Annotated in this window: 45 protein-coding genes, 1 tRNA gene, 1 pseudogene and 1 riboswitch (1 of these 48 cut by a window edge); of the genes and pseudogenes, 24 read left to right on the forward strand and 23 right to left on the reverse strand. The window is 56.1% G+C overall.

Annotation, left to right across the window (positions count from 1 at the left end; genetic code table 11):
* The 8 genes from AB2L51_RS08545 to AB2L51_RS08580 all read left to right on the forward strand — a co-directional run.
* Window positions 1-1,014, forward strand: partial view of a TroA family protein gene (locus AB2L51_RS08545; RefSeq protein ID WP_395582123.1) — the 3' portion only. Its footprint begins 21 nt before the window's first position; only the last 1,014 of its 1,035 coding nucleotides appear in the window; the start codon falls outside the window, past its left edge; it ends in the stop codon at window positions 1,012-1,014.
* A gap of 89 nt (window positions 1,015-1,103) precedes the next feature.
* On the forward strand, window positions 1,104-2,873 hold the full coding sequence (locus tag AB2L51_RS08550; protein ID WP_395582122.1) for a chloride channel protein: 1,770 nt from the start codon (window positions 1,104-1,106) through the stop codon (window positions 2,871-2,873).
* Window positions 2,874-2,994: 121 nt separating this feature from the next.
* Window positions 2,995-4,020: an NAD(P)H-quinone oxidoreductase gene (locus AB2L51_RS08555; RefSeq protein WP_395582121.1), complete on the forward strand. Its 1,026-nt coding sequence runs from the start codon at window positions 2,995-2,997 to the stop codon at window positions 4,018-4,020.
* Between the two features lie 64 nt (window positions 4,021-4,084).
* Window positions 4,085-4,783: a YggS family pyridoxal phosphate-dependent enzyme gene (locus AB2L51_RS08560; protein WP_165925506.1), complete on the forward strand. Its 699-nt coding sequence runs from the start codon at window positions 4,085-4,087 to the stop codon at window positions 4,781-4,783.
* A 118-nt stretch (window positions 4,784-4,901) separates the two neighbouring features.
* On the forward strand, window positions 4,902-6,893 hold the full coding sequence (locus AB2L51_RS08565; RefSeq protein ID WP_395582120.1) for a potassium transporter Kup: 1,992 nt from the start codon (window positions 4,902-4,904) through the stop codon (window positions 6,891-6,893).
* Window positions 6,894-6,897: 4 nt separating this feature from the next.
* Window positions 6,898-8,052: a radical SAM family heme chaperone HemW gene (gene hemW / locus AB2L51_RS08570; protein WP_395582119.1), complete on the forward strand. Its 1,155-nt coding sequence runs from the start codon at window positions 6,898-6,900 to the stop codon at window positions 8,050-8,052.
* A 44-nt stretch (window positions 8,053-8,096) separates the two neighbouring features.
* Window positions 8,097-8,528 (forward strand): DUF1489 family protein, encoded by a 432-nt coding sequence (locus AB2L51_RS08575; RefSeq protein WP_395582175.1) that lies wholly within the window; start codon window positions 8,097-8,099, stop codon window positions 8,526-8,528.
* 146 nt (window positions 8,529-8,674) lie between these two features.
* A tRNA-Glu gene (locus AB2L51_RS08580) sits at window positions 8,675-8,750 on the forward strand.
* Window positions 8,751-9,545: 795 nt separating this feature from the next.
* Here the strand turns inward: AB2L51_RS08580 and AB2L51_RS08585 are convergent.
* The 3 genes from AB2L51_RS08585 to AB2L51_RS08595 form a co-directional block, all read right to left on the reverse strand.
* On the reverse strand, window positions 9,546-10,190 hold the full coding sequence (locus AB2L51_RS08585; protein WP_395582118.1) for a LysE family translocator: 645 nt from the start codon (window positions 10,188-10,190) through the stop codon (window positions 9,546-9,548).
* A gap of 150 nt (window positions 10,191-10,340) precedes the next feature.
* Complete coding sequence (locus tag AB2L51_RS08590; protein ID WP_395582117.1) at window positions 10,341-10,784, reverse strand: hypothetical protein; 444 nt, start codon at window positions 10,782-10,784, stop codon at window positions 10,341-10,343.
* A 37-nt stretch (window positions 10,785-10,821) separates the two neighbouring features.
* A riboswitch (cobalamin riboswitch) is annotated at window positions 10,822-11,030 on the reverse strand.
* 50 nt (window positions 11,031-11,080) lie between these two features.
* Complete coding sequence (locus AB2L51_RS08595) at window positions 11,081-11,641, reverse strand: histidine phosphatase family protein (protein WP_395582116.1); 561 nt, start codon at window positions 11,639-11,641, stop codon at window positions 11,081-11,083.
* Window positions 11,642-11,751: 110 nt separating this feature from the next.
* Between AB2L51_RS08595 and AB2L51_RS08600 the strand changes: the two genes are divergently transcribed.
* The 3 genes from AB2L51_RS08600 to bfr all read left to right on the forward strand — a co-directional run bounded on the left by AB2L51_RS08600 (window position 11,752) and on the right by bfr (window position 15,359).
* Window positions 11,752-13,707 carry an esterase/lipase family protein gene (locus AB2L51_RS08600; RefSeq protein ID WP_395582115.1) on the forward strand — a complete coding sequence of 652 codons (1,956 nt, stop codon included), beginning with the start codon at window positions 11,752-11,754 and terminating at the stop codon, window positions 13,705-13,707.
* Between the two features lie 2 nt (window positions 13,708-13,709).
* The gene (locus AB2L51_RS08605) at window positions 13,710-14,708 is read left to right on the forward strand and encodes an Lnb N-terminal periplasmic domain-containing protein (protein WP_395582114.1); all 999 of its coding nucleotides are present in this window, start codon (window positions 13,710-13,712) and stop codon (window positions 14,706-14,708) included.
* Between the two features lie 162 nt (window positions 14,709-14,870).
* Window positions 14,871-15,359, forward strand: a complete 489-nt coding sequence (gene bfr / locus AB2L51_RS08610) for a bacterioferritin (protein WP_415453874.1) — start codon at window positions 14,871-14,873, stop codon at window positions 15,357-15,359.
* 55 nt (window positions 15,360-15,414) lie between these two features.
* On the opposite strand, the gene AB2L51_RS08615 is transcribed toward bfr, so the two are convergent.
* Both AB2L51_RS08615 and AB2L51_RS08620 read right to left on the reverse strand, forming a co-directional pair.
* On the reverse strand, window positions 15,415-15,774 hold the full coding sequence (locus AB2L51_RS08615; RefSeq protein WP_395582174.1) for an ArsC family reductase: 360 nt from the start codon (window positions 15,772-15,774) through the stop codon (window positions 15,415-15,417).
* A gap of 15 nt (window positions 15,775-15,789) precedes the next feature.
* Window positions 15,790-16,233 (reverse strand): annotated as a pseudogene (locus AB2L51_RS08620) (HIT family protein); the annotation flags it as partial.
* 138 nt (window positions 16,234-16,371) lie between these two features.
* On the opposite strand from AB2L51_RS08620, the gene AB2L51_RS08625 reads away from it, so the two are divergent.
* From AB2L51_RS08625 to AB2L51_RS08640, 4 genes are read left to right on the forward strand one after another with little or no spacing between them, the layout of a single operon-like run.
* On the forward strand, window positions 16,372-16,644 hold the full coding sequence (locus AB2L51_RS08625; RefSeq protein WP_395582113.1) for a YtcA family lipoprotein: 273 nt from the start codon (window positions 16,372-16,374) through the stop codon (window positions 16,642-16,644).
* A gap of 3 nt (window positions 16,645-16,647) precedes the next feature.
* Window positions 16,648-17,697: a multidrug transporter subunit MdtN gene (gene mdtN, locus AB2L51_RS08630; RefSeq protein ID WP_395582112.1), complete on the forward strand. Its 1,050-nt coding sequence runs from the start codon at window positions 16,648-16,650 to the stop codon at window positions 17,695-17,697.
* Window positions 17,624-19,474 (forward strand): FUSC family protein, encoded by a 1,851-nt coding sequence (locus tag AB2L51_RS08635; protein WP_400921546.1) that lies wholly within the window; start codon window positions 17,624-17,626, stop codon window positions 19,472-19,474. The genes mdtN and AB2L51_RS08635 overlap by 74 nt, the downstream gene beginning before the upstream one ends.
* Window positions 19,471-21,081, forward strand: coding sequence for a TolC family protein (locus tag AB2L51_RS08640; protein WP_395582110.1), 1,611 nt, complete (start codon window positions 19,471-19,473; stop codon window positions 21,079-21,081). The genes AB2L51_RS08635 and AB2L51_RS08640 overlap by 4 nt, the downstream gene beginning before the upstream one ends.
* Here the strand turns inward: AB2L51_RS08640 and AB2L51_RS08645 are convergent.
* From AB2L51_RS08645 to AB2L51_RS08655, 3 genes are read right to left on the reverse strand one after another with little or no spacing between them, the layout of a single operon-like run.
* Window positions 21,054-21,617: a DNA-3-methyladenine glycosylase I gene (locus AB2L51_RS08645; protein WP_395582109.1), complete on the reverse strand. Its 564-nt coding sequence runs from the start codon at window positions 21,615-21,617 to the stop codon at window positions 21,054-21,056. The two genes, AB2L51_RS08640 and AB2L51_RS08645, sit on opposite strands and share 28 nt — an antisense overlap.
* 27 nt (window positions 21,618-21,644) lie before the next feature.
* The gene (locus AB2L51_RS08650) at window positions 21,645-22,070 is read right to left on the reverse strand and encodes an ArsR/SmtB family transcription factor (protein ID WP_395582108.1); all 426 of its coding nucleotides are present in this window, start codon (window positions 22,068-22,070) and stop codon (window positions 21,645-21,647) included.
* On the reverse strand, window positions 22,067-22,726 hold the full coding sequence (locus AB2L51_RS08655; protein WP_395582107.1) for a peroxiredoxin: 660 nt from the start codon (window positions 22,724-22,726) through the stop codon (window positions 22,067-22,069). Before AB2L51_RS08655 ends, AB2L51_RS08650 begins: the two co-directional genes overlap by 4 nt.
* 106 nt (window positions 22,727-22,832) lie before the next feature.
* Here AB2L51_RS08655 and AB2L51_RS08660 point away from each other — a divergent pair, with 106 nt between their 5' ends.
* Complete coding sequence (locus AB2L51_RS08660; protein WP_395582106.1) at window positions 22,833-23,759, forward strand: MBL fold metallo-hydrolase; 927 nt, start codon at window positions 22,833-22,835, stop codon at window positions 23,757-23,759.
* Window positions 23,760-23,816: 57 nt separating this feature from the next.
* Window positions 23,817-24,584: a sulfite exporter TauE/SafE family protein gene (locus AB2L51_RS08665; RefSeq protein ID WP_395582173.1), complete on the forward strand. Its 768-nt coding sequence runs from the start codon at window positions 23,817-23,819 to the stop codon at window positions 24,582-24,584.
* Window positions 24,585-24,706: 122 nt separating this feature from the next.
* Here AB2L51_RS08665 and AB2L51_RS08670 read toward each other — a convergent pair whose 3' ends face one another.
* Window positions 24,707-26,443, reverse strand: a complete 1,737-nt coding sequence (locus tag AB2L51_RS08670; protein WP_395582105.1) for a SulP family inorganic anion transporter — start codon at window positions 26,441-26,443, stop codon at window positions 24,707-24,709.
* Window positions 26,444-26,478: 35 nt separating this feature from the next.
* Here AB2L51_RS08670 and arsC point away from each other — a divergent pair, with 35 nt between their 5' ends.
* Entirely contained in the window at window positions 26,479-26,829 is a 351-nt protein-coding gene (arsC, locus tag AB2L51_RS08675; protein ID WP_166113237.1) for an arsenate reductase (glutaredoxin), read from the forward strand.
* 93 nt (window positions 26,830-26,922) lie between these two features.
* Here arsC and AB2L51_RS08680 read toward each other — a convergent pair whose 3' ends face one another.
* The gene (locus AB2L51_RS08680) at window positions 26,923-29,367 is read right to left on the reverse strand and encodes a membrane-bound PQQ-dependent dehydrogenase, glucose/quinate/shikimate family (RefSeq protein ID WP_395582104.1); all 2,445 of its coding nucleotides are present in this window, start codon (window positions 29,365-29,367) and stop codon (window positions 26,923-26,925) included.
* A gap of 511 nt (window positions 29,368-29,878) precedes the next feature.
* Between AB2L51_RS08680 and AB2L51_RS08685 the strand changes: the two genes are divergently transcribed.
* Both AB2L51_RS08685 and AB2L51_RS08690 read left to right on the forward strand, forming a co-directional pair.
* A complete protein-coding gene (locus tag AB2L51_RS08685; RefSeq protein WP_395582103.1) occupies window positions 29,879-31,555 on the forward strand; it encodes an alpha-keto acid decarboxylase family protein in 1,677 nt (558 codons plus the stop codon).
* Between the two features lie 290 nt (window positions 31,556-31,845).
* The gene (locus tag AB2L51_RS08690; RefSeq protein ID WP_395582102.1) at window positions 31,846-33,483 is read left to right on the forward strand and encodes a carbohydrate porin; all 1,638 of its coding nucleotides are present in this window, start codon (window positions 31,846-31,848) and stop codon (window positions 33,481-33,483) included.
* A gap of 24 nt (window positions 33,484-33,507) precedes the next feature.
* On the opposite strand, the gene AB2L51_RS08695 is transcribed toward AB2L51_RS08690, so the two are convergent.
* Window positions 33,508-33,942, reverse strand: coding sequence for an acyl-CoA thioesterase (locus AB2L51_RS08695; RefSeq protein ID WP_306309677.1), 435 nt, complete (start codon window positions 33,940-33,942; stop codon window positions 33,508-33,510).
* Window positions 33,943-34,231: 289 nt separating this feature from the next.
* On the opposite strand from AB2L51_RS08695, the gene AB2L51_RS08700 reads away from it, so the two are divergent.
* Window positions 34,232-34,465 (forward strand): hypothetical protein, encoded by a 234-nt coding sequence (locus AB2L51_RS08700; RefSeq protein WP_395582101.1) that lies wholly within the window; start codon window positions 34,232-34,234, stop codon window positions 34,463-34,465.
* A 596-nt stretch (window positions 34,466-35,061) separates the two neighbouring features.
* Here the strand turns inward: AB2L51_RS08700 and AB2L51_RS08705 are convergent.
* Window positions 35,062-35,439 (reverse strand): hypothetical protein, encoded by a 378-nt coding sequence (locus AB2L51_RS08705; protein WP_395582100.1) that lies wholly within the window; start codon window positions 35,437-35,439, stop codon window positions 35,062-35,064.
* 208 nt (window positions 35,440-35,647) lie between these two features.
* Here AB2L51_RS08705 and AB2L51_RS08710 point away from each other — a divergent pair, with 208 nt between their 5' ends.
* Complete coding sequence (locus tag AB2L51_RS08710; RefSeq protein WP_395582099.1) at window positions 35,648-37,009, forward strand: MFS transporter; 1,362 nt, start codon at window positions 35,648-35,650, stop codon at window positions 37,007-37,009.
* Between the two features lie 56 nt (window positions 37,010-37,065).
* Here AB2L51_RS08710 and AB2L51_RS08715 read toward each other — a convergent pair whose 3' ends face one another.
* Both AB2L51_RS08715 and AB2L51_RS08720 read right to left on the reverse strand, forming a co-directional pair.
* Complete coding sequence (locus AB2L51_RS08715; RefSeq protein WP_395582098.1) at window positions 37,066-37,677, reverse strand: hypothetical protein; 612 nt, start codon at window positions 37,675-37,677, stop codon at window positions 37,066-37,068.
* A 954-nt stretch (window positions 37,678-38,631) separates the two neighbouring features.
* Window positions 38,632-39,132 (reverse strand): hypothetical protein, encoded by a 501-nt coding sequence (locus tag AB2L51_RS08720; RefSeq protein WP_395582097.1) that lies wholly within the window; start codon window positions 39,130-39,132, stop codon window positions 38,632-38,634.
* A 347-nt stretch (window positions 39,133-39,479) separates the two neighbouring features.
* Here AB2L51_RS08720 and AB2L51_RS08725 point away from each other — a divergent pair, with 347 nt between their 5' ends.
* Window positions 39,480-40,271, forward strand: a complete 792-nt coding sequence (locus AB2L51_RS08725; RefSeq protein WP_395582096.1) for a hypothetical protein — start codon at window positions 39,480-39,482, stop codon at window positions 40,269-40,271.
* Window positions 40,272-40,992: 721 nt separating this feature from the next.
* On the opposite strand, the gene AB2L51_RS08730 is transcribed toward AB2L51_RS08725, so the two are convergent.
* The 8 genes from AB2L51_RS08730 to AB2L51_RS08765 all read right to left on the reverse strand — a co-directional run bounded on the left by AB2L51_RS08730 (window position 40,993) and on the right by AB2L51_RS08765 (window position 52,008).
* Complete coding sequence (locus AB2L51_RS08730; protein WP_395582095.1) at window positions 40,993-42,012, reverse strand: isopenicillin N synthase family dioxygenase; 1,020 nt, start codon at window positions 42,010-42,012, stop codon at window positions 40,993-40,995.
* 248 nt (window positions 42,013-42,260) lie between these two features.
* Window positions 42,261-43,982 (reverse strand): D-lactate dehydrogenase, encoded by a 1,722-nt coding sequence (gene dld / locus AB2L51_RS08735; RefSeq protein ID WP_395582094.1) that lies wholly within the window; start codon window positions 43,980-43,982, stop codon window positions 42,261-42,263.
* Between the two features lie 7 nt (window positions 43,983-43,989).
* Window positions 43,990-46,308, reverse strand: coding sequence for a TonB-dependent receptor family protein (locus AB2L51_RS08740; protein WP_395582093.1), 2,319 nt, complete (start codon window positions 46,306-46,308; stop codon window positions 43,990-43,992).
* Window positions 46,309-46,356: 48 nt separating this feature from the next.
* Window positions 46,357-47,700, reverse strand: coding sequence for an NtaA/DmoA family FMN-dependent monooxygenase (locus AB2L51_RS08745; RefSeq protein WP_395582092.1), 1,344 nt, complete (start codon window positions 47,698-47,700; stop codon window positions 46,357-46,359).
* A 126-nt stretch (window positions 47,701-47,826) separates the two neighbouring features.
* The gene (locus AB2L51_RS08750) at window positions 47,827-49,002 is read right to left on the reverse strand and encodes an acyl-CoA dehydrogenase family protein (RefSeq protein ID WP_395582091.1); all 1,176 of its coding nucleotides are present in this window, start codon (window positions 49,000-49,002) and stop codon (window positions 47,827-47,829) included.
* 92 nt (window positions 49,003-49,094) lie between these two features.
* Window positions 49,095-49,841: an ABC transporter ATP-binding protein gene (locus tag AB2L51_RS08755; protein ID WP_395582172.1), complete on the reverse strand. Its 747-nt coding sequence runs from the start codon at window positions 49,839-49,841 to the stop codon at window positions 49,095-49,097.
* Window positions 49,842-49,963: 122 nt separating this feature from the next.
* Complete coding sequence (locus AB2L51_RS08760) at window positions 49,964-50,956, reverse strand: ABC transporter permease subunit (protein WP_475557841.1); 993 nt, start codon at window positions 50,954-50,956, stop codon at window positions 49,964-49,966.
* On the reverse strand, window positions 50,953-52,008 hold the full coding sequence (locus AB2L51_RS08765; RefSeq protein WP_395582090.1) for an ABC transporter substrate-binding protein: 1,056 nt from the start codon (window positions 52,006-52,008) through the stop codon (window positions 50,953-50,955). The genes AB2L51_RS08760 and AB2L51_RS08765 overlap by 4 nt, the downstream gene beginning before the upstream one ends.
* 404 nt (window positions 52,009-52,412) lie before the next feature.
* Between AB2L51_RS08765 and AB2L51_RS08770 the strand changes: the two genes are divergently transcribed.
* Window positions 52,413-53,240, forward strand: coding sequence for a class II aldolase/adducin family protein (locus AB2L51_RS08770; RefSeq protein ID WP_395582089.1), 828 nt, complete (start codon window positions 52,413-52,415; stop codon window positions 53,238-53,240).
* Between the two features lie 213 nt (window positions 53,241-53,453).
* On the opposite strand, the gene AB2L51_RS08775 is transcribed toward AB2L51_RS08770, so the two are convergent.
* The coding region (locus tag AB2L51_RS08775) for an ExbD/TolR family protein (RefSeq protein WP_400921564.1) at window positions 53,454-53,693 on the reverse strand (240 nt) is incomplete at its 5' end.

A 53,693-nucleotide genomic window follows, 5' to 3' on the forward strand; every position in this document is an offset into this window, starting at 1 on the left:
TATTTCAGCCTGCCGCGTATCATGGCAGCCATGGCTGCAAGCCTTGCTTTGTATGCTCCCCTGCATGCACAGGCCCGTCTTGTGACAGATATGAGTGGCGCAACGGTCGAGATCAAGGATGGAGCCCCCCCCATTGCCGACCTGTGGTTTGCGCATAACGAAATAAGCGTCATGCTGGGGGCCGCACCACGCATACGGGTCACGGCGGAAAATCCGGGTGATAATCCGTGGCTTTTTAAAATTTCTCCCGTTCTGTACATGGCGCATATGGGTGTCAAACCCGATACGGCCAGCGCGGAATACCTGCTGGCCAACAGAATTGGCCTGACATTCGTACCCACCAAGGCCAAGGCGGAAGAACTCAGGCGCGCAGGCGTAGCAACCCTTGCCGCCGAATACATGACCATGCCGGACCTGCTGAGTTCGCTGGACATGAGCGCCGAAGCCATTGGCACGCAGGAAGCTCATAATACCGCCAAGCGTTACCGTCAGGAAATGGAGCGCGTGCTGGAACTGCTCAAGTTCCGCACGGCACAGGTGCCTGTGACCGAGCGCCCGCGCGTGCTCCATATTGCCCGTTTTTCTCCCCTTCAGATTGATGGGCAGAAAACCCTGATTGATGCCTGGATTCAGGCGGCCGGGGGCGTCAATGCCGCAAAAATTGCGGGTAATCACCGGCCTGTCAGCTTTGAGCAGATAGCCGTCTGGAACCCCGATGTGGTTATTGTGGACCCTGCTGCCGGAGAACTGCCCGAATCCTCCCCCCTGCGTACACTCAACGCATTCCAGCAGCAAAAATGGTGGACCAACCCCAAAGGGGTGTTTGCATGGGACCGCTACGGCTGCGAGGTCCTCCTACAGGTCCAGTGGGTTGCTAAAAAACTCCACCCAGCCTTGTTCGCAGATCTGGATATACGGACCGCACTGCGCAATTTTTACAATATCTTCTTCCGCTATCGTCTGAGCGAGGATGATATTTCGCGCATTCTGGCAGCACAGTCCCCCGCCCCATAAGCCAGCACAATAGCAGGCTGCCCCATAAGCGGTATGTCCTGCATACATCTTATTGGACGCCCTGCCCCCATGCTGTTATGCCATGCAGCATGACAGCGTTGCTGGAACATCTGCGCTCCCATAAGACGCCAGCCCGGTGGCTTGCGGCCCTGCGGGCACTGGTGCGCACTGATTCGCTCTGGCTACTTGTTCTGGCCGCCATAACCGGCGTGCTGGCAGGACTGGCCGTAAGCCTGATCACCTTTACCACCCTGCTCGCCCATAATCTGCTGGCCCCCGGCTACAAGCGCCTGTCCGGGCTGGAGCATGTGGCTCCCTGGCGCGCCCTGCTGGTACCGACCGCTGGAGGCCTGCTGCTGGGCCTTTGGCATTACATCCTGCAACGCCACAACCGCCACAGACCCGTTGACCCGATCGAGGCCAATGCCCTGCATGGGGGGCGTATGTCCCTGCGGGACAGCCTGATTGTAACGGGGCAGACCATTCTTTCCAACGGCTGTGGTATTTCCCTTGGGCTGGAAGCCGGATTTACCCAGATTGGCGCGGCCTTTGGCTCACGCATCGGGCGCAACCTGCGCATGCACCGGGCCGATGTGCGCCTGCTTGTAGGGTGTGGCGCGGCCGGGGCCATTGGTGCCGCTTTTGATGCTCCCCTCGCAGGAGCATTTTATGCGTTTGAACTGATTATAGGTTCCTACGCTTTTCCCCTGCTGGCCCCGGTTGCCTGCGCCTCCCTGTGTGCGCTGGCCGTTGTGCACCTGACGGGGGAAACACTCCCCGCCATTACCATGACCATTCCGCAGGATATTCCAGCACCAGCCTACCCCCTTCTGGCGGTGCTGGGGGGTATTTCCGCCCTGATCGGCGTTGCCCTCATGAAAAGTGCCGCCTACGCGGAACAGATTTTTGCAGTATGCATCAAGCCCCTGTGGCTGCGACCCATGGTGGGCGGGCTGCTGGTCGGCGGGCTGGCCATTATCTCCCCCACCGTTCTGTCCTCGGGCCATATTGCCATGCGGGCGGGGCTGGTCAGCCCCCCCCTGCTCTGGGCAGCAATGGGGCTTTTGCTACTCAAGGCGGCGGCATCTACTCTCTCAATCGGGTCGGGGTTCAGGGGCGGGCTGTTTTTTGCCTCGCTTTATCTGGGGGTGCTGACCGGGGCCACTTTTGCCAGTGTGGTCGCCCCTGTTATGGACCTCTCCTTAGGGCTGTGCACGATTGCGGGCATGTGCGCGCTGGCCACCGCCATTATTGGCGGACCGCTGACCATGATCCTGCTCACGCTGGAAACCACCCACAGCGCCAACCTGACCGCCGCCATAGCCCTGACTGCCCTTGTCGCCTCCTTTACGGTCAAACGCATTTTTGGCTACTCCTTCGCCACATGGCGCTTCCACCTGCGGGGGGAAAATATTCGCTCCGGCGTGGATGTGGGGTGGATGCGCACCTTAACAGTCGGCCGCATGATGCGCACGGAGCTGGATACGCTGGCCGCAGACACAACCGTTGCTACAGCCCGCACAACCTTTGCCGGGCGCATGCCCCGCTACATCGTGCTGCACAATGACCAGAACCATTACGCCGGACTGCTGGAGAGCAACCTGATCCAGTCCATTACCATTGCCCCCGACCAGCCCCTTTCCGCTCTGGTGGAGCATGACGGGGAGGTGCTTTCTGCTGATCTTTCGATCGGGCATGCCGTAGCCGCCTTTGAACGCACAACCCGCCCGGCACTGGCCGTAACAGACAGGGAGGGCCATGTGCTGGGTATTCTCAGCGAGCGTTACGTCCTGCGCCGTTACGCGGAAGAACTCGAACGCACCCGCCGCGAACTGGCGGGGGAAAAACACGGCAAATAGCCCGGCAACCGCCCACCACCACGCCACGTAGCACGGACGTGATCGTCCAGCCCCTTTTGCCCCGCACGGCCACCCCCCATAATAACAGGGTCTGATTTTTATCAAAAACCGGCGGTGTCCCATGCCTGCTGCACCTGTTGTTCCGTCCTCCATGCAAGCAATCTGCTTTACCGAACCCGGAGAGCCAGACGTTTTGCACCTTGAAACCCTGCAGGTTCCCCAACCCGGCCGGGGGGAAGTGCTGGTGCGCGTCATGGCCGCAGGCGTTAACCGCCCCGACCTTATGCAGCGCAAGGGGCTTTACCCCCCTCCGCCCGGAGCCTGCCCCCGGCTTGGGCTGGAAATAGCAGGCGAAGTGGTGGCCTGTGGCCTGCCACAGGAGGGCACCCCCATGCCCGCCCCCGGCAGCCGTGTATGCGCCTTAACCAATGGCGGCGGCTATGCGCAGTACTGCCTTGTGCCCGCAGGCCAGTGCCTGCCATGGCCCAAGGGTTTTAATGCCGAGCAGGCCGCCGCACTGCCAGAAACCTATTTTACCGTCTGGTCCAACCTGTTCATGCCTACCCTGCTCGAACCCGGTGCACGGGTGCTGATCCATGGTGGCACCAGCGGCATTGGCACAACGGCCATTCAGCTTGTCAAAGCCTTTGGCGGGCAGGCTTTTGCAACCGCTGGAACAGATGAAAAATGCGCCCTGTGCACGGAGTTGGGGGCCACGGCCATTAACTACCGCACAGAAGATTTTTTAACCCGTATTCGCGAACTGACCCACGATCAGGGCGTGAACATTATTCTGGACATGATTGGCGGCGCTTACTTCAACCGTAACCTCAAATCCCTCGCGCTTGATGGCAAGCTGGTCATTATTTCCCTTCAGGGAGGGGCCAAGGCGGAACAGGCCGATCTGGCCCGGATTATGACCCGCCGCCTGATCGTAACGGGCAGCAGCCTGCGCCCCAGAGACAGCGCCAACAAGGCCCGTATTGCCCGCGAACTGCATGAGCGGGTATGGCCCCTGCTGGACCGGGGGAGCATAAAACCGCTTATCCATGCCACCTTCGCGCTTGCGCAGGCCGATCAGGCGCACAAGGCGCTGGAGGAAGGGAACCACATTGGCAAAATTGTCTTAACGGTCTCCCCCGCCTAAAAGGAAAGATAACAGGAGCAGGGGCAACCCTGCCTTTCCATTTTGCAAGCAGTTCCGGGGCCCCATGGATACGTCTCTCCCTTCCGCCACGTCCAGCATCGCCGATCGGCTTTGCGCCGTGCGCCGCAGCATGCACGCCGCAGCCCTTGCCGCCGGGCGCGACCCGGCTGAGGTGACTCTGGTGGCCGTCTCCAAATTCCATCCCCTGCAAAGTGTGCAGGAGGCTCTTGCCGCGGGGCAGTGCGTGTTTGGTGAAAACCGGGTGCAGGAGGCCACAGCCAAGTTCCCACCCCTGCGTGCCGCCAACCCCGACCTGCGGCTGCACCTGATTGGAGGGCTACAGACCAACAAGGCGCGGGATGCGGTCCGCATTGCCGATATGATTGAAAGCCTCGACCGCCCAGCACTGGTCGATGCCATTGCCCGCGCGGCGGATGCGCAGGGCCGCCTGCCCGACTTGCTGGTAGAGGTCAACACAGGTGATGAACCCCAGAAGTTTGGTGTGCCAAAAGAAGAGGCCGATGCGTTTATCCGCCTGTGCCAGAAGCGGTTTGGCCCGTCCCTGCGGGGGTTGATGTGCATTCCGCCCGCAGAGCAGAATCCGGTCCCGCATTTTCAACTCCTGCGCAGTATGGCCCAGACCCATGGCCTGCCTGTACTGTCCATGGGCATGTCGGCCGATTTTGAGCAGGCCATTGCACATGGTGCCACCCTTGTACGGGTTGGCAGCGCCATATTTGGCCCACGCCCGGCACTAGCCTGAACGGTCCATTCTCAATAATGGTAGCCGGTATGCCTTGCCTCTGGCACTCTGCGCACTTTATGCAGGGCATCCTAGAATGTCTTTTTTCTTCTGCCCCTGACGCGGAGCCAGAAATGCCATGACCGACGCCGACAGTACAACGCCCACAGGTTCCGCCCCGGCTCCGGGCGAGACGCACCAGACTACCGGAGCACCAGAACCACGGCGGATTGCCGAGTTCGACGCGGATCAACCGCAACATGCCATAGCTCCCGTAGGCTTTGCTGCCCTGCTGAGCGTGCTGGGTGTTGTTTATGGTGATATTGGCACAAGCCCGCTTTACGCCTTTCGGTCCACGGTGGAGGTCATTTCTGACCACCACAAGGTGGAACCGTGGGAAATCATGGGGGTTGCCAGCCTTATCTTCTGGACCCTGATCCTGATCGTAACCGTTAAATATGTGCTGCTCATCATGCGGGCAGACCATAATGGCGAGGGCGGTATTCTGGCGATCATGTCTCTGGCCCAGCGCGTGACCACCAGTGCGCGAACGCGGCTGGTGCTTGGCATGGTCGGGATTATTGGCACCTGCCTGTTTTTTGGGGATGGCATTATTACCCCTGCTATTTCCGTGCTTTCAGCCATCGAAGGGGTGGAAGTCAGTATTCCCGCAGCGCACGAGGTGGTTATTCCGGTTGCCATACTGGTCATTATCAGCCTGTTTAGCGTGCAATGGGTGGGTACGGGTCGGGTGGGCACCATATTCGGCCCGATCATGCTGCTCTGGTTTGGTACGCTGGGTGCGCTCGGTGTTATCGAGATCATGCACCACCCGCATATTCTGCTCTCCCTCTCCCCCACCTATGCGCTGGAGTTCGTGTTTTACCACGGCAAACTCTCCTTTCTGGCCCTTGGGGCGGTCGTGCTGTGCGTAACCGGGGCAGAGGCGCTGTATGCGGATATGGGGCATTTTGGCCGCGCTCCCATCCGCTACGCATGGCTGTTTTTTGTGCTGCCCATGCTGGTGCTGAACTATTTTGGGCAGGCCGCACTGGTTATTGCAGACCCCAAGGCGCTGGCTAACCCGTTCTTCCTGCTATGCCCGCACTGGATGCAGGGGCCAATGGTGGTGCTGTCCACACTGGCAACGGTTATTGCCAGTCAGGCCGGGATTTCGGGCGGATTCTCGCTCTGCCGCCAGCTTATTCAGCTTGGTTACATGCCGCGCCTGCGCATTACCCACACCAATGCGGAAGAAGAAGGCCAGATCTACCTGCCCGACTTCAACCGCTTCCTTGCTGTGGGTGCCGTGCTGCTGGTGCTGGCCTTCCGCAGTTCGGATGCTCTGGCCTCGGCCTACGGCATTGCGGTTACGGGCACGTTTATCTGCACCTCCGTTCTGGCCATTGCGGTCTTTCGCAAGCACTTCAACTGGCCTGCATGGCAGGTGGGCATGGTGTTTGGCGGCTTTTTGCTGCTCGATGGCACCTTCTTTACCGCCAATGCGCTCAAAATCCCCGATGGGGGGTGGGTGCCTGTAATGCTCGGCTGCGTGCTGACGCTGATGATGACAACATGGAAAAAGGGCCGCGGCCTTATTATTGCCCGCCAGCGGCAGGACAGCCTGCCCATGGGCTCCTTTATTGCCCGTCTGCCCCAGTCACGCACCATTATCCGCGTACCGGGCATGGCCGTGTTCATGACCAGCACGCCCGACTTTGTCCCGCCCTGCCTGCTGCATAACATGCGCCACAACAAGATCCTGCATGACCACGTACTGTTTGTAACCGTGCAGAACCTTGACCAGCCGGAAGCCGAGCGCGGCCATCGCGTCACGGTGGAAGAACTGGCACCAGATGTGTACCGGGTCATCCTGCGCTACGGCTTTATGGAAATGCCCAACATCCCCCGCGCGCTGGAAGAACTCAAAGCCAATGGTGTGGATTTTGACGCCCTTCAGGCCTCGTACTTCACATCGCGCGAACTGGTCACACGCTCCTCGGTGCCGCGCATGTCGCGGTGGCGGATGTCCATCTTCCTGTTCATGCTGCGTAACTCGACTTCGAGCATGGAGTTCTTCCGTATTCCACCCGACCGCGTGGTGGAACTGGGCGTAAAGGTCGCCATCTGAACGCGTGCAGCACGAACCACTCGCCCTTTACATCCACTGGCCATTCTGTCTGGCCAAATGCCCGTACTGTGACTTCAACTCCCATGTGCGCGCGCATATTCCGCAGGCCCGGTTTGCCAAGGCACTCCGGGCCGAACTGGCGCACGACGCCGCACGGCTGGGCCGCCGGAAGCTGACATCCATCTTCTTTGGTGGCGGCACACCCTCGCTCATGGCGCCAGAAACCGTGGCAGCTCTGATAGAAGATGCCTGCACCCTGTTTGACGCGGCTCCGGACATGGAGATCACGCTGGAAGCCAACCCGACCAGTGTGGAAGCCGGGCGGCTACACCAGTTCCGTCAGGCGGGTGTCAACCGTGTCTCCCTTGGTATTCAGGCGCTGGAGGACCGGGCTCTTGCCTTTCTGGGCCGGGAACATTCTGCGGCTCAGGCCCGCGCGGCACTGGAGGCCGCACGCAACCTGTTCCCCCGCCTGACATTTGACCTGATCTACGCCCGGCCAGAGCAGAGTATTGCCGCATGGCGGCAGGAACTGGCCACGGCCTTGCGACTGGCTGATGACCACCTCTCCCTCTACCAGTTAACAATCGAGCCGGGCACGCGGTTTGAAGCCCTCTACCGCCAAGGCACGTTCACCCTGCCCGATAGTGATACAGCCGCCGCCCTGTACGAAACCACGGCCGAACTGACACAGGCCCACGGCATGGCGGCATATGAAGTTTCCAACTACGCGCGCCCCGGCAGCGAGAGCCAGCACAACCTGACCTACTGGCGGTATGGGGATTATCTGGGCATTGGGCCGGGGGCACATGGCCGCCTAAGCTTTGGCAGTGCGCTCAGGGCCACACGCCGCCACCGTGCGCCCGAACCCTGGGCCGAACGGGTAGAACATACAGGCACCGGCCAGACATCGGAAGAAGACCTGACACCCCATGACCGGGCGCAGGAAATGCTGCTGATGGGCCTGCGTGTGCATGAAGGTATTCATCTGGCCCGTTTTGCAGCCCGCACCGGCATGGCACTGGACAAGGCCGTGGACCAGACCATTCTGGCGCAGGCGCTACACGAAGGTTACCTGATCCGCGACGACCAGACACTCCGCGCCACAGCAGAGGGCAGGCTGCGGCTTGAGGCCCTTCTGGCAGCTCTTGTGCTCTAACTCCGGCAAGGCGTTCCATACCGGACCACCACTATGTGAGGGACATGATAAACCTGATCAAACTTGTTGTTGGTGTTTCCTCGCTGGATGAACTGGCGGAGCGCCAGCGTTTGCCTGCCAACCAGCGCCGCCACCCCGATAGCGGCACAATGCTGCCTGTTGTGCACACACGGACTTTTCCCAGACAGGCGGCTGCACTGCTCCAGGGTGGCTCACTTTACCGGGTTATTGCGGGGCTTATCCTGTGCCGCCAGCGCCTTGTGGACATTCGGCCCGAAACACGGGCCGATGGTACAAATGGCACATTACTTTTTATCGACCCCACCATCATCCGGGTGGAAGCCCGCGCCCTGCGCCCTTTTCAGGGCTGGCGGTATCTGAACCCAGCTGACGCACCACCCGACCTGAGCAGCAGCGCGCGGCACGACGATCTTCCCCCCGCCCTGCAAACGGAACTGGCCCTGTTCGGGTTGTAAATCAGCCCAATCCGGCATGGAACAGTGCGCCCATATGGAGGGATGTTATGGTATTGGCTCCACGTTCAAAAAAAAATGCACAAATGTCATTTCGTTGCTTGACGCTCCGTATATTCCACTCTAAACAGCGGCTCAACAACGCCTCTGTCCCGTTCGTCTAGAGGCCTAGGACACTGCCCTTTCACGGCGGCAACACGGGTTCGAATCCCGTACGGGATACCATAGATTTGTAAGGCATTGATTTTCCGATGGAAATCAAACATGCCTTTCCCTATTATGTAACAGGTCTGTGTTACATAAAGGACGTAAATTTTCCTTACATCCTACAGAATGCTATGATGCCATATCTGGCATCTCAGAAGACGTGTTTCTGCTGAATCTGACAGTCTCCGCTGATCAGCATCTTCGCTCTCTCAAAACCAGTAACAGTATCATCGCGTAAGCAAACCTCTCAGGCCCGCTTCAGCGTTTACGAATATCTGGATTGAACTCAGACGAAGAAAGCACCAGAAAAGCTCAAGCCTATTTCCAACTGATTATGAGGGCATACTCAGTTCCGCTTACAGTTATCTCCACTGCTGTTGTGGATGAAGCGCAGGAATTGGTGTTCAAAAAGCCAAACCTCTTGAGATTTCCTCATCCTTTTTTACACTGATGCTGGCGTAAGCTTTCACACTGACCAAGATCGACACCATGACCAATTGGCAAGATAAAATTGAAAAAGCGGTTCTGGATGGGTAAGTTATCCGAATGGACAATAGTCCTGAATATGTCAGCCATACGTTGGTTTCATGGGTGGAAAAGCAGGGAATGACCTGCAAACAACTCCGGCAGAGAGTCTGTTACGACACACCCGTCATGCAGGATGACCCTGTTTTGGAAGGCTCCTAAGGAATCATACAGAACCCACCAAAAACCCGAGGATTTTTTGAAGCCTCCACCTGCGGCATACACGCTCTATTCTGAATTATAGTTTCCAAAATAGCTGTAGAGCGCCTGATTTTTCTGCCCTCTTACTCAGGACGGAATACCGCTCATGACAAGCCTGAACGCAAAAAAGAAGAATACTCCCCCTGTAAGCATATCCAGTGCGCGCACCACTCTGGGGGTGGACAGGACACGACCGAGCGAAAACGCCAGACAGGCCAGAAGCGCATACCAGGCAACGGCCATAACCACCTGCACCCCTACCAACAGGAGAGAATAGCTGACCCGATGCACACCTGCGGGAATAAACTGTGAAAAGGCCGTCAGATCAAACACACCAACCAGTGGGTTAAGGCATGTCGTCAACAGTCCACGCTGGTAACCAGTCCCCATGCCGCCGACAGAACGCGCCTGAACTTCCGCCTCCGCCTGATCGTGCTTTCCAGCGGATGGCATCAGCAGCCGAATACCCAGATAAGCCAGATAAAATGCCCCGGCCCATTCGAGCATCAGATATAACGTGGGAGAAGCCGCAACCAGCGCGCTCACACCAAACGCCGTGCCCATCCCCCATATGGCTAGCCCCGTACCGGTACCCAACGCAGCCGCCAGAGCCGCATTGCGGCTCACATTCATGCCCAGACGAATAACAAGAGCGGTTTCTGTCCCTGGTGTCAGCACCAGAACACCCCATGCGGCAGCAAAGCTCAGTAAAGGCAAAAAAACATGGGGCATGACCAGTTCCTGTAAAGTATATCGGGCAACACACACCACCATAAGGACCATATCCGCCCGTAGGGTGACGTGTGCTGGGCGCTAAAAAAGAACAAAAGCCAGAAAAAGTCCAAGCCAATAGGCAAAAAAATGCCTGCGATCACTCTAACGCTATCTGCCGTTATACAAATCCATAGCCATGCGGCGCGCACCAACAACCTGTTGGGCGGCAACATAGGCTATGAGCATGGCATGGGCTGCGGGCTTCTCGGCTTCTTCTACCTGCCCCAGTGCACAACGGGCGTTTATGGCCAGACTTAACGCGTGCTCCAGCATCCTGCGAAAGAGAACCTCAAGCTGCTGGCCTCTTGCGCGGTAAGATAAGGGCATGTCAGACATAAACATCTCAAGCATCTGCCCTCCGGCCTGCTGCAAAGCGGCTTCTTCGGCCAGTTGCGGGGCCTCCTCTCCGAACAGAGCCAGAACCTCGGTCCGATCCGGGGCGACACGCAACAGATGCCGCAGTAAAGGGTGCAGACTGTCCCCTCCACTCGCAATAGAGGCGGAGCACGAGGGAATATGCGGGTAAGAACCCGGCAGTAAATAGCGTGACATCAGACTTCTCAGCCCCCGGTCAGTCCCGCCCGGTGACATGGTTTGCAAGACGAAGGCAGGTCTCCTGACTTGCAGATACGCCACACATCCTGCCTTCCCGGTTATGCACCAGTGGCCACCCCTGCCGGGGCAACGGATGCAAGCTACTGCCTACAGTTGCGGGTACAGTCTCCGACTGACTTCTGATGAAGCTGACGGTGTTCCCTTTTCATCCGCTCGCGCGGAACCTTCGACCAACAGGGGCAGGCTATAGCGACATGCGCCCTCCACCGCGAGCAAAAAAACAGGGGACACCCCTATGCCGGAGCCCCCAGCATACCCAAACGCCACTGGCCCGCATGGCAGCTTATCAGGCTATAGCTCAGAGGCGGCACATCCACCCGGACTGCATGAGACAGGCCCACTGCCCCCTCCCCCTGGTACAGGACCTTCAGCAACAGGTTGCGCACCACGGCAGGCCGCGCCAGCACCACGGCTGCAGACAGGGTCCGGCTTATACCGTCCAGCCAAAGGGCCGTTCTGTGGTAAGCTGCGACAAAGCTTTCTCCCTCCGGCGGGGTAAAAATCCCATCGGTTAAAAAGGCGTGTTGCTGCACGGAGTCCAGAGCTTGCAGGGCTGTGCCCGCCCACGTACCGTAATCCCTGTCCCGCAGGGCATCCTGTGGCCGCAGGATATGCCCTTGCCCATCCGGCACGGCCACATCCGGGGCGCAGAATACCGTTAACTGGCTCATGGACGGCAAATAAACTGCGGCGGTCTGGGGGGTATAGCCATGCGCAACCCGCTCAGTCCCATCGGGCAGCACGCCCTTGCGCACAACACCGGGCAGTGCAGACGCACAGCAAAGCAGCTTCAACCTACCAACCTTTCTAGCACTGGGCCATGACTGTACAGGATTTGCCAGCATAGCGCTGACACCCTACACCATCAGGCATTATTTTACCGCGATTTTAAACCGAGAATCGGATGCCCGCTTTTTCCAGCACTTTATCCAGCACTCTGTCTTCCCGTTTTGCGTGGGTGGCTGTCTGTCTGGCTGTTTCAGGCTGTGCAGCCCCCGTTACCGTGCAACGCCTGAGCCTGACAGACAGCTACAAGGAACGCAGCCAGAGCACACTCAGCGGGCAGAAGCTGAGCAACACCACCCGTATTGTGCTTGAGCGCCAGAACCTGTTGACCAGATGGAAGAAAAATCCGCAACAGGCATTGGCCATCCTGCGCGCAAGCACACAGGCACAGTTTTACACACCCGATCTGCAGGACCAGCTTTTTGCCCTTGCGGAGCTGAATTACCTGCTGGCCCGCCAGAACACGGACCGTGCAGCCTTTATGGCGGCAGCCCTGTATGCGTACGCCTACCTGAACCCCAACGGGCCGGATACCGCAAAACCCAACGCGTATGACGTGCATTTCCGTCAGGCGTGTGATCTTTACATGTTTGGCCTGACCGAAGCTCTGGGCAGCCCTGTGGAGGTGGCGCCACAACGCTGGACGCTACCCTTTGGCACGCTGGACCTCTCCACAACCCCCGAGCAGAAGGAATGGTACGGCTATACGCTGACCGACTTCCGCCCTACGGCGCGCCTCTCGGTGCAGGGAATAAAAAACATCTATCGCAGGGCGGGGCTAGGGGTACCTCTGGCAGCAGCGCCCCTCCCTCCAGCCAATAGCCAGATTTCCTTTTCCATTACCGACAAGCTGCGTATTCCCGTCAACCTTCTGCTGGAAATTCCCAATCCACGCGAGCAGATTTTTACAAACCATATTGATGCGCGCCTGACGCTGGCAACCATTGACACAACAAGCAGCCTGCCAACCACAGACGGCGTTATCCCCCTGCAATATGACCAGACCGCCTCCCGCGCGATCAGCCTGAGCAATGCGGTTGACTGGTCTGTGGAATACAAGGGTTTTCTGGATGGCAATCTCTTTAACAAACGCGCACAGCTTATTGCCATAGAACCCCACCAGTATGGCCATATGCCCGTTGTGCTGGTGCATGGCACGGCCTCCAGCCCCGGACGCTGGGCGGATATGGTCAATGACCTGCTCGAAGACCCGCAGATACGCGCGCATTATGAATTCTGGTTTTTCTCCTACGCCACGGGCAACCCCATCCCCTATTCCGCCCTGCAACTCCGCGAGGCGCTGAACCGCACCATCCATGACCTTGGCGGTACGCAGGCAGACCCGGCACTGGGGCAGATTACCCTGATCGGGCACAGCCAGGGTGGGCTTCTGGCAAAAATGCTGGCGATTGACCCGCATGATGCCCTGTGGAACGGACTGACCCACCGCGCGCTTTCCAGCCTCCATCTTTCGCCCGATGTCCGGCAGTTTCTGGAACAGGCTCTTTTTCCCACTCCCATGCCCGAAGTCAGAAGTGTTGTGTTTATTTCCACTCCGCAACATGGCAGTTATCTGGCAGATTTCTCCATCGCCCACCTTATCGGGCGCATGGTCACCTTTCCTGCAACCATTACGGAAGTAACCCAGCAGGTCATGAAGGGTAATGCCGGCGCGCTCAAGGTGGATATGAGCCCAAGCCGCTTTGGCAGCGTTTATGGCATGTCCCCGCGCAGCGCGTTCATACAGGCTCTGGCCACTGTTCCTGTTGTCCCTGATGTGCAGAGCCACTCCATTATTCCCGTACTGGGCGATGGAGCGCTGGATAATGCGGATGATGGTGTGGTGGCTTACGCCAGCGCGCATGACCCACGGGTGCAGAGCGAACTGGTCGTGCGCAATTCGGGCCATTCCACACAGGCCAACCCTATTACAATTGCTGAAGTACGCCGTATTCTGCTGCAACAGCTAGCGGCTACAATACCTGACCTGCACGTCAAGGGAGATATGAACCACATCAATATCATGCGTATTGGTGGGGATTATGTCATCCCCACCACATGGGCAAAACCATAACCATGCGTAAACACCGTAACCGCCACAAAAGACCATGGAAACTAACCGCCATAACCCTGATTTTTGCGGCTTATGCCTGTGCCGCCTTTTATTATTCCACACTTGAACCCGATCTGCTGCGCCTTGGGGTAACCAGCCTGTGCGGGCTGCTTTTTGTAGCAACATCCCGCATCCGCCAGCCCGTGCGCCGCATTGCGGCCCTCTGCGGGCTTTGTGTGTGTTTTACCATATGGTTCTGCACCAACCGCCCCAGCAATAACCGGGAATGGGCCGGGGAATATGCCGTACTGGCCGATGCCATACAGGATGGCCGCATGGTCCATGTGCGCAACATCCGGAATTTTACCTATAAAACCGAAACCGATTATACCCCACACTATTACAACGCGGATTTCGACCTGGACCACCTTGCCACCATCGACCTGATAACATCCTACTGGGCGGGAGAAAGTATTGCCCATGTCTTCCTGTCCTTCGGGTTTGATGATGGCCGCCACCTTGCTGTTTCCATTGAAACACGCCGCCAGAAAAAGTTTTCCTATTCCACCATTGCCGGTTTTTTCCATCACTATGAACTGACCTACGTTACCGCCGATGAACGTGACCTGATTGGTGTACGCACGGATATCCGCAAGGAGCGCGTGTATCTTTACCGGCTGGAACTCTCTGCCCAGACCCGAGAAACCGTTTTAAAAAACTACCTGACTGAAATACACAAACTCACCACCACCCCACGGTGGTACAACACGCTTATGGACAACTGCACGACCGAGATTCTGGCCCGCGCCAACGCCCGGACCCGTTACAGGCTGGACTGGCGAGTCCTGTTGAGCGGGTACACGGCCTCCCTCGCCTACGATCTGGGATTGCTGAACACACATTATGATTTTGCAACACTCCATAACCTCAGCCGAATAATGCGCCCCGCAAATGCCGTGCCAGATGCGAATTACTCTAATGAAATACGAGAATCCCTTCCACTCGCACTTGAGAATAAATAAAAGTAACGGAAATATGTGCGTATCACTCGCATGTAGAAGAAAATTTATTGCAAGTGATAATTATTTTTTCAAAACAATTTGATTTTTCACATTTTTTTGTTTGCGACACGCTATTTCTTGTATTATGCTTTGCTCCAGTTCCTTTGTGATCGAGAGTAAACCATCATGGTCAAAGACCCTAAAGTTATTGAACACCTGAACATCCAGCTCACCAATGAGCTGACCGCCATCAACCAGTATTTTCTGCATGCCCGCACCCTGCGCCATTGGGGCGTGACCCTGCTGGGCAAAAAAGAATACGAAGAATCCATTGAGGAAATGCGTCACGCCGACTGGCTGATCGAACGCATTCTGTATCTGGGCGGCCTGCCCAACGTGCAGCGCCTGAACACGATTCTGATCGGTCAGGACGTCAAGGAAATCCTTGAATGCGACATGAAGCTGGAAGAAAAGGCCATGAGCGATCTGCGCGAAGGCATTGCGTATTGCGAAAGCGTGCGTGACTTCGTATCGCGCGACCTGCTGCTGAAGATCCTGTCCAATGAAGAAGAACATGAAGACTTCATTGATCGCCAGTTCGACCTGATCAAGCAGATTGGTATTGAACGCTACATCCAGCTCAACTCCGCGTCTGCTCCTGAGCAGGAATAAAAATTGCCCGCCACCCGGCTTATAACGAGCCGGGTGGCAGTCTGCTTTTACCTGTCTAGCTTTTACCCAACGCCGCAGCGTAGAGTTCGGGCTTAAAGCCCACCTGCAAACCCTGCTGCGTTTCAAGCACCGGGCGTTTGATCAGGGTTGGATGAGCGACCATAAGGGCTATGGCGCGCTTTTCCGTCAAATCAGCCTTATCCCCATCAGGCAGCTTTCTGAACGTTGTGCCCGCCCTGTTCAGCAGTTTTTCCCACCCTACCTGAGCGGCCCATGCCTCCAGCTGCTGCGCAGTAACGCCTGCCAGTTTGAAATCATGGAAAACATACGCAACATCGTGTTCTTCCAGCCAGTTGCGGGCCTTGCGCACGGTATCGCAATTTTTAATACCATATAATGTCAGTCCGCCAGACATTGCATTCTCCTCTACGGGACCAATCCCCAAAACGTTGCGCATTTTTTGCATGAATGCCGCATCTTCTGCCAGATTGAACGCCCGCGCCTGCGCAATATCATACGCCACGCACAGAGGCAGTAATCGCTGAGCCTGCGGTTCCGTTGCATAGCGCGGCACAATATGGGTGTGCAGCGATGGTGCCTGATTACACCATGTTTCGTAATTAATGCGCGCAGCCCCCGTAACCTCAAGCAACGCATCCCCCACCCGCACAACATCCTGCAGATAATCCAGCCGCTGCTGGCCTTGCAGGTCATTCACACTGGGCACGGCGGGGTCTGCCAGCAAAATGCAGTATCCTGCCACCGGTTGTGTATCGGCCACCACCAGCCAGCCAGACGCCATACGGCCAATAACCTTGGGGTAGGCACCCTTGCGTGCAAGTTCCACGCGCTGCTGTATGACATTCTGCGTCATTACTTTACCTCTGCGGTCTGAGAGTAGATTAATATCATGTCAACACTTAATCTCTTACCCAAGAAATGACACATAAATACTCATAATGACTGCATTTTCTTGACAGTAAAAGCATGTTCACGTCCTAATGCCACAATCATGCGCTACCCTTCCCTTCAGCGCGCCATACCTGTTCTGCTTCTGCCTCTGACAGGTTGCAAGATTGCGGGCGCACCGTCTTTTCCACTGGCTGGAGCCTACTTCCCCAGCTGGATGCTCTGTGGCCTTCTGGGCATTCTGGTAGCGGTGGGTTTGCGCGTGCTGTTCCTTGCCACGGATATTGACGCCCTGCTCCGCCTGCGGCTGTTCACCTATGTCTCGCTTGGCACCATAACGGGCCTGCTGTTCTGGCTTTTGGCATTTGGGCCGTAACGCATGAAAAAAATATCCCTTTCCAACCGCAACCCCATTGGCCTTACCGTGGCCGTGCTCTGCATTGCGGCGGCCTCTGCCCTTGGCTACTACGTTCTGGGGCAGGATGAGTCCTACCCTTCCACCGATAGCGGAACGGTGGATGCCGAACTGGTGCATATTGCCTCCACAGTTGGCGGGCGATTGCAGGCTTTGAATGTGCATGTCAACCAGTCGGTCAAAAAAGGGGATGTGCTTTACCAGCTGGACCCCGAACCCTATACTCTGGCTGTGCAGCAGGCCACAGCCGGGCTGGCGCTGACACAGGCAGGCGTGGAGCAGCAGCAGCGTCTGGTTGCGGTGGAAGCCACCAATGCAGACATTGCCAGAAATCAGGCTCTCCGGGCCAAAACCAACCACGACCTTGCCGCCCGCACCGTAGAACGCCTGCGCCCGCTTGCCAGCAAATCCTATATTCCGTGGCAGCAATACGATCAGGCTCAGGTCGCCCTGCATGATTCAGGCATTACACTGGACCAGAGCCACCTGCAGGCCACAGCGGCACAGGTCGCTGTTGGGGATCTGAACAGCTCCATTGCGGCCCGGCAAGTGGCCGAGGCCACGCTGGCCCAAGCCCGTTACGCCCTGCGCCAGACCACCGTTACGGCCCCCGCGGATGGTTATGTGACCAGCCTGCGGGTTATTCCGGGAGAAGTTCTGGTACCCTCGCAGGTGCTGTTTACGCTCATCGCCAATGACGGCTGGTTTGTTACCGCCAACATGCGCGAAGGCACGCTCCACGCCATTCACCCGGGCGATTGCGCCACGGTTTACTCCATGATCAACAGGACCACCCCCATACGCGGCCATGTGGAAAGCATCGGCTGGGGTGTGTTATCCGCAGATTCCGCAGGTCTGAGCCGCGCTTTACCCTTTGTCCCGCGGGAGATGGACTGGGTGCATGTAGCCCAGCGCTTTCCTGTCCGGATCAGGCTGGAGCATGCCAACCCGCAACTGCTACGGCTTGGAGCCACAGCCACAGTGGAAATACGCCATGGCGCAGCCTGCGACTGATACAGGCAAAAGCACTCTGGCCCGGATATGGTGGCTGGTCCGCGCGCCCCTACCGGGTCGTGGCAGCCATAGCCTGCGCATGGCCGCTGCCTGCACCATGGTCGTGCTGATCGGTGAGATCTGGCAGATCCCCGATGTGGCCGTACCTGCCCTGTGCACCATGGCTCTCTGGCAAAAGGACCGCACGACCAACATGCTGGCGGGTGTTGCGGTCAACCTTTTGTTCGTGACCATTCTGGCGCTGCTTTTTGTGCTGATCCATCTGACACTGGACCATCCGTTTGGTCAGGTCGTAGCGATCATGCTGCTGTCCTTCTGCTTCTTTTTTCTGGGCTCGGCCAGCAAGCTCAAGCCTGTCGCCTATCTTCTGGGGTTGATTGTCGTATTTGCCCTGGTTGTTGCCGATCTGGTCCCGATCGGGGAAATTGCAACCCGCGCCCTGCTTTATGCAGACCTGTTCATTCTGGTTCCCGGCGCGGTGATGATTGTATGCGGCCCGCTGATCTGCCCCTCCCCCGCAACACTGATGATGCGTGAGATTGCCGCACGCCTGCGCCTGTGCGCCACATTGCTCGAACAGCCCGACAGCGACCAGCTGGACTACGCCCGCGCCACATTGCGCGAGGGGGCTGGCGGCATGCTCAGACTGCTGAAAATGGCAAAGCTGGAAAAAGTTCTGCACAAGGACCCGCTCGCCCATCTGGAACAGTCCGCCTACTCCAGCGTTGCAGCCCTTGCACTGGCCCATGCCGCCTTCCGGTATGGAGAAAAACAGCCAGAAAATATGGAATTTTCACAAACCCTGCGTGATATGGCGGCAATTTTTTCGCATAATGGCTATCCGCAGGATATTCCTTACCTGAACACACCAGATCATGCGCCCGCTCTGGCCCAGTTGGCCAATGTGCTGCATGGCTTTACCGACCCGCCATCCCCCTCCGCGCAGACCGTACCATCACCCGAGCCAAAATCGGGATTTTTTACCCCAGATGCCTTCAGCAACCCCGAACATGTGCGTTTTGCGGTCAAGGGTACAGCAGCTGTGATGATCAGCTACTTTATCTTCACCATCCTCAACTGGCCGGGCATCCACACCTGTATCATCACCTGTTTTATTGTCGCCCTGCCAACCGTGGGGGAAATGACAACAAAACTACGGCTGCGTATTAGCGGAGCACTGGTCGGGGGCGCCATTGGCATTGCCTCCATTATTTTTGTCATGCCCCATCTTTATAATATTGCGGCTTTTTTACTTCTGATTTTTGGTGTGTCCCTTTTTGCCTCCTGGGTCAAAAATGGAGATGAGCGCATAGCCTATGCAGGTTTCCAGATTGGCCTTGCCTTTTTTCTGAGCGACCTTAAAGGGTATGGTCCCACAACAGATATGACCACCGCGCGCGACCGTATTATCGGTATCCTGCTTGGTAATTTTATAACCTACGCCGTTTTTGTCACTTTCTGGCCCTCCAGCGCATATGGTCCCATTGCCCAGCACTTTCGCACTCTGCTTGATGTTTTAAAAAAACAGATCACCATAACCGACCCCACCGAACAGACCCGGCTGGCCGCCACGGTTCAGGAAAACCTGTCCAGCGCGGAGCGTACTCTGGAACTGGCCGAAGCCGAGCCTGCACACATGCGCGCGCACATGCCACTCCTGCACACTTACGCCATTTTAACACAGCAAGCCGCCATTGTAGCCGAAAACGGGCTCATCCCCTCCCGACGACAGGCCGCTCAGCAACACATCCAGGACATGGAACAGGCCCTGACATGAGACACCGCGCTCCGCCCCCGGTCCTGCGTGGCCTACCCTGCCTTCTGCTCGGCCTTGCAGGCTGCGCCACACAGGCGCTGGAGAGCGCTCCCGCCCGGCCAGACATGCCCTGGCAGCCCAACATTGCCGCCAATGGGGAACTCCTGCCCGGCAAGGCAGGCCGCTCCGGGCTTAAACTGCCCCCCGGCTATGTGCTGCCTGCAAACCACGATCTGGAACCCCGGCCCGCAGAGAGCAGCATCGACACCACACACATCTATACGCTGCCCGAACTCATTGATATTGCCCAGTCCAGCAACCCGAGCACGCGTCGGGCATGGAACGCCGCACGGGATGCCGCTCTGGCAGTGGGGATTGCCCGCACCGCCTATGTGCCACACCTTACGGCCTCCATTGTTGGCGGGTATGGCACCCGACATGACAACAATGCCTTTAATCTGGAAAATGGCGGGCTGGCTGGCAGCATTATCAATAACACCAATACGCCCCGCACCCAGAATAACGGGCATGGTGAGGTACAGACGCTGAACATGGAATGGCTGCTGTTTGACTTTGGCAAGCGCGAAGCCATGATTGATGCGGCCTCCCAGTTACAACTCGCCAGCAACGTGCTGTTTACCGCAGCCCACCAGAAGGTCATTTACGGTGTTACACTGGCCTTTTATACGCATGCCGCAGCCGTAGCCCGCGCCAGACTGGTGGAGCAGTCACTCCGCAATGCCCACAGCGTTCAGGCCGCAGCAGAAGCACGTCTGCATCAGGGACAAGGGACTATTGTGGATGTCGCCCAGACCCAGCAGATGACCGCACAGGCCGAACTCCGTCTGGTTCAGGCCCAGAACGGAATTGAAAATACGTATCTGGAACTCATGACATCCATGGGCATTGCCCCTTCAACCCAACTCCGCACACAGGACGTAGCGGGGCGAGCACTCAACATTGACGACATGCGCATGACGGATGACATGATCCGCACGGCTGTTTCCCAACGTCCGGATGTGCTGGCGGCCTACGCCGCGGCCAAAGCCGCGCGCAGCAATGTAACGGCGGCAAAAGCCGAGTTTCTGCCAAAAGTTTTTGTTACAGGCAATGTGGCCTATACAACCGGGCATCTGGCGCTTTCCTCCGTGCCGGGAGCAGGGGCGGATTCATCACCAACCCTTAACCTGTCCTCCAATAACTTCAGCAGCCTTGTGCTGGGGGGGATTTCGGTCCCTATTTTTGATGGCGGGATGCGGGCTGCCGTCATGAAGCAGGCCCAGAACCGGGCAGACAGCACACAGGTTACGCTGGAGCAGACCTTGGACGACTCAGCCAAACAGATTGTCGCGGCAGAAAACGGTCTACACACAGGGCTGAGCGCTTACCGAGCCGCCACCAGGCTGGAAGCCGCAGCCCAGACCAGTTTTGACGCCGCCTTTACAGCCTACCGCAGTGGTGTTGGGTCCATAACCCCCGCAACGCTCGCCCAAAGCGGATTGCTGGACGCCCAGTTGGCCCGGTCGGACGCATATTATGCCGCTCTTATTGCTGCTGCCAGCCTTGGCTTTGCAACCGGGGCCATTGGCAATGTGCCAGATCAGGGGGCGGATGAACCTGCCCGGTAACAAAAACACGTGGCCTCGTGCCCATCCAGCATACCAACCGCCTGCATCCATGCCTGCGCGGTTGTAGGGCCCACAAAACGGAACCCTTTATGCTTAAGGGCTTTTGCAACAGTTACGGACAAAGGGGAGTGCGGCTCCAGCCCGCTCCCGCGCTCATGGGCCTGTGCTGCGTGCACCATGTCCCATGCGAACAGGGCAAAATCTTCCCCGCGCTCCTGCATGGCAAGCCATGCCTGCGCATTAGCTACAGTCGCGGCAATTTTGGCACGGGAGCGAATAATACCCGCATCCCCCATAAGCCGTGCCTGATCATCCTGTGTAAAAGCAGCGACCCTGCCCGGTTCAAATCCGCAAAAAACCCGCCGGAAATTCGCGCGCTTTTGTAAAACAGTATTCCACGACAACCCGGCCTGAAAGGTTTCCAGCACCAGCGCCTCCCATAAGGCGCGGCTGTCTGTTACGGGGCGTCCCCATTCCTGATCATGATAGGCACGGAGCAGAGCATTGGACTCGGCCCACTGACACCGCACCAGCATGCCAGAGCCGCTCACCCCCTACCCGTTTTACGAACGCGGAACATCAGTCGGTCGGATCATGGCAAACTGCGCCCCGCCCTCCGCTTCCCTCTGGGCTGTGGTACGGCGGCTGGCGGCATACCGTTCGGATACAGCCCGCAAGGCAGGCAGAGCGGAACGGTCTCCACGCAGTAGTCCGATCAGGGCACGCACACGCAGGGATTCCTCCTCACTGGCGAGGCTGTAATGAATCGTACGGGATTCGCGTCTTGGCACCACGATTTCAGCCCGTCGCAAGGCTCCAAGCTGCTGGCTGAGTGTGGGCTGGCCTATGCCGGTGCAGGATTCCAGCTCCCCGACCGCAAGGGAGCTATGTTCAAGCAGCGCATCCAGAATCATCAGCCGTTGCGGCTGGGCAAACAGCTTCATACGCTCCACAAGCTGCCGCGCTTCTTCTACATCCAGTGCACTCATGCTTCGGCATCCTTACTCATGTTCATGAACCAGTCTGGGCCTGCCTCCATGACATCTTCGTGTGTCTGGCCTGTGGGAAGCACCACATCCGCCCCTGGCGTCCAGCCTTCGGGTGTCATGACATCCCCCCGTTCAACCCGTTGCAGGGCACGAAGCACACGCAGCATTTCGGCCACGGAGCGACCAACCGTTGCGGGGTACCAGGTGATCACACGCACAATGCCGTGTGGGTCAATAAAATACGCCGCCCGCACGGTCGCACTGTTACGCGCATCCAGATCAAGCATACCGTAGGCACGGGCAATGGCCAGCGAAGGGTCTTCGATCACAGGGAAGGTAACGGTGACATCAAAACGCATCCGTATGGCTTCCAGCCATGCCAGATGGGCGGGCAGACTATCCACCGACAGGCCGACCAGCGCGCAGTCCATCTCATCAAACTGGGGAACGGCCCGCGCCATGGCAATAAATTCGCTGGTGCAGACAGGCGTAAAGTCCGCTGGATGCGAAAACAGAATGACCCACCGCCCGCGCAAACTGCTGAGCGTAAAATCACCCTGCGTGGTCCGGGCTGTAAAATCAGGCGCTTCGTCTCCGATCTTCAGGGACGATGAGTGAGGCACCAAAGGACAGGTATCTGCTATGCGATCGTTCATGGCAGTTTCCTTTACGCGAAATCCCGACCTTGACGCAAGATGGTTTCATATTTAGTGAAATCAAATATACAATGTTACAGTAAGTTATAAATAATTGGAGTCTCCCATGTCGGATACCGCCATCACAACAGCTACGGCCCAGATTCTGATGACACTCCGTCATCCTCAGACCCGCCCCGTGGTGCAGAGTTTTTTTGATCCGGCGACCTTTACCGCCAGCCATGTTGTGCATGACCCTGCGACAAAAGAGGCCGCCGTCATTGACAGCGTTCTGAATTATAACGCCGCATCCGGCCGCACCAATTATACCTTCGCCCAGCAGATTGTGGATTACGTCAGGGCGCAGGACCTGCATGTTGTCTGGCAGCTTGAAACACACGCCCATGCCGACCACCTCTCCGCCGCGCCCTGGTTGCAGGAACAACTTGGCGGCAAGCTGGGCATCGGGGCTGATATTGTGCGGGTGCAGGAAGTGTTTGGCACGATCTTCAATGCCGGTACAGAATTTGCACGTGATGGCTCCCAGTTCAACCACCTGTTCAAGGATGGAGAGCAGTTCAAGCTCGGCAATCTGGACTGTATCGTCCTGCATGTTCCCGGCCACACGCCTGCGGACATGGCCTTTATCATCGGGGATGCCGCCTTTATCGGAGACACGCTGTTCATGCCCGATTACGGCACCGCCCGGGCCGACTTCCCCGGTGGGGATGCCCGCATGCTGTACCGCTCCATCCGTCGCCTACTGAGCCTGCCCACCCAGACACGCCTGTTTCTGTGCCATGACTACAAGGCCCCCGGCCGTGATACCTTTGCATGGGAAACAACCGTGGAGGCCGAACGCGAGCACAACATTCATGTGCATGATGGCGTGGACGAAGAAGCCTTTGTGGCCATGCGCACCAAGCGGGATGCCACGCTGGACCTGCCCAACCTGATCATGCCTTCCGTGCAGGTCAACATCCGTGGGGGGCATATGCCCGAGCCGGAAGACAACGGAGTCAGCTACATCAAAATTCCCGTAAACCGCCTGTAAGCCCCCTGACATCCCGACCACGCATACTCTGGAGACCCCATGTTAGCACCCCACCTTATGCATATCGCGCTGGAAATTGCTTCTGGCGCAACCGTGGGGTTCACCCTTGGACTGGTCGGAGGGGGCGGGTCCATTCTGGCCGTACCGCTTATGGTCTATCTGGTTGGCGTGCCCAATGCGCATATAGCCATAGGCACCAGCGCCCTGTCTGTTTCCATCAACGCGCTGGTTGGACTGGCCCATCATGCACGTAATAAAACCGTAAAATGGCGGTGTGCGGGTATTTTTGCCCTCTGCGGCGTGGGGGGGGCTTTTCTGGGCGCATCCCTGGGCAAGGCAGTGGACGGTAAACACCTGCTGTTCCTGTTTGCCCTGCTCATGGTCGGAGTTGGCGTGCTCATGATCCGTGGCCGTAACAATACCGGCTGCCCGGGTGCCGGGTGCAACAGGGAAAATGCCCCCAAGGTTATGGCCTGCGGGTTTGGCACGGGTATGCTTTCCGGTTTCTTTGGCATTGGCGGCGGCTTTTTGATTGTGCCGGGCCTTATGGCCTCCACCAGCATGCCTATTCTTAACGCAGTTGGCACATCACTTGTGGCTGTCGCGGCATTCGGGTTTAGCACCACCATCAGTTACATGCTCTCCGGCTATGTGGACTGGCAGCTGGCCGGTCTGTTTATTCTGGGTGGAGCCCTCGGCAGCAGCCTCGGCACCAAAGCATCACATGCACTGGCAGGCTCCACAGGCAGGCTGACCACAGTGTTTGCCTGTCTGATTTTTATAGTTGCGGCCTATATGATCTGGCAGAGCATCCGCCAGTTCTAGGGCAGAACATGCCAGACATTCCAGCGGTCCGGCGCTGCATGCCTGATAACACGGCCTGCTCACTACACGGTCCATGCAAAACGCGGCCTGCCTGATTAAAGTCGGGCCTGAGGCCGGTGGGGCTACTGCGCCACCGTCTGCTCCGCGCTGGCCATGGCCTGATGAAGCTGGGCGTAAACATTGCCCTCCCCCAGAGCACTCACAATATGGTGCCGCTCCATGTCGACCAGTGCATAGGAAGCAACCCGGCCAAAAATAACCCGCACACCCCGCATATGCAGGCGGAGCAGCACATCACGCACAACACTGGCCGCGGAATAGTCAATATCTGTAATAGCGCTGCAATCAACCACAATGCACCGCACAGGCGTAGGCGCACCAGCAAGGAGCAGCTCAATATCCTCTGCAAAAAGTGAACAGTTCGCGTAGAACAGATCAGCGCAAAACCGATAAACCACAAGCCCCGGTGCGGTCTGCTCCCCTGCACGAACGGGAACCGCCTCAAGCACCTGCGTTGCAGGGTCTGGCTTGAGCACCATTGTATGGGGCCGGTAGCTGTGCCGCACATGCCGGAACAGCGAGAGGGCGATCGCAATGAAGATGCCCTGCTCCACACCAATACTGACCACTGTCGCCATTGTTACCAGCGCGAGCCGGAACTCTCCGGGGCTTTCCTGCCGGATATGGTTCAGGGCAGCAGTATCAATCATGCCCACAGCAACACAGAACACAACCGAGCCCAGAATACAGCGGGGCAGATACTGGAGTGGTCCGGTAAAAAACAGCAGCACACATAGCGTGACAGCGGCAAACACGAGCTGGGCCTTCTGACTGGTGCCCCCGACCTGCACAGCCATGGCGGTCTGGGTCGGGCTGCCATTAACCGTAAAGGTACCACTTAGCCCGGCGGCGGCATTGGCCGCGCACAGGCCCATAATATCCGCATTGGCATTGACGGTTTCATGCAGCCGGTAAGCAAAGGCATGGGATGTTGCCGCACTTTGCGCGATAATGACAAAAACGCATGACGCTGACACTGGCAGCAACGCCAGAAGCTGGTGCCATGACACCACAGGCACAGCAAAGTGCGGCAAACCACCCTGCATGGGCCCCAGAACCGTTACACCATACTGCTCCAGCCCTAACAGCCAGCTTAGCCCCAGCGCGCCCAGCACCACCCCCAGCGCCACGGGTCGACCGGGAAAAAAGCGCGTACCACACAGCAGAATCGCACAGGCCATGCAGGAAATACCGACCGAAAGCGGGTGCATATGCACACCAGCCCGCACAAAACTCACAAACTGCACTACGGTATTGTGCGAGCTGACATCCAGTCCCGCCATATCATACAGCATGCTTATGCTGACCTGCACACCCACACCGGCCAAAAAGCCAACCAAGACGGTGCGGGACAGAAAATCCGCCAGAAAACCCAGCCTGCACAAACGAGCCACCAGCAGAAACCCTGCATTAAGCAAGGCAACAGCACTGACCAGATGGATATAGGCCGCACTGCCCACTGGCTCCATTTCCGACAGGGCGCTGGAGAAAATAGCCGCCGTGGCGGAATCCGCGGCAACCACCAGATGGCGGGATGAACCAAAAAGCGCAAAAGCCACCAGCGGGAACAACACCGTGTACAGCCCGGTAACAGGAGGCATACCCGCAATCCGCGCATAACCCAACACCTGCGGAATGTTCATGGATGCCAGAGACATCCCTGCCCACACGTTTTTGCTGACAGAGAACGGTTTTTGCCACCAGCCGGTCAATATACGCACACAGCCCCCCTGCCCTACCCTGCGTTCCCTGCTGGCCTGCTCCGGGTTGGATCGGCTCTTGCCAGCCTTGCAGAACATGCAACAATCGCGCCTTTGTAAAAGAGGCATGTAACATGACTGTAACAGTTTACCACAATCCGTCCTGCGGCACGTCCCGCTCCGTGCTGGAACTTGTGCGCAATGCGGGCATAGAGCCCGAGGTGGTGCTTTACCTTAAAACACCCCTCAGCCGTGACCAGCTTGAGGATCTTGCACGCCAGGATACGCTTGGAGCACGGGACCTTTTGCGTACAAAAGAAAAACTCTGTGCAGAGCTTGGTCTGGACAGACCCGAAGTAACAGACGCCCAGATTCTGGACGCCATTGCCCAGCACCCCACCCTGCTCAACCGCCCTGTTGTGGTAACACCCAAAGGGGCAAAAGCCTGCCGCCCGGCCAGTGTTGTGCAGGAACTGCTGCCATAACCACGCACCTGCCCCGGCATGAAGAAGCATAAAAAAAGGGCCTGTCCGGCTTGTGGCAAACCGGACAGGCCCCTTACTGCCTGACGCATAGGGTTAGTGCATTGTGGCACCGGCACCTTCGGGCAGGGCGTAGGCGATAATGTAGTCCCCTACATCTGGCGAGTGGCTGGCCCCACCTGCGGAAATAACCACATATTCCCGCCCGGTTTTAGGAGAGCGGTAAATAAGGGGCGCGGCCACAGCCCCCACGGGCAGGCGCTGCTTCCACACTTCCTGCCCGGTCCGGGAGTTCAGGGCGCGCAGGTAATAGTCCTGTGTTCCAGCAAAAAAGACCAGACCAGAGGCTGTGGAAGTCGGGCCACCCAGCGTAGGCATGCCAATTGGTACCGGCAGATGGGTTTTCATGCCCAGCGGTCCAAGATCTTCCACCGTACCCATAGGCACCTGCCAGACAATTTTTTTGGTGTGCAGGTCTATGGCTGTCATGGTGCCAAAAGGCGGTGTGTTGCACGGCACAGCCAGCGGGGATTGCAGAACATCAATTTTAACGCCGCCATACGGTCCGGCCAGTTGAGGGCGGATAGTGCCCATGAACCCCGGCACCTCGTCTGTGGAGACCTTGAACCTGCGGGCATTCTCCCGCGTGACCAAGGACATCCGCAGCGGCATGCGCATGTCATTGACAAACATGAGCCCGCTGTTTTCATCCACCGAAATACCGCCCCAGTTCATTCCACCCAGCAGGCTGGGCCATTCGATGTACGGTTTTTCGCCCGGTGGGGTAAATGGCCCGGTATAAACCGAACTTTTGAACATGATCCGGCAATAAAGCTGGTCAAACGTGCTCACCCCCCACATGGCGCTCTCGCTCAGCGGGTCCGCACCAATGGTGGGCATGCCAACGGAAAACGGCTGGGTAGGGGAAAGATGTTCGCCCTGCGCCGCGGGAGTTGTGGCAACCGGCGTTTCCACCACTTCGGTCACAGGCTTACCTGTGCGCCGGTCGAGCACAAAAATATGCCCGGTCTTGGTGGTCTGGATCAGGGAGGGAATTTTCTCACCCTGTGCATTGGTCACATCATACAGCACCGGCTGTGAGGGCAGGTCATAATCCCACACATCATGGTGTATCAGTTGCGAGACCCAGCGGGTCTGCCCCGTAGCGGCATCCACTGCCACAACAGCGGCCCCGAAACGGCCATTGGCAGCACTCCGGTCCCCACCCCAGTAATCAGGCGGGCCGTTGCCGGTTGGCAGGTAAACAAGGTTGAGCTCCCTGTCGTATGTCGGCACCGTCCAGACATTGGGGGTGGACAGCGTGTAGGTCTGATCGGGTGCCGGGGCCTGCGTATTATCAGGGTTACCCACATCCCACGCCCAGACAAGGGAGCCATCACGCACATCAAACGCCCGCACAACGCCTGAGGGTTCACCGGGCATGATGTCACGCACCCAACCGCCAACAACCACCAGATGCCCCATAACCACGGGAGCGGCTGTGGGGTGGTAGCGCCTGCTGTTTTCGGTTGGACCCATCTGCTTTTTAAGGTCCACAAACCCCGCATTGCCAAAGCCCGCGCACACCGCACCGCTATGGGCATCCAGTGCAAACAGGCGCGCATCAATGGAGGAAACCAGAATACGCTGGCGGCAGTCTGGTGCGGTGTATCTGGCCTTCTGCTCCTGCGTCAGGCTGGCATCTGCATCCATGTCGTAATACCCGACACCGCGGCAGCTTACATGCTCGGCCGTGACGGCATTGGGGTTGAACTTCCAGATTTTCTGCCCTGTATCGGCATCTATGGCGGTAATCAGGTTTTCTGGTGTGCAGGAATACAGCACATTCCCGATCTGCTGGGGCGTGTTCTCATCCGTGCCAAAAGCGCTCCCACTTACGCGGCGGCCGGTACGGTACACCCACGCAACCTTCAACTGGTTCACATTGGCAGGAGTAATCTGGCTGTACGGCGCAAAGCGTGTGCCGCCAGCACTCCGGCCATAGAACTCCCAGTTCTGCGGAGCGTCTGGCGCACCAGCCTGTGCCACTCTGGCGACATCACTCAGCGCGTCAGGATTACTCAGTGTTCCATGCGGGAAAAACGCCAGAACCAGCGTGCCTGCCAGAGCGGCCATAACGGCCAGACCGCCCCATGCACTCCACCGCCGCGCATCCGCCCGAATGGTGGGAAAGAGGGCCGCCAGCCACAGGCCAAGGGTCAACAGTATGGCGGGCACAACCAGACGGGGCAGCAACTCCCAGTAGCCAATCTGCGGTGCATCGTAAAAAGCCCACAGGCATGTTGCCGCAAATACGGCAATGGATGCTGGTAGCGCACTGCGCCTGCGCAGAAAAAACAGGGCCGCCAGCCCCACATAGGCCAGCCCTGCCAGCAGGTAGTACGCCGAACCACCAAGGACCAGCAACTGCCCGCCACCATAAGCCAGAACAAGCCCCACCCCGACACTCAGCAGTGCAAAGAGAACCCGGTATATATCGGCCCCTGTTATCCGGCGCTCAGTTTTGAATGGTTCATCCATTCCTATTCTCCCAATTCCCTCAGTTCTCAAAGACCACATGACTGCAAACCCGGCACAACCAACCACCCTGGCCAGACCACACCCTGCCATTCCTGAGCAAAGACGGTGGTCTGTGTTCCATGACCTTGGATGCTGTCAATAATAATTTCGTATTTTACAAATCACGGATTGCCATCAACAAGAATACGATGCCCCTTTTCAGAGGCATGACACTGTATAAATCCGCCCTGTATCACGTTGAGGTGAAACACGGAGCACCCCGGCAGCGCGTAAAGCCCGTTCAGTCTCAGGAACTGCACCAGCGTAATCCACGCGTACTATTCAATCCTTTGAATTATCACAATTATTTCCAACTTCTTACGTTAAAATGCTTCCATGACGCCCTCAAGGCATACTGGAAACATATGGGTTATGGCAGCTTCATATATTGGACATTCCCCCGGCATCGCGCGTTTAACTGGATACAACGCCCCTGCATGCAGGACCATTTTTTAAGGAACTCGCCTCTACCATGACCTATACAGTTGGAATGTATCTGGCCGACCGTCTGGCACAGATTGGTCTGAAACATCATTTCGCGGTCGCCGGGGATTACAATCTGGTCCTGCTCGACCAGCTCCTGCTCAACAAGGACATGCAGCAGATCTACTGCTGTAACGAACTGAACTGCGGCTTTAGCGCAGAAGGCTACGCCCGCGCGCACGGGGCTGCCGCAGCCGTTGTGACCTTTAGCGTTGGCGCCATTTCCGCCATGAACGCCATTGGCGGCGCCTATGCGGAAAACCTGCCCGTTATCCTGATCTCCGGCTCCCCCAACAGCAATGACTACGGCAGCGGCCATGTGCTGCACCACACGCTGGGCAACACGGATTACGGCTACCAGCTTGAAATGGTGCGCCACGTAACCTGTGCGGCCGAAAGCATTACGGACGCAGCCTCCGCCCCGGCCAAGATCGACCATGTCATCCGCACGGCCCTGCGTGAGCGTAAACCGGCGTATCTGGAAATTGCCTGCAACGTCTCCTCCGCGGAATGTGCGCGCCCCGGCCCGGTTACGTCCCTGCTGGCAGAACTGACCCCCGACACCACAAGCCTGAACGCCGCCGTGGATGCAGCAGTCGCCCTGCTGGAAAAATCCGAGCGCGCCGTCATGCTGGTTGGCACCAAAACCCGCTCCGCCCATGCGCTGGGCGAAACAGAAGCACTGGCAGACCGCATTGGCTGCGCCGTAACCATTATGGCTGCCGCCAAAGGGCTGTTCCCTGAAGATCACGCCAGTTTCCGTGGCCTGTACTGGGGCGAAGTCTCCGCCCCCGGCGCGCAGGAACTGGTGGAAAAAGCCGATGTCGTGCTGTGCATTGCCCCCGTGTTCAATGACTACTCCACCGTTGGCTGGACCGCATGGCCCAAGGGCGAGAACGTGCTGGTAGCCGACCCCAACCGCGTAACCGTTGGCGGACAGACCTTTGAAGGCTTTACCCTGCGTGAATTCCTGACCGCTCTGGCCAAAAAAGCGCCCCATCGCCCTGCCAGCGCGCGTGACACCAAATACACGCCCACCAAAATTGCACCTGCTGCCCCGGATGCACGCCTGACAAATGACGAAATGACCCGTCAGATCAACGGCATGCTCACATCCAAAACCACGCTTGTGGCGGAAACGGGGGATTCCTGGTTCAACGCCATGCGCATGCATCTGCCACGCCACGCCCGCGTGGAAACAGAAATGCAGTGGGGCCATATCGGCTGGTCCGTACCCTCCTCCTTTGGCAATGCCATGGGCTCGCAGGAACGCGAACACATTGTTATGGTGGGGGATGGCTCCTTCCAGCTCACCGCGCAGGAAGTCGCCCAGATGGTGCGCTACGAACTGCCTGTTATTATCTTCCTTGTAAACAACCGTGGCTACGTCATTGAAATTGCCATTCATGACGGTCCGTACAACTACATCAAGAACTGGGATTACGCCGGTCTGATGAACGTGTTCAACGCTGGCGAAGGCCATGGCCTTGGCATGACGGTTACAACCGGCGCAGAACTGGCAGAAGCCATTAAAAAGGCACAGGCCAACCACCGTGGCCCGACCATTATTGAATGCCAGATCGAGCGCACAGACTGCACGGATATGCTGGTCCAGTGGGGCAAGCGCGTTGCCTCCGCCAACGCCCGCAAGCCACACGTTTCATAACAGACAGCCTGATTTTTCCATTCAGGAAACGCCCCGGATGCAGGTCCGGGGCGTTTTTTTATGCCCATACCTGCGACTCTCACCGAGACGTTATTCAAATCACGTTATCTTATAATAAGTTTTCAAAAAAACTATGTTACGCAAAGTCCAGTTTCACCAGACCTTAAAAGGATTACTGGCCGCGGCATGTTCCGCACCACGTAACTGGCAAGAGTAAATGGGAAAACATGTTTTTTTGAATGTGTTTTTCCAAAAAATCTTTGCATGAACATATATTAGAAAAACACCATATGACCATAAAATCATCAGGACTACTGGCTCTGGCCACGTGGGGCTTTGCGACCTTTTGCCACGCTGCGTCCGCACAGGCGCAGACGGCTCCCTCCTCCCCCGCCAACTCTACGGAGCTGGTTGAGCGCGCCATGGGCCAGAGCGATGAGCAATCCCTCCTGCCCGACCCCCATGTGCTGCAACGCCCGCTCAACTCCCCCTTGCCCCCCAGCGGTGTGCCCGTGGCCCCCTGGCCGGGCCTTGCAACAATGAACATTCCCAGCGTGAATGATTACGGCACCAAAAAGCCGCACCATATCATGACCCTTGAACCCCTGAGCCTGCATGAAGGGCCCTCATGGCTCTTACCCTCCGAGGTGGACGCCCAACGCCGCACGGACATGGAAGACCCCTACTACGTGCCCACAGCTGGCAGCAGCCACCTTGTGCCCCAGATCATGCCTTTCCGGACCCGCTTGCAGCAGAAGGGGTTCGCCTTTTCCTTTACCTACAAGGGGGAGGCCATGGGCAATATCAATGGCGGCATCAAACGCGGCATGGACTACGTGCATGAACTGACAGTGCAGATGAATTTTGATCTGGGCAAAATGGCCGGACTGGAAGGCTGGTCAGTGCATACGTTGCTCATGAACCGCGCTGGCCGCGAAGTCTCGCACGATATGATAGGCGAATATTATGTTAATCTCATGGAGGTTTATGGCTTTTCCGGGCATGTGGTGGCCCATCTGGTTGATCTGTACGCAGAAAAGCAGTTTCTCAACAACCGTATGGACATAACCTTTGGCCGCATGTCGCTCACGCATGTTTTTGCGACGTCTCCACTCCTCTGCTCTTTCATGGTCACCTGCTCGGCTCCCGTGGCGTTAAAGCTGGACCCCGGTTTTTCCGTTTACCCCAAGGCCACATGGGGGGCACGGGTACGCTTCCGCCCCACGCGGGACACCATGGTGCAGCTCGGGGCATATCAGGTCTCCCCCCTCAACGGTAATCCCAGCGGGTGGTCCTGGGGAAGTGAGGAGACAACAGGCATGATGCTGCCCATAGAATTTACCTGGCAACCCTTTCTGACCCGCAACCGCCTGCCCGGCCACTATGTTTTTGGTTATGCCCACGATACATCGCGCTACGCTGACCAACTGGGGAGCAAACCCGCCAGCCTGTTAAGCCAGCCCGGCCGCGAACGCAGCGCACCTATGGATATTTTCTGGTTTGAAGGCGACCAGATGATCTACCGTATAGGGGGCCGCAACCAGATGGCGGGGGGCTACCTGATGGCAGGGTATATTCATAACACCCCCCATGTTTCAACCATTTCGGACGAGGCCTATGGCGGCCTCTCCTTTAACGGGCTTATTCCCTCCCGTCTGACGGACAGGCTGGGCATCCTGTATTCATGGTACCATGTGAGCGACCGCAAGCGGCTTGGGCAGATGTCTGCGCTGGATGCGGGTATGTCGCTTGGTGCGCAGGTCTGGGGGCCACAAACGGACTCCCATGTCATTGAGGCATATTACGCCATTGACGCCCTGCCCGGCGTGACCGTCCAGCCGGAATTTGAATACATGATCCGACCGGGGGAAACATCGCACATTCCCGATGCGGCTCTGGTGGGCCTTAAGGTTATTGCCAACCTGTGAGCACACCTGTGCGGGAGGGGTCTGTCAGTTCTCCGGCGGCGCCTTCTGGTCCGCCAAATGCCATTCCTTGTCCAAGGTCTGCGGCCGTCCGTCTTCACCCACAGCAACAAATACAAAATTTCCCGACGTGACCTTCTGCCGAATATTTGTCCGCCGGATACGCCGCACGGATTCCGCACAGATGGTAATGGACGTGCGACCCACCTTGACGATGCGCGTGTAGACATTCAGTTCATCCCCCACTGCCATGGGATGATGAAATACCATACCGTTAATAGCCACAGTTACACATTTGCACCCGGCAAACCCTTCCGCCGCAGTGCTGGCGGCAAGATCCATCTGTGAGGCAACCCAGCCACCAAAAATATCACCCGCGGCATTTGTATCCCTGCGCATGGCCACAACCCGCACAGCCAGATGCGCATCCGTTGCCCAGTCACTTGGTTCAGTCTTCCCCACGATCGCCCCTTTTGCCTTCACATGATCCTTGGCTTGAATGTTGGCTCCATGTTTCTCCATTCCGGGCCAAACATACAGTGGAATCTGTACGCGACACCCATGCCTGTAGCAAACGTGAAAATCCGGACGGCAGAACTGACGGGGACCTGCCAGCAGGATTGACTCCAAAACCACAGCGATCACGCATTTGTTATATTGATCGTTGCAATATCGTAGTCACAGAAGGAAAATTATTTTACACAAATCTGTAGATTCGTTCATACTCAGGTAGAAAGAAGGAGGCATAACAATGTACAAATACGCAGTTTCCTTTACGGACCAGACACAGAGTACTATCTGGGGCAACACACTTCAAGCAAAGAACAACAATACTAACAACACGGTTCAGATCGCGACAAATGGCACTGGCGAAGTTTACGCAAGTGACCTGAAAGAAGCCCGTGTTAACGCCAATGAGAAATTCCTGGATAAAACCATTGAATCTGTCATGAAAGAGAGAGGCTCCGGGGCTTTTTACGCATAATCTGCATTGCAGAACCTGATCAGAGATGCAGATTTACAGTTTTTTATCCCATTTTCCTAAAAATATCATTACTTGATCAGGACGTTCTGGCACTGTGCCGCCTTGTGCGGTCATGGACGTTCTTCCGTATTTTACGCCTTCTTACTGCACACAGGCACCTACCCAAGACCCTAAGCCACGCATGGTACCATCAGGCTTCCATGACACTGGCTCCCGTCACCTTCATCACGACCTTACGATGAAGGACAGACCCCGTGAAAAAATTCTGAACTCATGTTCCATGCTCCCGGTCACACGCGCGATCAGAATGGTGACCTTTGCCACCAAGAGCCGAATAGCCAGATCCTGTTCCTTACCCATACGGCAGACATGCGGCTGATCCGGCACAGCACAAATGCGCCATTAGAACACGAGACCTGACAGGTACAAGACATACCGAGCAAAAAAACCACTGGAATAACCGGCAGGCATCACGCGTTCACTCACATCAATGACCCGTATACAGGACAGAAATCTGGACTGATGAGACAGGGTGGGAAAAACCCCGCCACAATGGCATATTTTACGATCTCCGACAATAATCATCCAGTTCTTCATTAAAACTCATAGGACTTTAATTTCCGTATAATAGATTTATTCTGGACATACTTTTTTTCAAAATATTCCTGTCTTTCATGAATATTTGAGCACATCTTATTCATTTCATCAGAAAGTTCATTTTTTCTTTTTGGAGGAAGATTGCTATCCCATTCTCCCGCCAGATACTGGCAAATATCCGCATTATGAAAAAATACAGAAACATCATCAGGAAAATTCTCTTCAGTCTTTGCACTGACTGGTGAGAGATTCACACAATATAAAAATAAAACACAAACTATTCTGATAACCATTCTGTGATCAGGGTAGTTTATTTTTTCATGTAAAAATATTTCCAATAATACCAAAAGATTTTTGAGCACTTTCAATCTTCCCATATACACCATACTCTTGCAATCAAACTGATTCCAAGATCCTTCCATATTTATCTAAAATCAACAAAGCGCCATACCAGAATATATTCCGACCTGGAATCCGGACCCATTCTTTACGATAGAAGATAAAACTTGCAGCGTTATGGCGATAGAAGTTCTATCAGAACAGGACTTCCATCCGGATGATAACGATCAGGACGTCGAATTTTTTATGACTTCACCGCCGATTTCCGATACACAGCGCCGTCTGGTCATGCTTTGCGCCGTGCTTGGCATTGTTCTGGGCGGGCTGGATGGAGCGATTGCCAATATCGCGCTCCCCACTATCGCCCATGACCTCCACTGTAGCGAGGCGCAGACGGTCTGGGTCGTCAATGTCTATCATCTGGCAGTGGCGGTAAGCTTGCTGCCTGCTGCGGCTCTGGCAGACACACTGGGTCTGAAGCGGGTTTACGGGTTCGGGATCACACTTTTCACAGCAGCCTCCCTTGCCTGCGCCCTTTCGGGTTCACTGGGAGTTCTTGTCGCAGCGCGCGTCGTGCAGGGACTGGGAACAGCCTGCATGGCCGCGTTGAGCGGCGCGCTAGTGCGCAGCGTGTATCCCCGAGCCATGCTGCATCAGGCTTTTGCCATTATTGCCTTAGCCGTTGCCATTTCCGCCGCCGTCGGGCCTACGCTGGCGGCAGTGGTGCTGGCTGTTGCTCCCTGGCCATGGCTGTTTCTGATCAATGTGCCGATTGGCCTGATGACGGTTACTCTTTTCCTGCGGGCGGCTCCGGCGAGCCCCCGCACTCCCCTCTCGTTCGACTGGATGGGCACACTCCTGAATGTGGGTGCTCTTGGGCTCGTTATTCTGGGTGTTGATGCGCTGGGGCAGCAGAAAACCGGACTGGCGATACTTGAGATCGGAACAGGCTTGCTTTGCGCCATTCTGCTGTATCGCCAGCAGAAAAAACTGACAACCCCTCTACTGCCATTGGATCTTCTGGCTATTCCACTGTTTTCGCTTTCAATCCTGACGTCAATCTGTGCTTATGCCGCACAGATTCTGGCTTATGTCGCTCTCCCGTTTTTGTTCCAGACGGTCATGCATCTCTCCGCCGTAACAACAGGCCTGCTTGTTACGCCCTGGCCTATGCTTGTTGCTATTGCAGCCCCTTTTGCAGGCCGACTGGCAGTCCGGCATCCGGCGTCGGTTTTAAGCAGCATGGGGCTGGCGCTTCTGGCGGCAGGACTTGCAACCCTGAGCCTTATGCCCGCACAGCCAGCCTTCTGGGACATATGCTGGCGGATGGCGCTTTGCGGCATTGGGTTTGGCTTTTACCAGACACCAAATAATCTGACAGTCATGACCTCCGGCCCGGCAACCCGCAGCGGTGCAGCAAGTGGGATGATGGCCGTTGCCCGCACGCTGGGCTGGGCGCTGGGCTCCGCTCTGGTGGCACTGGTCTTTGGTTTTTCCCAAGGCAGTGGTGGCGCGGTACATTGTCTGGAACTGGCCACAGGATTTGCTCTTCTGGGTGCCGCGCTGAGTGTCTCACGCCGGATCATCCGTCGGGAGGAAAAGCCGTAGGGCCTGAAATGGCAGAAAGACCTGTTTTACCGAACCTAGTTCTGCAAAGCCGAGGCTCAGAACAGCGTTCTCACATATCGGGTTACGCCAGACAAAAGACACCGGATGATGCCACGGCTCTGTTGCGGTACTGCCGATTCGGTTTCCATATCTATCCAATGGACATTATGAAAAACCAAAGCAACCAGATTACCGTCTTCACCTGCACGCAGTATCAAATTATCTGACAAGGAAAAAGTTTGATAAATATTTGCATTTTCTCCAAAAAAAACACATATAACATGACTGTCTCTATCAATCTTAACAGAAACCTGCTCGTTAAAATATAAATCCTCCTGACGTGTACCTATATTCTGCGGTGCAAGTGATACCAGAGGAACATATTCACAATCTTCCTGATAGATAAAATCCTCTTTTTTCAAACCGGAAAAATACAGGAAGATCAACCGGACCACATTCCCTTTACCCAGACAAAATTGAACTGGTCCAATATTTACTGTTGGGAATTTTTCTTCAAAACCAGAATTAAATTCTATAATTTTTTGAATTTCCGTTCTTTTATCTCCATAGGATGGAGGATAAACAATTTTCGCATCAAGTTCGTACTGTGAACATGTTATTTCCACAGATGGAGCTTTATCACAGGGTGGAAAATCAAATTTCACCATATTGTCTCTCTTACTGAAAGTTTGGCTTCCGGTTCCCGCCTGCAATCTATGCTCTTGGCGCGAAGCGCAACGCAATAAGCAGATGTCACGATCATCATACTCTGATAATCGATAGGGAGCTATTTGTCCGACTTCTGGAACATGCTGACGCGCGCGCTCACTCGATGAACGCTGAATTGTTCAGAAACCTGAAGATGGCATGTATTTTTCCTTCTCTACCAATACTCTGGAGAGCGAAAACCTGACAGATTCTGAACGCCCCCTTGTCAAAATGTGGCGCGAATTAAGGAATACCATCTCGCCCCTAAGGATAAAACACATTTAACAGGAGGTTCTATTAAAGAAACTGCCATGAGCTTTTCCTGCTCTTTCCGCTTTTCTGACAGTCCCAGTTCATACTACCCCTCCGACTGACCTGCCAGATCAGATTGGCACCTGCGTTTTCACCCATGTCAAATCTGTTGAAACCCGCCTTAAGGAAAGCGGAGGAGAACCTGTTCCAGATTCAGGTTCAGCAATTAGTTTTATAAATGGTGGCTGTCAGGTCTCTTACGAACAAATTTCTGAGGTTGATTTTTCGCAAGTCGACAACAAGGTAATGATGTGCCTGACCCCTGTTCCTGCCAATTGTCCAACAGGTGATAAGAGAGGCAAAATTTACACAACAACAAACTTTAGAACCGGACGTTCCTGAACTTTGCCGGACTCCGAACATGACTGCGATGGCGCTTGATTTGAAAGAACAGACGCACGATACACGCAGCCACCCAAAGGCCCTAACCCCGCTCCTCATCTGTGTATCGCTGGAGGAGTGGGCACTGACAGGATAAGCCGAAAGGAAATCCGTATGCCTGAAAAAATCCTGCACCCAGGCCTCACCCTCAACGCCTCAACCCCACATCTATTATTCAAAACGTGATGAGATCACCTGGAATGTTCTTAGACGAGTCCACTTTAAAACGAATTCCATCCTCCACAAACTATGGAGAGAAGAAATGACACGATAGGCGTGAGACTTAATGATACCCATGCCGCCTTAAGCCAACGCCTGTCCCTTCCAATGATTTTGGTATTTTCGGCTGTGATATAGGACGCGGTATAAGCCATCCATAAAGTAGCCTGTGTTTCGTCTCGCTCAGGTACATCGGAAAGAATGGTATCCACTACCTCAGGACTAACATTCTTGGATATAAGAGTTGTGGAGTAAAGGCCCGCAGCACATAGGCTACCTGTAATTCCAAAACCTAGCGCCATAAACGCGCAGACAATGGAGTATTCCCGCTGGGAAAAAGCTCCCGCCAGAGACGCCGCTGTAAGTGTGACGGACAGCGGAAGGATAGCGCCCAGTCGCCCTTTGATCCTATCGAACGAGGCAGCCGTTTCTTGATATCCTGCATCGGCCAGCGCTCTTTTTTCCTTGGCCAGCCACAGAGCAAAATCTTTATCGTCGGTCATTCTTGCTTTCTCCACGTGGCGATATGCGGCGGTTCTTCACTAAATGCAATATGACAGGATAAAGGCATGCTCCCTGTACTCCGTTCCCCCCCTGTCTTCTCGCTACCCGGCAGTACACCCAAGCGCTTGTGGCTCTCAAGGTGATGCTGCTTATCCGTGTATAAGCCCATGACATATACGCTCCAAGACGGACAGAACACAATAACATAACATTCTGTAAAATATGATGTTTCTTCGCCCCCTCCAGTTGACCTCCCCCCCAAACTTGACGGTCAGATTGCTGCATGCATTAGTCAATCGATCTTAGTTGCCTATAAAGTCTCCCCAGCATATTGAAAGTCAGATTTATGATCCGACGCATTTCATTATTAGTTCTGGTAACGATGGGCGGCTGTACATATGCAGGAGCCGAACAGAAACCTTATGTGACAGATTTCCGCGTCTTCAACAGCACCCGGTATGCCAATGCAGACCATCTCGATAGAGCCGGTCTGGTACCCTTTACATCTGTATACGATGTCTGGAAACTGACGTGTGATGAGACTCAATGCTCCAATGTGCCGACCGAGAGCCAGTTCAAGAAAATACTTGCCAGCTATGTAGCTCAATTCCGGTCAAGCACATTCATTGCGTTCGATTTCGAGAATATCGTGATTGACAGGGCGGACTCTGCGGCACAGGCCAATAACGAGGCTCAACTCTTCAAAAAGTTTATTGCCTGGACGCGAGACAGTTACCCCGAAGCAAAAATCGGCATGTATGACTATGATTTTAACTCGAAGTTTCTCGACATAAGAGCAAAAATCTATCGGGGTGGCGGGTTCGATTTCTTTGCGCCAACCCTTTACCAGCGATGGCCCAACCATGACGCCTGGTATGCACACCTGCATGCAGCCGTAAGAAACGATCGTGCCATCAATCAATCACTCCCGATATACGCCTATGTCTCGCCTTACAGAGCTGGGATAACAAAAAACGGCTTTCTCAGCGACACAGAATGGTCCCGCCAGTTGGCCGACGCAAAGAGAGCTATCAACGGCGTGATCATATGGATGCCAAGTTCGACTTCCGCCAGACTGGAGACAGACCAGAGCTGGGAAGAGGCTTTACGGCACATCACATCCAGCAAAAGACACTAGGCACAGGGCTCACAGCCAGAACGTGACTGTTACCGTGAGACAGATGGGCGACTATAAGCATCGTTGCACGCTATGCGAAGAAAATACCCGATGCTTACCGGGATGAGATTCGCGCATGGTGGAGCTTGGAAAGCGGCACGGATTTGGCACGGCTAAAGGTTCCAAATAATGGAAATTGATGCCGTTTGTTGTCGTTGAATGATGGTAATTTTTCAGCGGGAGACATGATTAAAACCGCAGTATTCTGCGGCTCAGGAATGGTGGGGGCAACAGGGACTGAACCTGTGACTCCCACCATCTTAGGACTAGATTACTCCAAATAAATCAAAAACTTAGAGAGTAAAACACGCTCAAATACGGCACGCACGATTAAGGAAAAATCGTGCTATGCGTGCAAGCAACGTACCAGAAACAGACTTTGTTGTTACGGATCATCTTTTACCTCAGACCAATGCGCGATTGCATAACGATCAAGCTAATGCACGTGAATTGATCGACGGTTGTTCGGAAGCTGATCTTCAACACGCAAAACACATGAACCGTGGGAAATTATCTATGGCTGATGCTGGTCGCCTGGCCCGACAGATTGCGCGCAGGCACCAAACAGGCAGAATCACAGCAAAAGCGGTAACGTTAGCAGACGCCAACCGCCTATTGAGCAACGCCTTTCCATCGAGTCCCTCGTTGAACCTATATGTGTTTTTCACCAGTCTTTTACCACTTAGCGCACATCCAGCAGGTCAGCATGATAGCGGGCCGCAACGTCGGGATGTGAGCGAAGCCGCCCCTTCAGGGCATTCAGCCCCACCTGAGAAAAAAGCGGGTTGGAGGGGTCGTCGGTCACGCCATGTGTCGCGGTCGCCAAAGCTTCGGGCAGGTGCAGGATGGGCATATGGGCATCCAGTCGCGCACCAAGGAAGAACGCAACCGACAGCCGCTCGCGCTCAGGTGGGGGGCTGACAACCCGGTGTACACTGGCACGTAGGTAACCACCGGTTGCAACCTCCAGCAATTCCGCAATATTGACGACAAACGTGCCCTTGCGCGGCGGAGCCGAGGTCCATTGGCCGGGGGCGGTCTCCACCTCCAACCCGCTTTGCTCATCTTGCAAGATCAGACTGAACAACCCGCTATCCTTGTGCGGTCCCACGCCCTGCTCTCCATGATCCGCATGGCGGGCAGGATAACGGATAAGCTTGAGAAGCTGATGTGGCGCCTCGTCACAAACCGGACCAAAAATCTGCTCGTCCTGACCAAGAGAGAGAGCAAGAGCGCGCAGAACACGAGTAAGCACGCCTGTCACCTGCTCCTGCCACGCCAGCACCACAGGGCGAAACTCTGGCAGAGCAGAGGGCCACTGGTTTGGCCCCTGTAAGCGCAGATAGGCTGGACTTTGCGCATCAAGCGGCAAAGCCACCCGCTCGGCACCTATGTCAACCTGCTCGCGCCAATCACGTTGGCCACGGGTATATTCCAGTCCCTCGCGGTTATAGCCCCGAAAATGAGGGGAGCGGATCATGGCTATACTGTCCTTGACCTTTTCAGGCAGGGCAAAAAAACGTGCTGACTGTTCCAGAATTGCGTTATTGAGCGCTTCTGACACGCCATGTCCGCTTAAATAGAAGAAACCCTGTTCATGGGCCGCATGGCGCAGGGATTGCAGGAAATTATTTCGCCTCTCTCCCCCCTGTGCAAAATGCTCAAGGTCCAGAACAGGCAAAGTGCTGCGCGTATCAGACATGATCAATCAGACTCCTTATAAGCATACGTTCCAGTTTCCTGCCCCGCCTTGGCCACCACACCCTCTACCCACACAGCGACACACCGCAGGACTGAGGCCGTACCGGCACCGCGCCTGCCAAGCCACGCCGTTACGCAATGCTCCATTTTTATACCCTGAATGTTCATGCAAACTAACGCATGGGTCAAACCATAAACCCAAACGTCACTCTTTAGGATTTCTCAAGAGTGTTTTAAAAAACGCCTTATCTATTTCCAGAACTTCTTTCGGCTTGTCTTGCCAATGCCGGGGTTGAAACTGTTTGTCGGGTCAAGTGCGCGCATATGCTCAACATAAGCTGGTGTTGCCTGATACAGATGACCCACATTATGCTCGGCCGGATAGCGCGCTCCCCGCTCACTCAGATACGCCATAGCCTGCAGTTTGAACGCCGCCACGTCGTACCCGGGCTTAAGAACATAATCCTGATGATTGACAAAACAGAAGAAGTGCCCGCAGCACGCCTCCAGTTGCACCTGCTCACGCAGTTCCGCAGGCAGTTCCAGCCGCCAGTGCAGGTCGTTGCGGCGCAAGGCCACATCAAATGCCACAAGCCGCTCGTCGGTCTCTATCCCGTGGGCGTCGCAGTAGTTCAGGGTACACGCTCCCACGCTAAAACGAAGAAGAAAGGCGTCGCGTGCTTCGGATGCCGTACATTCAAAAAACGCGTTAGTGCGCCTGTCCAGAAACTGCTCCAGCAACTGGCGCATTTCCTCTGCGTCCCGCTTTTCCACCTTGATCATCAGGTGATGTTCAAAGCGCGTCCTATAGTCAGCCAATCGCCGGGATAGCCCATGGGGCGTTAGCCGGTTGCGAAGCTGGATGAGCCTGTCCAGACTATTGGAAGGAAAAATACGCAATACCCGAAGAGACTTTTCCCATTGCGCTTTTTTTTGGATCAGATCAGGCAGGCGCTCAGGCCCCAGACGGCGGATGGCCTTATAAATATGTTTGGCGTAACGCACTGTCAGGTCAAAAGCGTTGCGATGAATATATTCCGCCTGAATAGGCAAACGGGACAACCGCACGAGCAGAAAACGGCGCAGGGCCACCAGATCTTCCTCGCTGTTTGAACCCAGATAAAACGTTACCGTATCCGGCAAAGCTTCGAAGGTGGGAACGCGCACGGCAAATACCGCAAGTTTGCCACTACAGCCTGCACTTTCGCACAGATACGTGGGATCTCCATTATAGCGTGCGGGGGTATCGGCAGAAATATCGCGCAGTTTGTCCGCGTAATCATCCGCCCATGTCCGGCCCTCCCAGTCTAAAGCCTGTCCAACTATGTAGCTGCCTTCGGCAAGATTGGCCAATATCTGCTCAGGCTCATCCCCCAGTGCAATACCCAGACTGTTGACCAGAGACAGTTTTCCATCCGCGTCAATCCGCGCAAAAAGGGATTTTTCCGTAAATGCTGGCCCCCTCCGCACAAGTGAACCACCAGAGTTATTGCAAATACCCCCCACAACAGATGCGCCAATGCAGGAAGACCCAATAACCGAATGCGGCTCCCTGCCCAGCGGACGCAGCGCATTTTCCAGTTCTGTCAGGGTCGTGCCAGGAAAAGCAATGGCTTGACGGGCATCGTCAATCACCTGAACGCCGTTCAGATATCGCGTGCTGACAATAACCACACGACGCCCGTAATCCGAACCATAGGGTGTGGAGCCACCCGTTACACCCGTCTTAGCTGCCTGCATCAGAATAATGGCATCGCTGTCCACGCAAACCTGCAAGATCCGCCACAGAGCCAGAAGCGTGCGCGGCAGCACCACGGCAAAGGCGCGTCCACGCCCAAAACGCATCCCCCGGGTGTAGAACGCCATATCCGTCTCGGTGCTGAGAACCTCCTGCACATCAACAACGCCACCCAGACGAGAGAGCAGGTCGACCTCATCCTGCTCTCTCACTTTGCTGTCATGTTCTGTCATATTTGCACTAAAAGCCAAGGTCTATCCCCGCGAATACGCCAAATCCATCGCCGGGCAGCATGGTGGCGGCCTGTGTTCCGGGCGTGACCTTGTAGGTCGGAATAACCCCCGTGGCGTAATGTGTATTGGCCAGATTATGAAAGTCCAGATACACCATGCGGTGCTTGCCCGGCCACTGATAGCCGACCTGAGTGTTAAAGATATGATAGGGCGCTGACTGATAATTATCGTCATACGACGCCTTGACCGAGGATGATACCTGCGTATCAAAAGCGAAATAGGGGCCGCTTTTCAAGTCCAGATGCAACTGTCCCTGATAGAAATGCTCGGGAATACCGGGCAGACGATTACGACCGAACTGCGGGTCGTTGTTGAAACGGTTGTCCTGATACGTGTAGGCCTGCCTAAGCGAGACTACCCCGCCCGACCAGTTATAGAGTACCGAATGGGTTGAAAGTTCCACCCCCTGATGGGTGGTTGGGGTAGCATTCCCGGTAATTGTCGTGTTGGTTGCCTGAGATTCCGGGGTTATCATTGTCAGCAATTCGTCACGCAATGCGGCGTGGTAGTAGGTAAGGCTCCAGTCCGTATGGAGCCAGTTACCTTCCACCCCGACTTCAAAGGTAGTGGCGGTGGTGGGTTTGACATTGGTAAAACCTGCCACCATCCCCTTGGCAGCACCAGATGTGAATACCGGCCCCGATTGGAAACGCCAGTTCGACTGTGGTTCCGCCCCTCTGGTGACGCTACCGTAAAATTGCAGGTTTTTGTTGACGACGTAACGCACGGCCGCACGCGGCTGAAAGTAGAGCGATGATGCGCTGAGGCTGTTCGTCGTCGGGTAGGTGATTGATATGTCACGCGGCGCATATGTAAGCGCTCCTGCTGCGGTGACAAAGAAATTATGAAAGAGTTCCAGCTCGTTGCTGATATGGAATGTCGTTGTGCTGCCACCCCAGTTGTACCGGGCGACATTCTGCCCCCCCGACAGGCCATATGGCCCATACGTGGCCATCCCCAGAGCGCTGGGTGACACCTGAATTTTTTCGTACAGGTTTAGAATACTGGTCGAATAGACACCAACATGCGTTGTGTCATGTTTTGAAAACAACGTGTCCTGACGGGTATAGTCCACCGCGGTGGACGCATTCTGAATACCATAGATCAGCCGGTACGCGGGCCAGCGATGGTCCATAGGCGTATTCTGATAATCAAATCCAACTGTCAGTTTTGATGCGTCGTCAAAGCGGATAGTTGTTTTGTTGCCGATGAAGTAGCTGCCGGGTTCCAGCGTATGGGAATTTCTCCATCCCTTTTGAAACTGGCGTGGGTTTTGCGCAATCTGGTCACGCGTCAGATAGCCCGGATATCCTTCCCCCGTCTGCCGGTAACGAAAGAAAAACCGTGTATCAACTGAGTCGTTAAACTTGAAGCCATAATTAGCATTGATACCAAAACTGTCTGACTCTGTATTGTCCTGATAACCAGAGCGGTAGGAATGGGTCAAGCTTATGTAATAGTCGTTTTTATCATAAACCCCGCCCGAGCTAAGCTGTTCCTTGACATAACCGAAGCTGCCCGCCTCGACCCGCCCCTGATAACGGTCGGCATCGTATCCAGTTTTTGTGACAAAATTGATTGCCCCACCCTGCTGCGTGCCCCCCATGTCCAGTGCGCTACCCCCACGCAGCACTTCGGTATACTGGATGCCCAGCGGTTCCATCAGTTCATTCACAGCTCCCGCCACCGTGGTTATTGGCAGACCGTCGAAGAAGAACATAATGCCCCAGCGCGTGGCGGAAAGACCATCCTGAACGCCTGAACCACGCGATGAAATACGCAGGTCGTCTCCTCCGCAGGCGGCCTGCGCGTAAAGACCCGGCTGGAACTTGAAGATATCTGCATTGGTTGCGTTGCTGCGTTTCGCGGTATCTTTCGAATCAATGATATTGGTCGCCCCCGGAATTCGGCGCAGCACATTCCATGCGGCATCTACCTTGCTGGAGCGGTGATGATGCACAAGAATATTTTCTTCACCCTGAGCATGGACATTGCCCGTAGCGTCATGCCCGGCATGGGTGTGCGTTAGAGGTGCCATATTGTGCCCTGCGGAAGACGGGACTTCATGCGCAGCCTGATGTGCTGCATGATAATGCGTCCGTTGTTGAGGCACATCATGATCGTGAGCTGCATGTTCATGGGTTTCATCGGTCGATGCCGCAGCGGCCACACCGTGCAGGGCTGTCGTGCACCCAAGAGAAAAAACCATGGAAAACCAGTAAACAGGCAAGGATTTTTCATGAAAATGCCAAAACAAGCGCGCCATAGCCTACTCTTTTCAAATTCTGCATACGATCTACGTCGCCGAGAATATTCAGATGTTGATGGAATTCGGAAGTCCGAGGTTTTCGCGCAGGCCAAAGCCCGTATAATCTTTTTTGAATAAACCGCGCTTTTGCAATTCAGGCACAACCAGACGGACAAAATCCTCAATGCCCGCAGGCGCGCTGGTGAACATAATATTGAAACCGTCCACCGCCCCCGCTTCAAACCATTCCTGAATATGGTCAGCAATATCGCGCGCACTGCCCGCAAGCAGGCGGTGCCCCCCGCGATTGAAAAACCGCAGAATGTCATCAGGCGTTGGCGCGCGCTCCCTGATCCAGCGGGCAATGAGATTCTGGCGGCTTTTGTGTGTATTGGTCTGCGCCAGAACTTCTGGAAGAATAATGGGTTGTGTACTTGGCCAGGACGCCAGATCCAGCCCAAGGCTTGCGTAGTTTGCAAAAGCGTTCAGTGTTTCCGGCCGATCAAGATAGGACAGGTAGCGCTCAAGCTTCTCCTGCGCCTCCTCCGTTGTGCGGCCAACAATGGGTGCAAGACCGGGCAGGATACGCAAAGGCGCTTCCCCTCGCCCATAACGCTGCGCCCGCGCAAACAGGTCCTGACGGAAGCGAATGGCTTCTTGCAGATCATATTCCGCAGTAAAGATAACCTCGCCAATTCGTGCAGCCAGATCACGCCCATCCTCGGACGATCCGGCCTGAGCAATAACGGGGGTTCCCAGCCTTTGCTCCGGTGGGGGTACATTCAAGGGCCCCTGAACGGAAAAATATGTGCCCTTGTGGTTCAGCGGTGTAATGCGCGACGGGTCGGCCCAGCGGCCGCTCTTCTTGTCACGCACAATGGCACCTGACTGGACCGTTCGCCACAGACCCGCAACAACATCATAAAATTCATTTGCACGACTGTAGCGATCTGCATGTTTCATATGCTCTGGTAGGTTAAAGTTCTCCCCACCACCCGTTGCAGTCACCACATTCCATCCCGCGCGCCCACCGCTAAGGTGATGCAGGGACAAAACCTTGCGGGCAATATTGTACGGCTCATTAAACGTTGTGCTGGCCGTGCCGATCAACCCGATATGGCGCGACACCACGGCAAGGCCCGCAAGGAGAGTAAAAGTATCCCACCGTGGAAAATTTGCGCTATATTCCAAAGTTTTTGTGTCTGAAACCGGAAGAACGCTATCGTACAGGAACACACTGTCGAACTTGCCTTCTTCCAGAACTTCCACGTAATGGGCATAGCGTGTGAAATTGATATCCGCATCCACGTCATTGTCCGGCTGACGCCAGGCATCTCCATTGGTCGCGGCTCCGCTCAAATACGCGCCCAGCACCAGATGTGGGCGCACATTTTTTTTCTGGATTGCCATCCTGTATATTCCTTTTGAAAACTATATATTTTTTAAAATACTTTTTTATACAGTTATATAAAATAAAACCAAAGTCAGGAATTGCTATTTTTAATATCGCGCAAAAAACAACCCGAAACTGACAGGCTACGCTCTATTCTGCCGCCATGCCGCAAATGCGCGTTCCCCCACCTGCTCCAAAACCGCATCGGCCTGCGGTGTATGGACACGCCCACACAGCACATCCCGGTAGTGACGCTCCAGAGGATTATCCTGACTAAGGCCCGGATTGCCCGTAACCTCTACGGCGCGGGACACAAGAGTTATGGCATTTTCTGTCACCAATCTCTTGATCTGCCGCCCCTCGGACAGTGCATTGGCATTATTCACTTCCAGCCCGATACCCCACTCCAGCAAGGCGCGGTTGCACAGCAGCAAACCATCAATCTCGCCCAGAACAGCATGAAAGCGCGTCAGAGTGGACAAAGGCTTACCCAATGCTGTGGGAACACGATTTTGCAAAAACGCCACCAGCCAGTCGCGGGCAGACTGGGCTATGGCGTTATAGAGGGCTGGAACAACAAGCACATGCCACAGGGCAACAGTTGGGGGTTCGCGCTCCGCACCTACAGGTGCGTCAAACCCGATCAGGTAGCGCTCGGGAATATCTACATCCTCAAACACTATGGTGTCGCTTCCACTGGCGCGCATTCCAAGATGGTGCCAGCTTTTTTCGATCCTCACACCCGGGCTGTTCAGCGGGACCAGAATCTGGCCAATGCGCGGCGTGTCCTCCTCCGTGGCGGCCCAGACAATGCCCCAATGCAGTGCGGCAGACCCGGTGGAAAAAATTTTGCGCCCGGACAAAAGCCAGCGCCCCCCAACCCGGCGCACCCGGGTGGCGGGAATACCGCCACGCGCGGGGGTGCCCAGTTCAGGCTCCACCCGCAACGCATTGATCAACGCCCCCGTACGAACAACTGAGTGCAGGACCTCGTCCCGCACGGCGGCGGGCCAGAGGGGAGACGCCGCAATACCTGCGCTATGAATAAACTGCATCCCCAGAATAAGTGCGGTTGACGGGTCCGCACGCGCAATACGCGCCACCACATCCATCACCCTACCCAAATCGGCACCCTCTCCCCCCCACGCACGGGGGACCGCCAAAGCCAGCAGGCCCGCCGCACGCAGGTCCGCCAGATTGTCAAAACCGATACTGGCGTTACGGTCATACTCTGCCGCCCGCTGCGCGAAAACGGCAGCCAGTGTGTCCACCAAATCTGTCCCATCGGGGCGATCCCCGTAGGTACGTGCTCCATCCATAATGAAAAACCTATCTGTTTTTACCGAGTGTTTTCCCGGCGGGTTATCCCTTGCAGATGACATGGCGAGTGTTGATTCTCACGCTGTGAATTTTACGCACACGCCTCAAAGCCCAACTGTTCGAGAATGCGATGGCGCAAATCAATCATGCGTGGGCTATCCCTGTCCCTTGGCTGGTCCAGATCAATGGTCATATCGGACAGAACGACCGAAGACCCCGCCCCCCCCAAGGTAATAACCCGTGTTGCCAGAAACAGCGCCTCATCCACGTCATGCGTGACCATAAGGGCTGTAAAGCCGCGCTCCTTCCACAGGCGCAAAAGCTCGGTCTGCATAGTCAGGCGTGTCAGGGCGTCCAGCTTGCCTAATGGTTCGTCCAGTAACAGCAGATGTGGCCGGTTGATCAACGCCCGTGCAAACGCCACACGTTGCGCCATGCCGCCCGAAAGCTGGTGCGGCCATGCGTCCCTGAACCCGTCCAGCCCGACAAGCCTTATGGCCGCATCCACCGCGGCCTTATCGCGCTGTCCGGAAATATCCTGCGAGAGTGCAATGTTCTGGTAAACCGTTCGCCACGGGAACAATGTTGCGTCCTGAAACATCAGAATACGCTCTGGCCCCGGCGCACGAACCTCCTGCCCGTCCGCACGAATACTCCCGGCCTCTGGCATTTCCAGCCCCGCAATCAGACGCAGCAGGGTGGACTTTCCGCACCCCGAAGGGCCAAGCAGCACCACAAACTCGCCCGGCTCCACCCGCAAATCCTGCGTTTCCAGAACAGGGCGGTAAGTCCCATCCAGCCTGTAGCCATGACGTACATTTTCGAGATGAAGCGCCATCCCGGTTGCGCTGCTGGCAGCAGCAAGAGCCGCATGTGCCTCCGCCCCGGTTTTACTGGCCTGTACACGCCCATCCGCAGACGCACCAGTTGCCTGGGCGTAAAGACGCTCACCCTGTGTCTTTACCATTTCAGCCTATCCTTCTGCCAGAGCAGAACCTTGTCCCGCACATGGAACAGCACACTTAACAACCCTGTGCACATGAGCGACATAACCAGCAGGGCGGCATACATATTGGGGTAGGCAGCCCAACCCTGCGCCCATTGCAGGTAAAACCCCAGCCCCGCCTTAACCCCCAGCATTTCCGCCACCACCAGCATGGCGAACGACCCCACCAACCCCATGAACAACCCGACAAAAATTTGCGGCATGGCTGCGGGTAGCGCTACGCGAAAGATCAGAAAACGCTCCCCCGCCCCCATTGTCCGCGCAACGTCATGCAAGGCCGGGTCCACCGCTGCAATGCCGGACCATGTCAGCACCGCAACAGGAAAAAGGGCGGCCAGAACCATAAGGGCTTCGCCCGCCAGCCAGCTTGAAGGAATAAGCACAAACGCCAGTGGCAGCAGGGCCACGGGGGGTAATGGCCCCAACATGCGCAAAACAGGGTGAACCCAGTAGCGAAAACGCGCGGAGCGGCCCAACCCAATGCCAATGGCCACACCCAAGAGCGAGCCTACGGTATAGCCCACCGCCAGCACAGACAGGGAATGCAGCAGGGAATTGCCCAGTTTTGCCCAGTCGCTCAGAAAAACGTCCAGCAGATCCTGCGGGGTGCCAAAAAATGGGCGCGGCAACAGTAAAAGCTTGGCCTGCGCGCACTCCCAGGCTCCCAGCCCCACGCCCAGAGCAATGGCCCAGGCAGCGCGCTCCTTCAATTTGCCCGCACAGGCGGCTCCCAGCAGCAGCACGCCAACTGCGCCCAGCAGTCCCGCCAGCACCGAGGTGGCAGGAAAATCATCCGCATCCGGCCAGCGCCACGTCAACACTGCGGCCAAAAGCCATACCGGTCCCGCCAGCCACGCCAAAACCGATGAGCGGGGCCTACGAGGGGCCGCTTTACGGGTACGGGCTGCGCCATGCAGCACCAACGCCTTTGTTCCACCATCCATCATGCGAACAGATCCTCCGTCACGCGTGAGGCGTAGCGCTGGGTATCAAACGTGGGACGAAAGACCCCAACAGCCTTGAGTGCTTCCGCATAACGCACGATCTCCGTACGCAAAGGGGCCGCCACGCTCTGGTGATGGTGCCCTTCCATGCCAATCATGCTCACCATATCCGCAACCGACACTCGTGGCACATAAGGCTGGAAAATGCGTGCCGTCTCCTGCGGATTACACGCCAGCCACGCCCCCGCATCCAGAATGGCGCGTGTCACCGCACGGGCCACGTCAGGTTCGTCCCGCACCAGACTGCCACGCAGGCCGATCACACAGCAGGCAGTCTGCGCCCAGTCTCCAGCCATGTTGCTATCAATATCCCGCAGGCCAAACTGCCTGCGCTGCCCCCAGCTTACGGGGTCACTGTCAGAAATGGCCTGCACCTCTCCGCGTTGCAGCGCCAGAGGCAAAAGGTCTGGCGGGAAGGCCCTCCAGCTTACGTCGTTCTCAGGGTCCAACCCTGCTTCCTTGACGCGGATGGCGAAAAAATTGCGATCCGGACCACCAATATCCGTAACCCCCACGGTTTTACCCTTAAGGTCCGCTAATGTGTGGATGGGACTTTGCGCAGGCACCATCAGATACATGCAGCCCCCATGCAGCCCAGCCACAAGCTTGACATCAAACCCCTGTTGCAGGGGTTTAAGCCAGCGCAGGGCCATGCCCGGAGCCGCATCCGCCTTGCCAGTGGAAATGGCCTCCAGCAACTGGTCCGTGGCCACGCCAAAATTGACATATTCGACGTCCAGATTATGGCGGGCAAAGAACCCTTTTTCCTTCGCAACCGGCACGGCAGCAACGCACAGAGCAGTCTCGTTCCATGCTACGGTCAGCTTACGCGGCTTGGCCAGTGGCGTTACCGGGCCGGACAATACGCCGCCACATAACGCCTCCTGCGCATGCAAAAGGCGCGGCGCCAGCGTGCCCAACGCCACGCCACTCCCCAGCCGCGCCAGAAACCTGCGGCGCGCAATATCCTCTGGCAACACAACTCCTGTGCGCATCACGTTATATCCTTGTTCCTTGACCGCTTAGGCCACACGGGCAACGGCCTCGCTCCTGAACGGGGGCTGCACTACAAACGGTGTCATGCAAGCTCTCTCAAACTGTATGAACGGGTCAAAATGCTCGGCGAAACCGGGGAAGATTGATAGAAAGTTCTTGTCATTCCTTTCTTGAGCAACGCTCAACATGCCATGCCAGAACAGCCAGCAGCGCCTCGAACGCGAGGGTGGGCTTTCTGGCAAAGGCATCGAGCATTAACTTTCATAAGCCGTACAATGAGAATTAATTACTTTATTTTTCGTTTTATCAAGAGATAATTTAATATCCACAATTTATTTTCGCATAATGTGATTTAACACGCGTAAGATGCGAAAAATACTCTCAACCTTTGGACAGAATCACCATGACAACTTTTTCTCCTCCCCTCCTACGCCCCCAGACGCCCCCCCTTGCCACGGGAGAAACCCACGCCCGCACCCGCCGCCTACCCGTGCGGGATCGACCCACCTCCCATGCGGCAGAACGCCTGCACCGCAAACAGCGCCTGGCCGCAACATTCCGCCTGTTTGGCCGTTACGGCTTTGACAAAGGGCTAGCTGGGCATGTGACCGCGCGTGATCCGGAATTTCCAGACCAGTACTGGATCAACCCATTGGGTGTGCATTTTTCACAAATCCGCGTCTCCGACCTTCAGCTTGTCGACCATGACGGCACAATCCTGAGCGGTGACAGACCCATCAACACGGCGGGCTTTACCATCCACTCCGCCCTGCACAAGGCACGACCGGATGTTGTGGCGGCAGCCCATACCCATTCCACTTATGGCAAGGCTTTTTCCGCTCTGGGCGCGCCACTTTTACCCATAACGCAGGATTCCTGCGCTTTTTATGAGGATCATGCCGTTTTTGATCCGTTTAGTGGTGTTGTCCTGGAAGACCATGAAGGGGAGCGGCTGGCCCACACTTTGGGAGGGCGCAAGGCGCTGATCCTGCAAAACCACGGGTTATTAACAGTTGGCACATCCGTGGAAGCGGCTGCATGGTGGTTCATCAGCATGGACGACGCCGCCCGCACACAGCTTCTGGCCCAGGCCGCAGGCACTGTCCGACCTATTGCCCCCGACATTGCCCGCAAGACGGTAGCTCAGGTCGGTGGTGAGCAGAACGGATACTTTGCCTTTCAGCCGCTTTGGGACTGGATTATCAGCGCTGAACCTGATCTGCTTGATTAATAAAAAATGCAACCCGATTTTCAGACAGGGACGCAAACTTTCAGCCGACCTGAAATAAAGCGGATGTCATAAAAAATTGGCGCGACCTTCCGGTAACACCTTCTGCCTCATCCGGGACACCCGTCAGCAGGACGCACGGCCAAAATGCCTGACCGTGCGTCTCTGGGCAGCTTTTAGCAAATCCGGCCGACAGGAGAGTCGCCGGCTTTCCCCTTACTGATCGACGAACTGTTCCTGCCCGACGATACCCATCTGGGTGACCCCGAGCCTCTGGGCATCGGCCATGACGTGGACGACAGTCTTGTAATCCGCCAGCCGGTTGGGCTGGATGTGGAATTCCGGCTTTGGCTGCGCGGAGGCAATCTCGCGCAGATGCGCCTGCAGGTCGTCCTCGCTGCTGACCGGCTGCCCGTTCCAGGTAATCGTATTATCAAAATCCACCACAAGGGTCAC

Origin of the sequence: Acetobacter fabarum (genome assembly GCF_040702925.2) — a bacterium.
Classification (GTDB): Bacteria; Pseudomonadota; Alphaproteobacteria; order Acetobacterales; family Acetobacteraceae; genus Acetobacter; species Acetobacter fabarum_B.

What these genes read in the sequence shown, in the direction of transcription:
- AB2L51_RS08700 (WP_395582101.1), top strand. Translation starts at nt 34,232, where the DNA reads ATGTACAAATACGCAGTTTCCTTTACGGACCAGACACAGAGTACTATC.
- AB2L51_RS08645 (WP_395582109.1), bottom strand. Translation starts at nt 21,617, where the DNA reads ATGCTGGTGCGGTGTCAGTGGGCCGAGTCCAATGCTCTGCTCCGTGCC.
- AB2L51_RS08555 (WP_395582121.1), top strand. Translation starts at nt 2,995, where the DNA reads ATGCCTGCTGCACCTGTTGTTCCGTCCTCCATGCAAGCAATCTGCTTT.
- AB2L51_RS08650 (WP_395582108.1), bottom strand. Translation starts at nt 22,070, where the DNA reads ATGAGTGCACTGGATGTAGAAGAAGCGCGGCAGCTTGTGGAGCGTATG.
- AB2L51_RS08745 (WP_395582092.1), bottom strand. Translation starts at nt 47,700, where the DNA reads ATGGCAATCCAGAAAAAAAATGTGCGCCCACATCTGGTGCTGGGCGCG.
- AB2L51_RS08680 (WP_395582104.1), bottom strand. Translation starts at nt 29,367, where the DNA reads ATGGATGAACCATTCAAAACTGAGCGCCGGATAACAGGGGCCGATATA.
- AB2L51_RS08560 (WP_165925506.1), top strand. Translation starts at nt 4,085, where the DNA reads ATGGATACGTCTCTCCCTTCCGCCACGTCCAGCATCGCCGATCGGCTT.
- AB2L51_RS08600 (WP_395582115.1), top strand. Translation starts at nt 11,752, where the DNA reads ATGCCCGCTTTTTCCAGCACTTTATCCAGCACTCTGTCTTCCCGTTTT.
- mdtN (WP_395582112.1), top strand. Translation starts at nt 16,648, where the DNA reads ATGAAAAAAATATCCCTTTCCAACCGCAACCCCATTGGCCTTACCGTG.
- AB2L51_RS08730 (WP_395582095.1), bottom strand. Translation starts at nt 42,012, where the DNA reads ATGTCTGATACGCGCAGCACTTTGCCTGTTCTGGACCTTGAGCATTTT.
- AB2L51_RS08770 (WP_395582089.1), top strand. Translation starts at nt 52,413, where the DNA reads ATGACAACTTTTTCTCCTCCCCTCCTACGCCCCCAGACGCCCCCCCTT.
- AB2L51_RS08605 (WP_395582114.1), top strand. Translation starts at nt 13,710, where the DNA reads ATGCGTAAACACCGTAACCGCCACAAAAGACCATGGAAACTAACCGCC.
- arsC (WP_166113237.1), top strand. Translation starts at nt 26,479, where the DNA reads ATGACTGTAACAGTTTACCACAATCCGTCCTGCGGCACGTCCCGCTCC.
- AB2L51_RS08585 (WP_395582118.1), bottom strand. Translation starts at nt 10,190, where the DNA reads ATGCCCCATGTTTTTTTGCCTTTACTGAGCTTTGCTGCCGCATGGGGT.
- AB2L51_RS08590 (WP_395582117.1), bottom strand. Translation starts at nt 10,784, where the DNA reads ATGTCACGCTATTTACTGCCGGGTTCTTACCCGCATATTCCCTCGTGC.
- AB2L51_RS08750 (WP_395582091.1), bottom strand. Translation starts at nt 49,002, where the DNA reads ATGGATGGAGCACGTACCTACGGGGATCGCCCCGATGGGACAGATTTG.
- AB2L51_RS08575 (WP_395582175.1), top strand. Translation starts at nt 8,097, where the DNA reads ATGATAAACCTGATCAAACTTGTTGTTGGTGTTTCCTCGCTGGATGAA.
- AB2L51_RS08715 (WP_395582098.1), bottom strand. Translation starts at nt 37,677, where the DNA reads ATGGTGAAATTTGATTTTCCACCCTGTGATAAAGCTCCATCTGTGGAA.
- AB2L51_RS08665 (WP_395582173.1), top strand. Translation starts at nt 23,817, where the DNA reads ATGCATATCGCGCTGGAAATTGCTTCTGGCGCAACCGTGGGGTTCACC.
- AB2L51_RS08765 (WP_395582090.1), bottom strand. Translation starts at nt 52,008, where the DNA reads ATGCGCACAGGAGTTGTGTTGCCAGAGGATATTGCGCGCCGCAGGTTT.
- AB2L51_RS08740 (WP_395582093.1), bottom strand. Translation starts at nt 46,308, where the DNA reads ATGGCGCGCTTGTTTTGGCATTTTCATGAAAAATCCTTGCCTGTTTAC.
- AB2L51_RS08565 (WP_395582120.1), top strand. Translation starts at nt 4,902, where the DNA reads ATGACCGACGCCGACAGTACAACGCCCACAGGTTCCGCCCCGGCTCCG.
- AB2L51_RS08625 (WP_395582113.1), top strand. Translation starts at nt 16,372, where the DNA reads ATGCGCTACCCTTCCCTTCAGCGCGCCATACCTGTTCTGCTTCTGCCT.
- AB2L51_RS08705 (WP_395582100.1), bottom strand. Translation starts at nt 35,439, where the DNA reads ATGGGAAGATTGAAAGTGCTCAAAAATCTTTTGGTATTATTGGAAATA.
- AB2L51_RS08725 (WP_395582096.1), top strand. Translation starts at nt 39,480, where the DNA reads ATGATCCGACGCATTTCATTATTAGTTCTGGTAACGATGGGCGGCTGT.
- AB2L51_RS08635 (WP_400921546.1), top strand. Translation starts at nt 17,624, where the DNA reads ATGCCAACCCGCAACTGCTACGGCTTGGAGCCACAGCCACAGTGGAAA.
- AB2L51_RS08710 (WP_395582099.1), top strand. Translation starts at nt 35,648, where the DNA reads ATGACTTCACCGCCGATTTCCGATACACAGCGCCGTCTGGTCATGCTT.
- dld (WP_395582094.1), bottom strand. Translation starts at nt 43,982, where the DNA reads ATGACAGAACATGACAGCAAAGTGAGAGAGCAGGATGAGGTCGACCTG.
- AB2L51_RS08685 (WP_395582103.1), top strand. Translation starts at nt 29,879, where the DNA reads ATGACCTATACAGTTGGAATGTATCTGGCCGACCGTCTGGCACAGATT.
- AB2L51_RS08755 (WP_395582172.1), bottom strand. Translation starts at nt 49,841, where the DNA reads ATGGCGCTTCATCTCGAAAATGTACGTCATGGCTACAGGCTGGATGGG.
- AB2L51_RS08615 (WP_395582174.1), bottom strand. Translation starts at nt 15,774, where the DNA reads ATGTCTGGCGGACTGACATTATATGGTATTAAAAATTGCGATACCGTG.
- AB2L51_RS08670 (WP_395582105.1), bottom strand. Translation starts at nt 26,443, where the DNA reads ATGTTCTGCAAGGCTGGCAAGAGCCGATCCAACCCGGAGCAGGCCAGC.
- AB2L51_RS08655 (WP_395582107.1), bottom strand. Translation starts at nt 22,726, where the DNA reads ATGAACGATCGCATAGCAGATACCTGTCCTTTGGTGCCTCACTCATCG.
- AB2L51_RS08720 (WP_395582097.1), bottom strand. Translation starts at nt 39,132, where the DNA reads ATGACCGACGATAAAGATTTTGCTCTGTGGCTGGCCAAGGAAAAAAGA.
- AB2L51_RS08760 (WP_475557841.1), bottom strand. Translation starts at nt 50,956, where the DNA reads ATGATGGATGGTGGAACAAAGGCGTTGGTGCTGCATGGCGCAGCCCGT.
- AB2L51_RS08550 (WP_395582122.1), top strand. Translation starts at nt 1,104, where the DNA reads ATGACAGCGTTGCTGGAACATCTGCGCTCCCATAAGACGCCAGCCCGG.
- AB2L51_RS08660 (WP_395582106.1), top strand. Translation starts at nt 22,833, where the DNA reads ATGTCGGATACCGCCATCACAACAGCTACGGCCCAGATTCTGATGACA.
- AB2L51_RS08640 (WP_395582110.1), top strand. Translation starts at nt 19,471, where the DNA reads ATGAGACACCGCGCTCCGCCCCCGGTCCTGCGTGGCCTACCCTGCCTT.
- AB2L51_RS08690 (WP_395582102.1), top strand. Translation starts at nt 31,846, where the DNA reads ATGACCATAAAATCATCAGGACTACTGGCTCTGGCCACGTGGGGCTTT.